56 protein-coding genes (2 of these 56 cut by a window edge) are annotated in these 57,233 nt (G+C 51.4%); 37 read left to right on the plus strand and 19 right to left on the minus strand.

The window, feature by feature from the left end; translation table 11 throughout:
- From G3M78_06575 to G3M78_06585, 3 genes are all read right to left on the minus strand, one after another.
- Positions 1-785: the beginning of a phosphoglycerate dehydrogenase gene (locus tag G3M78_06575; protein QPJ65069.1), read on the minus strand. The gene continues 796 nt to the left of window position 1, outside the view; 785 of the gene's 1,581 nt are visible here — the first part of the coding sequence; it begins with the start codon at positions 783-785; its stop codon lies off the left edge, out of view.
- An 81-nt stretch (positions 786-866) separates the two neighbouring features.
- A complete protein-coding gene (locus G3M78_06580) occupies positions 867-2,012 on the minus strand; it encodes an alanine--glyoxylate aminotransferase family protein (protein ID QPJ65070.1) in 1,146 nt (381 codons plus the stop codon).
- 288 nt (positions 2,013-2,300) lie between these two features.
- Entirely contained in the window at positions 2,301-3,389 is a 1,089-nt protein-coding gene (locus tag G3M78_06585; GenBank protein QPJ65071.1) for a hypothetical protein, read from the minus strand.
- Between the two features lie 244 nt (positions 3,390-3,633).
- Here G3M78_06585 and G3M78_06590 point away from each other — a divergent pair, with 244 nt between their 5' ends.
- Both G3M78_06590 and G3M78_06595 read left to right on the plus strand, forming a co-directional pair.
- The gene (locus tag G3M78_06590; GenBank protein ID QPJ65072.1) at positions 3,634-4,275 is read left to right on the plus strand and encodes a hypothetical protein; all 642 of its coding nucleotides are present in this window, start codon (positions 3,634-3,636) and stop codon (positions 4,273-4,275) included.
- Between the two features lie 65 nt (positions 4,276-4,340).
- Positions 4,341-5,462: a deoxyguanosinetriphosphate triphosphohydrolase gene (locus G3M78_06595; protein ID QPJ66790.1), complete on the plus strand. Its 1,122-nt coding sequence runs from the start codon at positions 4,341-4,343 to the stop codon at positions 5,460-5,462.
- A 13-nt stretch (positions 5,463-5,475) separates the two neighbouring features.
- Here the strand turns inward: G3M78_06595 and G3M78_06600 are convergent, their stop codons facing one another.
- Together G3M78_06600 and G3M78_06605 are read right to left on the minus strand one after the other, a co-directional pair.
- On the minus strand, positions 5,476-6,204 hold the full coding sequence (locus G3M78_06600; protein ID QPJ65073.1) for a hypothetical protein: 729 nt from the start codon (positions 6,202-6,204) through the stop codon (positions 5,476-5,478).
- Between the two features lie 65 nt (positions 6,205-6,269).
- A complete protein-coding gene (locus G3M78_06605; protein ID QPJ65074.1) occupies positions 6,270-7,124 on the minus strand; it encodes an HDOD domain-containing protein in 855 nt (284 codons plus the stop codon).
- A 302-nt stretch (positions 7,125-7,426) separates the two neighbouring features.
- Between G3M78_06605 and G3M78_06610 the strand changes: the two genes are divergently transcribed.
- Entirely contained in the window at positions 7,427-10,888 is a 3,462-nt protein-coding gene (locus G3M78_06610) for a filamentous hemagglutinin N-terminal domain-containing protein (protein ID QPJ65075.1), read from the plus strand.
- A gap of 96 nt (positions 10,889-10,984) precedes the next feature.
- Here G3M78_06610 and G3M78_06615 read toward each other — a convergent pair whose 3' ends face one another.
- The 3 genes from G3M78_06615 to G3M78_06625 all read right to left on the minus strand — a co-directional run bounded on the left by G3M78_06615 (position 10,985) and on the right by G3M78_06625 (position 11,941).
- Positions 10,985-11,245, minus strand: a complete 261-nt coding sequence (locus G3M78_06615; protein QPJ65076.1) for a hypothetical protein — start codon at positions 11,243-11,245, stop codon at positions 10,985-10,987.
- A gap of 25 nt (positions 11,246-11,270) precedes the next feature.
- Entirely contained in the window at positions 11,271-11,534 is a 264-nt protein-coding gene (locus G3M78_06620) for a hypothetical protein (protein QPJ65077.1), read from the minus strand.
- 104 nt (positions 11,535-11,638) lie between these two features.
- Positions 11,639-11,941 carry a hypothetical protein gene (locus tag G3M78_06625; protein ID QPJ65078.1) on the minus strand — a complete coding sequence of 101 codons (303 nt, stop codon included), beginning with the start codon at positions 11,939-11,941 and terminating at the stop codon, positions 11,639-11,641.
- 244 nt (positions 11,942-12,185) lie between these two features.
- On the opposite strand from G3M78_06625, the gene G3M78_06630 reads away from it, so the two are divergent.
- From G3M78_06630 to G3M78_06650, 5 genes are all read left to right on the plus strand, one after another.
- Entirely contained in the window at positions 12,186-12,734 is a 549-nt protein-coding gene (locus G3M78_06630) for a TIGR00730 family Rossman fold protein (GenBank protein ID QPJ65079.1), read from the plus strand.
- A gap of 135 nt (positions 12,735-12,869) precedes the next feature.
- On the plus strand, positions 12,870-14,312 hold the full coding sequence (locus tag G3M78_06635) for a mercuric reductase (GenBank protein QPJ65080.1): 1,443 nt from the start codon (positions 12,870-12,872) through the stop codon (positions 14,310-14,312).
- Between the two features lie 169 nt (positions 14,313-14,481).
- Positions 14,482-15,117 carry a peroxiredoxin gene (locus G3M78_06640; GenBank protein QPJ65081.1) on the plus strand — a complete coding sequence of 212 codons (636 nt, stop codon included), beginning with the start codon at positions 14,482-14,484 and terminating at the stop codon, positions 15,115-15,117.
- A 116-nt stretch (positions 15,118-15,233) separates the two neighbouring features.
- Positions 15,234-16,064 (plus strand): hypothetical protein, encoded by an 831-nt coding sequence (locus G3M78_06645; GenBank protein ID QPJ65082.1) that lies wholly within the window; start codon positions 15,234-15,236, stop codon positions 16,062-16,064.
- A 12-nt stretch (positions 16,065-16,076) separates the two neighbouring features.
- Positions 16,077-16,844, plus strand: a complete 768-nt coding sequence (locus G3M78_06650; protein QPJ66791.1) for an SDR family oxidoreductase — start codon at positions 16,077-16,079, stop codon at positions 16,842-16,844.
- 102 nt (positions 16,845-16,946) lie between these two features.
- On the opposite strand, the gene G3M78_06655 is transcribed toward G3M78_06650, so the two are convergent.
- On the minus strand, positions 16,947-17,693 hold the full coding sequence (locus G3M78_06655; GenBank protein ID QPJ65083.1) for a hypothetical protein: 747 nt from the start codon (positions 17,691-17,693) through the stop codon (positions 16,947-16,949).
- Between the two features lie 180 nt (positions 17,694-17,873).
- On the opposite strand from G3M78_06655, the gene G3M78_06660 reads away from it, so the two are divergent.
- Positions 17,874-18,530 (plus strand): hypothetical protein, encoded by a 657-nt coding sequence (locus G3M78_06660; protein ID QPJ65084.1) that lies wholly within the window; start codon positions 17,874-17,876, stop codon positions 18,528-18,530.
- Between the two features lie 28 nt (positions 18,531-18,558).
- Here the strand turns inward: G3M78_06660 and rfbC are convergent, their stop codons facing one another.
- Positions 18,559-19,086 (minus strand): dTDP-4-dehydrorhamnose 3,5-epimerase, encoded by a 528-nt coding sequence (gene rfbC, locus G3M78_06665; protein ID QPJ65085.1) that lies wholly within the window; start codon positions 19,084-19,086, stop codon positions 18,559-18,561.
- 190 nt (positions 19,087-19,276) lie between these two features.
- Between rfbC and hisA the strand changes: the two genes are divergently transcribed.
- On the plus strand, positions 19,277-20,011 hold the full coding sequence (gene hisA, locus G3M78_06670) for a 1-(5-phosphoribosyl)-5-[(5-phosphoribosylamino)methylideneamino]imidazole-4-carboxamide isomerase (GenBank protein QPJ65086.1): 735 nt from the start codon (positions 19,277-19,279) through the stop codon (positions 20,009-20,011).
- A gap of 36 nt (positions 20,012-20,047) precedes the next feature.
- Positions 20,048-20,887 carry an imidazole glycerol phosphate synthase subunit HisF gene (hisF, locus tag G3M78_06675; GenBank protein QPJ65087.1) on the plus strand — a complete coding sequence of 280 codons (840 nt, stop codon included), beginning with the start codon at positions 20,048-20,050 and terminating at the stop codon, positions 20,885-20,887.
- 27 nt (positions 20,888-20,914) lie between these two features.
- Here the strand turns inward: hisF and G3M78_06680 are convergent, their stop codons facing one another.
- Positions 20,915-21,850, minus strand: a complete 936-nt coding sequence (locus G3M78_06680; protein ID QPJ65088.1) for an LD-carboxypeptidase — start codon at positions 21,848-21,850, stop codon at positions 20,915-20,917.
- 24 nt (positions 21,851-21,874) lie between these two features.
- Between G3M78_06680 and G3M78_06685 the strand changes: the two genes are divergently transcribed.
- The 8 genes from G3M78_06685 (at position 21,875) to G3M78_06720 (ending at position 28,735) form a co-directional block, all read left to right on the plus strand.
- On the plus strand, positions 21,875-22,630 hold the full coding sequence (locus G3M78_06685) for an NTP transferase domain-containing protein (protein QPJ65089.1): 756 nt from the start codon (positions 21,875-21,877) through the stop codon (positions 22,628-22,630).
- Between the two features lie 252 nt (positions 22,631-22,882).
- Positions 22,883-23,740 carry a flagellin FliC gene (locus tag G3M78_06690; GenBank protein QPJ65090.1) on the plus strand — a complete coding sequence of 286 codons (858 nt, stop codon included), beginning with the start codon at positions 22,883-22,885 and terminating at the stop codon, positions 23,738-23,740.
- 44 nt (positions 23,741-23,784) lie between these two features.
- Complete coding sequence (locus G3M78_06695) at positions 23,785-24,633, plus strand: flagellin FliC (GenBank protein QPJ65091.1); 849 nt, start codon at positions 23,785-23,787, stop codon at positions 24,631-24,633.
- Between the two features lie 337 nt (positions 24,634-24,970).
- The gene (locus tag G3M78_06700) at positions 24,971-25,828 is read left to right on the plus strand and encodes a flagellin FliC (GenBank protein ID QPJ65092.1); all 858 of its coding nucleotides are present in this window, start codon (positions 24,971-24,973) and stop codon (positions 25,826-25,828) included.
- A gap of 93 nt (positions 25,829-25,921) precedes the next feature.
- The gene (locus G3M78_06705; protein ID QPJ65093.1) at positions 25,922-26,260 is read left to right on the plus strand and encodes a flagellar protein FlaG; all 339 of its coding nucleotides are present in this window, start codon (positions 25,922-25,924) and stop codon (positions 26,258-26,260) included.
- Between the two features lie 382 nt (positions 26,261-26,642).
- On the plus strand, positions 26,643-27,500 hold the full coding sequence (locus G3M78_06710) for a flagellin FliC (GenBank protein QPJ65094.1): 858 nt from the start codon (positions 26,643-26,645) through the stop codon (positions 27,498-27,500).
- 121 nt (positions 27,501-27,621) lie between these two features.
- The gene (locus G3M78_06715; GenBank protein QPJ65095.1) at positions 27,622-28,473 is read left to right on the plus strand and encodes a flagellin FliC; all 852 of its coding nucleotides are present in this window, start codon (positions 27,622-27,624) and stop codon (positions 28,471-28,473) included.
- A gap of 61 nt (positions 28,474-28,534) precedes the next feature.
- Entirely contained in the window at positions 28,535-28,735 is a 201-nt protein-coding gene (locus G3M78_06720; protein QPJ65096.1) for a hypothetical protein, read from the plus strand.
- A 171-nt stretch (positions 28,736-28,906) separates the two neighbouring features.
- Here G3M78_06720 and G3M78_06725 read toward each other — a convergent pair whose 3' ends face one another.
- Positions 28,907-30,520 carry a response regulator gene (locus G3M78_06725; protein ID QPJ65097.1) on the minus strand — a complete coding sequence of 538 codons (1,614 nt, stop codon included), beginning with the start codon at positions 30,518-30,520 and terminating at the stop codon, positions 28,907-28,909.
- Positions 30,521-30,758: 238 nt separating this feature from the next.
- On the opposite strand from G3M78_06725, the gene G3M78_06730 reads away from it, so the two are divergent.
- The 8 genes from G3M78_06730 (at position 30,759) to G3M78_06765 (ending at position 39,623) form a co-directional block, all read left to right on the plus strand.
- Complete coding sequence (locus G3M78_06730; GenBank protein ID QPJ65098.1) at positions 30,759-31,796, plus strand: Gfo/Idh/MocA family oxidoreductase; 1,038 nt, start codon at positions 30,759-30,761, stop codon at positions 31,794-31,796.
- The gene (locus G3M78_06735) at positions 31,793-32,422 is read left to right on the plus strand and encodes a hypothetical protein (protein ID QPJ65099.1); all 630 of its coding nucleotides are present in this window, start codon (positions 31,793-31,795) and stop codon (positions 32,420-32,422) included. The genes G3M78_06730 and G3M78_06735 overlap by 4 nt, the downstream gene beginning before the upstream one ends.
- 165 nt (positions 32,423-32,587) lie before the next feature.
- Positions 32,588-33,526, plus strand: a complete 939-nt coding sequence (locus G3M78_06740; GenBank protein ID QPJ65100.1) for an ATP-binding cassette domain-containing protein — start codon at positions 32,588-32,590, stop codon at positions 33,524-33,526.
- Entirely contained in the window at positions 33,523-34,290 is a 768-nt protein-coding gene (locus G3M78_06745) for an ABC transporter permease subunit (protein QPJ65101.1), read from the plus strand. The genes G3M78_06740 and G3M78_06745 overlap by 4 nt, the downstream gene beginning before the upstream one ends.
- Before the next feature lie 4 nt (positions 34,291-34,294).
- A complete protein-coding gene (locus G3M78_06750) occupies positions 34,295-35,854 on the plus strand; it encodes a GldG family protein (GenBank protein ID QPJ65102.1) in 1,560 nt (519 codons plus the stop codon).
- Between the two features lie 6 nt (positions 35,855-35,860).
- Positions 35,861-37,606 (plus strand): DUF4340 domain-containing protein, encoded by a 1,746-nt coding sequence (locus G3M78_06755; GenBank protein QPJ65103.1) that lies wholly within the window; start codon positions 35,861-35,863, stop codon positions 37,604-37,606.
- A gap of 735 nt (positions 37,607-38,341) precedes the next feature.
- On the plus strand, positions 38,342-38,770 hold the full coding sequence (gene dut / locus G3M78_06760) for a dUTP diphosphatase (protein ID QPJ65104.1): 429 nt from the start codon (positions 38,342-38,344) through the stop codon (positions 38,768-38,770).
- A 160-nt stretch (positions 38,771-38,930) separates the two neighbouring features.
- Entirely contained in the window at positions 38,931-39,623 is a 693-nt protein-coding gene (locus G3M78_06765; GenBank protein QPJ65105.1) for a NifU family protein, read from the plus strand.
- Between the two features lie 51 nt (positions 39,624-39,674).
- Here the strand turns inward: G3M78_06765 and G3M78_06770 are convergent, their stop codons facing one another.
- Positions 39,675-40,523, minus strand: coding sequence for a tetratricopeptide repeat protein (locus tag G3M78_06770; GenBank protein QPJ65106.1), 849 nt, complete (start codon positions 40,521-40,523; stop codon positions 39,675-39,677).
- 86 nt (positions 40,524-40,609) lie between these two features.
- A complete protein-coding gene (locus G3M78_06775) occupies positions 40,610-41,164 on the minus strand; it encodes a hypothetical protein (GenBank protein ID QPJ65107.1) in 555 nt (184 codons plus the stop codon).
- 499 nt (positions 41,165-41,663) lie between these two features.
- On the opposite strand from G3M78_06775, the gene G3M78_06780 reads away from it, so the two are divergent.
- From G3M78_06780 to G3M78_06825, 10 genes are all read left to right on the plus strand, one after another.
- Complete coding sequence (locus G3M78_06780; protein ID QPJ65108.1) at positions 41,664-42,485, plus strand: tetratricopeptide repeat protein; 822 nt, start codon at positions 41,664-41,666, stop codon at positions 42,483-42,485.
- A gap of 8 nt (positions 42,486-42,493) precedes the next feature.
- Positions 42,494-43,420: a helix-turn-helix domain-containing protein gene (locus G3M78_06785; GenBank protein ID QPJ65109.1), complete on the plus strand. Its 927-nt coding sequence runs from the start codon at positions 42,494-42,496 to the stop codon at positions 43,418-43,420.
- A gap of 3 nt (positions 43,421-43,423) precedes the next feature.
- Entirely contained in the window at positions 43,424-44,497 is a 1,074-nt protein-coding gene (locus G3M78_06790) for a type IV pilus twitching motility protein PilT (protein QPJ65110.1), read from the plus strand.
- A 9-nt stretch (positions 44,498-44,506) separates the two neighbouring features.
- Positions 44,507-45,670: a PilT/PilU family type 4a pilus ATPase gene (locus G3M78_06795; GenBank protein ID QPJ65111.1), complete on the plus strand. Its 1,164-nt coding sequence runs from the start codon at positions 44,507-44,509 to the stop codon at positions 45,668-45,670.
- 59 nt (positions 45,671-45,729) lie between these two features.
- A complete protein-coding gene (locus G3M78_06800) occupies positions 45,730-46,380 on the plus strand; it encodes a hypothetical protein (protein ID QPJ65112.1) in 651 nt (216 codons plus the stop codon).
- Positions 46,381-46,465: 85 nt separating this feature from the next.
- The gene (locus tag G3M78_06805; protein QPJ65113.1) at positions 46,466-46,888 is read left to right on the plus strand and encodes a cyclic nucleotide-binding domain-containing protein; all 423 of its coding nucleotides are present in this window, start codon (positions 46,466-46,468) and stop codon (positions 46,886-46,888) included.
- A 14-nt stretch (positions 46,889-46,902) separates the two neighbouring features.
- Positions 46,903-48,099, plus strand: a complete 1,197-nt coding sequence (locus G3M78_06810; GenBank protein QPJ65114.1) for a type II secretion system F family protein — start codon at positions 46,903-46,905, stop codon at positions 48,097-48,099.
- Positions 48,100-48,134: 35 nt separating this feature from the next.
- Entirely contained in the window at positions 48,135-49,886 is a 1,752-nt protein-coding gene (locus G3M78_06815; GenBank protein ID QPJ65115.1) for a PAS domain S-box protein, read from the plus strand.
- A 70-nt stretch (positions 49,887-49,956) separates the two neighbouring features.
- The gene (locus G3M78_06820; protein QPJ66792.1) at positions 49,957-50,190 is read left to right on the plus strand and encodes a CDGSH iron-sulfur domain-containing protein; all 234 of its coding nucleotides are present in this window, start codon (positions 49,957-49,959) and stop codon (positions 50,188-50,190) included.
- Positions 50,191-50,198: 8 nt separating this feature from the next.
- Positions 50,199-51,029 (plus strand): formylglycine-generating enzyme family protein, encoded by an 831-nt coding sequence (locus tag G3M78_06825; protein QPJ65116.1) that lies wholly within the window; start codon positions 50,199-50,201, stop codon positions 51,027-51,029.
- Between the two features lie 21 nt (positions 51,030-51,050).
- Here G3M78_06825 and G3M78_06830 read toward each other — a convergent pair whose 3' ends face one another.
- The 5 genes from G3M78_06830 to G3M78_06850 all read right to left on the minus strand — a co-directional run.
- Positions 51,051-51,959, minus strand: coding sequence for a DUF115 domain-containing protein (locus G3M78_06830; protein ID QPJ65117.1), 909 nt, complete (start codon positions 51,957-51,959; stop codon positions 51,051-51,053).
- Positions 51,960-52,094: 135 nt separating this feature from the next.
- Positions 52,095-53,363 (minus strand): flagellar hook protein FlgE, encoded by a 1,269-nt coding sequence (locus G3M78_06835; GenBank protein ID QPJ65118.1) that lies wholly within the window; start codon positions 53,361-53,363, stop codon positions 52,095-52,097.
- A 22-nt stretch (positions 53,364-53,385) separates the two neighbouring features.
- Positions 53,386-54,051: a flagellar hook assembly protein FlgD gene (locus tag G3M78_06840; protein QPJ65119.1), complete on the minus strand. Its 666-nt coding sequence runs from the start codon at positions 54,049-54,051 to the stop codon at positions 53,386-53,388.
- Positions 54,052-54,086: 35 nt separating this feature from the next.
- Positions 54,087-55,640 (minus strand): hypothetical protein, encoded by a 1,554-nt coding sequence (locus tag G3M78_06845; protein QPJ65120.1) that lies wholly within the window; start codon positions 55,638-55,640, stop codon positions 54,087-54,089.
- Between the two features lie 180 nt (positions 55,641-55,820).
- Positions 55,821-57,233 carry the 3' portion of an AAA family ATPase gene (locus tag G3M78_06850; protein ID QPJ65121.1) on the minus strand. It continues 1,308 nt past the right edge of the window, so the window shows 1,413 of its 2,721 coding nt (coding positions 1,309-2,721); its start codon lies off the right edge, out of view — the gene reads right to left on this strand; its stop codon occupies positions 55,821-55,823.

Below are 57,233 nucleotides of genomic sequence, written 5' to 3' on the forward strand. Positions count from 1 at the left end.
AGCGGTTCTTTGTGGTACACGTCGAGAGCGGCTTGCGCTACGGTTTTGTTTTTGACGGCGTCCACCAGAGCCTGATCGTCGATCAAGGACCCGCGGGCGCAGTTGATGATGCGAATTCCCGGCTTGGCGATCTTGAATTCTTCGGGGCCCAGCAGGGCTTTGCCGCCTGCGGTGGAAGGCGCGTGCAGGGAAAGATAATCGGATCGAGCGAGCAGGTCGTGCAACTCGACGATTTCAACGCCCACTTTCGCGGCGTGGTCGGCGGAGATGAAGGGATCGTAAACGATGACTTTCATGTGGAACGCTTTCGCGCGATCCGCCACAACGGTGCCGATGCGGCCGAGGCCGACGATGCCCAGCGTTTTGTCGTGCAGTTCCACGCCCATGAATTTCTTGGGCGCCCATTCCTTGTTTTGAACCGATTGGTTCGCCTGAGGAATGTTGCGCGACATGGACATCATGAGCGCCAGCGCATGCTCTGCGGTGGTGATGACGTTGCCTTCCGGCGCGTTCATGACGATGATGCCCTTTTTCCCTGCGGCTTCCACGTCGATGTTATCCACGCCAATACCGGCGCGACCGATGACTTTGAGGTTGGTCGCCGCTTCGATGACGTCGGCGGTTACCTTGGTTGCGCTTCGCACGATCAAACCCTGATACTCAGGAATGACGGCGATGAGTTCTTCTTTAGACATTCCGGTTTTAACGTCTACCGTCAAGTCCTTCTCCTGCTTTAACAGATCAACGCCGACTGCGGCTAAATTGTCGGATACAAGAATTTTCATTCAATCGCTCCACATTGCTTTCGGGATCAAAGGGCTGGGTCCCGAGTGATTTTTAAGTAGTAAACCAAAACTGCGCCCGGCTCAGTAGGCTTCCATGAGGATTTCCTGGGCGGCGGCAATTCCTTTTCCAAATTCCACGTTGTGACCGAACTTGCGCAAAGCCATTTCGAGAGCGGCGATCGCGGTGACGGTGTCAAAGGTATCGACATAGCCGAGATGCGCGATGCGAACGACTTTGCCCTTCCATTGATCCTGTCCCCCCGCCATGGTCACTCCAAAATCGTCGCGCAGGCTCTTCACCAGTTTGGCGCCGTCCACTCCTTCAGGAACGAAGACGCCGGTCAGGCTGTCTGCCGGAGCGTCCGGGGCGATCATTTTCAAACCCATCGCAGTGACAGCCGCGCGCGTGGCGCGCGCCAGACGATTGTGGCGTTTGAAAACGTTGTCGATTCCTTCTTCTTTAAGATCCTTCAAAACTTGTCGCAGTCCGATGACCAGAGACACGGCGGGCGTGTAGGCGGAAGTTTTGTCGGCGAGATTCTTTCTCTCTTTCTTGAAGTCGAAGTAGAAATGCGGGCAAGTCGATTTGTCGGCAAATTTCCATGCTTTTTCGCTCAAGGCCACCAGCCCGAGGCCGGGGGGCAATTGCAGAGATTTTTGCGAGCCCGTCACCAGGGCGTCGATGCCCCATTTGTCCATCGGCAGGTCGAAAACGCCGACGCCGGTGATGCCGTCCACGATCAGCAAAATATCGTCCCGGTCGCGAGTCAGTTTCGACAGCTCTTCGATGGGATGCGCGACGCCGGTCGAGGTTTCCGAAGCCTGCACTAAAATTCCCTTGATGTCGGGTTCTTTTGCAAGGATGTCCTTGATCGCGGCGGGGTCTGCGGCCTGGCCCCATTCCACATCGTGCCAGACGACCGTCATGCCGTAGGCTTGGGAAATTTTACCCCAACGTTCGCCGAATTTACCGCCGTTGATTGCGAGGACCTTGTCGCCCGGAGAAAAGAGATTGGTGATGCAACCTTCCATGCCGCCGGTTCCGGTGGATGCCAGAATCAAAACGTCCTGTTTGGTTTGAAACAGCGCCTTGGCGTCTTCTGCGGCTTCTGCGAAGATCGCGCTGAATTGCGGGGTGCGGTGGTGCATCATGGGTTGAGCCATTTCCAGCGCGACATGTTCTGCAACTGGTGTGGGGCCTGGAGCGAGAAGGTATTTTTTCTTCATTGTTGTATCCGTAATAATTTTGGGGTTGATTAATTGCTCTGGTTAAGAGGCATATGATAAAACGGCATCCGTATCCAAACTCAAATGAACACTTGATTTTGCCTGAAGTCGGTCAAGGAGAGGCGCGATAGGGGTTGCCGATCGCAACCAGGATATGCGTATTGGTCATAGAACCTTCCTTTATAATGGAAAAAAGAATGAAAATCCAATTTTTTTGTGGTCAAAATCAGGAAATTTTGCGTTGGGGGGCGTTAGGGGAATAGCGGGAAGCAAAGGCTTGCGAAGAGCTTATTTTTCTTCAGAGTCGGAAGGGGAAGGCGGTCCGTTGTCGGGTTCCATTTCCAGGCCCAGATCTTCGATTTCTACCGTGTCGTTCTGATCCACCAGAGTTTGCAAGGGAGCGTCCTGATCTTCCTCCAACTCCAGATGAATTTCCAATTCTTCGGATTCGTCGCTTTGCGCAGACGATTCGGGTTCCTGAGCGTTTTGAGGGCTTGGAGCGTCGTCTTCGTCAAAACTCAATTCCAGCGTTTCTTCAGATTCGATGGCGATTTCAACATCATCCAGATCGATATCAAGCGCCTCAGGTTCTTCTTGTTGCGGGGAGAGAGTCAGGGTTTCCTCAATGGGTTCGGAGATTGTTAGCGACGGCTCCTGCTGTTCGTCGCTTTCCGCTTCTATATCGTCGAGGTTGATGAAGTCGGGTTCTTCCTGATGACTGAGGATGATTTCTTCTTCCTCTTCTTCGATGAGCAATAAAGGTTCGTCGTCTTGGTCCAGTCCGACGACAGAAACATCCGGTTCGTCCTGAGCATTGCCGCCAAGATCGAGCATGGGTTCCGAGACCGTATCGGTTTCCTCTGAGGCATCGCCTCCAACAAGCGATACGATATCCAGATCTTCTTCATCCGAGCTGTCGCTGGAAGGGGCGAGGGTTGTCTCGTTGGACATTTCGTCAAAACCGAGACCCTCCACCTCAAAATCTTCCAGTGAAATTTGTTGCTTGTCCGGGATCAGGCTTTCCAGAGATACGGCTGATTCCACCGCAGTTTGACTTTCAGGAGCATCGCTGGATTCGGCTTCAGATAAGTCCAGCGCAAAATTTCCCTCATCATCGATAAAATCACTCGCCGGGGGAGCGGGAGTCGTCGATTCTTCCGGGGGCGCGGACAGGCCTTGGGCGGTTGCCGTAGACGGATGCGATTCGGCGAAAACGCTTTCCCTAGCCTGCGCAATGGGTTCCGCCAACTCAAACAAGGTGAAACCTTCAACCGCGTCGGGTAAAAAAGCAGACGCGGAGTCTGAAAGTTTCCGCTGGCAAAGCGGGCATTTTTTGGCGATCTTGAAACTGATATAATCGCAATCGATACATTTCATAATAGAATAAAATAATATGAAATCGCAGATAAAGCAAGCAGTTATGACGGTAACTTTTAATATTCCAATGAGTTGACGATTTTGTTTTGGACGAGCTTTCGGCCTTTCCCGTTGTTTTGGCGTCGTATCGGGGATATTGTTTGACCCTTCAACGCCGATTGTTTAAAATGCCTCACACCTTCAATAAAACCTATGCTTGGCGACAGGCGCAGAGATTGTTTCAACTTCTCATTGGAATCGGATCATGGCCAAAAATTTTTCGGTCGGGTTTTTAATTTTTAAAATAAAATTGTATCGGATGTTTTTTTACTGGATGGAATCGATATTGGGAAATCGGGACAAACGAGACCCCTGGGTGGAGGTTTATTTCAATCAGGCTTTGCAAAATATACAGGCAGACAGAAGGCCGGTCGCCTTGTTGAACCTGAACATGACGCTTCACCTGAATCCCCTCCATTTCTGGGCTTTGATCATGCGCGCCCGCCTTCACACCAGCGAGAACAAAAAGCGTTTGGGGCTTCAGGATTATCTGCAAGCCTGTAAAACATTTCCATCACGCTTTTTTGCCAATGATTTACAGGCTGAATTGCTGGATTGCTATCAGGGCAATGACTTTGAGTCCCGACCGGTCGCGCTTTCCGATCAAATCCTGTGCGCCCGGAATTTAATCGATTCGACAGACATTGAAAGTCAGGATTTCCAGACGGCGGCTGGGGACTTGTTTGCAGAAAAGGTCGATCCTTTAGTTACAGACGAGTCCGACTGGGAGGGAAGCCTCGAACTGTCTGATGATGAAAAAGAAAAGTTCCGTCACATGGGACGGATCACTCAGGAAGAAATTGACGCGACCGACTGGAACCAGGTCGCGCAAAAATTACTGTTCTGACTTCGTTTTAACCGAGCACAGCCCGGGGATTTCCGCATTTGATAAAGCGTCGTGAATTGGAAGACATGGAGAACGCCGCGCTGGCGCCCTATGCGGTAAAGAGCGCGGCGAGTCGAGGCAGGCAGTTCCGCGAAAAAGAGCATCCTTACCGAACTCGTTTCCAACGCGACCGCGACCGTATCGTTCACTCCTCCGCCTTTCGGCGCCTGGAATACAAGACCCAGGTATTTGTCTATCACGAAGGCGACTATTACCGCACGCGCCTGACTCACTCGTTGGAAGTTTCGCAAATTGCCCGCTCCATCAGCAAGGCCCTGCGCCTCAATGAAGACCTGGCGGAAGCGGTGGCGCTGGCGCACGATCTGGGACATCCGCCCTTTGGTCACAACGGTCAGGACGTGTTGAACCGCCTGATGAAACCCTATGGCGGCTTCGAACACAATCGGCAGAGTTTGCGCATTGTGAAATGTCTGGAAAAACGCTACCCGGATTTTGACGGCCTGAACCTGACCTGGGAAGTGCTGGAAGGAATCTCCAAACGCTTACGCGATCCCGAAAACCCCTTAATCAAAATGCCGGGCTACCAGCGCCCGCCGCTGGAAGCGCAGGTGGTCGACTACTCCGATTCGATCGCTTACAACGCGCACGATCTGGACGACGGCGTGACCTCCAATTTGCTCGACATCAATTCTCTGGGGAGGCTGGCGCTGTGGCGGGACGCAGAGAAAATCATCAAAAAGCAATACGCGAATCTCGACGACAAGTTGAAAAAATATCAGGCGGTTCGCAATATCATCAATACTCTGGCGACCGATCTCATTAAAACGACCAGCTCCCGCTTGAAGAGAATGGGGATTCAGTCTGCGGATGAGGCGAGGAGTTGCAAAAAACAACTGGCGAGTTTCAGTTCGGAAGTTGAGGAAAAGAACAAGGAACTCAAAAAATTTCTGTACAACAACATGTATCGGCACCGCAGGGTCCAGCGAATGGAGTTCAAGGCGGATTTGCATCTCACCAAAATTTTCGAAGCCTATATGAAATCGCCAAAGCTATTGCCGGAACCGGCCTTGAAGGCGGAGCGGCACGGGCCGCTGGAAAGACGGATTTGCGATTATATTTCGGGGATGACGGATCGCTACGCAATTGAAGAATACAAGAAGCTTTATATGCCGGACGAAAAGGATTGATGGATTGCGCTGTTTATTTGCGAGAACTCAGGTAGCTGTTGATGTTCCTTAAAATGCGGGTCTCCTCGACGCCGATTCCTCCCTGCTGATCATAAAACCAGGTTTTCGCTTCTTCCAGAGCGGAGAGCGCCTCATCAGAACCATTGTTCATCAAAGCCTGCGCCGCATAGTTGCGAGTGAACACATAGGCCTTGCCGTTCAGCAGAGTTTCGCGAAGCGCAGGTATCGCTTCGTAGATATCCACTTGGCTTTCTGCGGCTTTCGCCAGATACTCTGCGGCGTCCCAGCGAATATGGGTGTCCACATCGTTCGCGCCGGGGGTCTCCGGCCAGCGCTGGAGCGCGTCGACGAGGTAGCTCACGCCGTCTTCACCAATTCCCATCAGCTCCCCCATCACCGCCCGCCGCAGATTGGGGTTTTCGTGTTTGACCTTTTTACCAAGAGAATCAAGCGCCGGGTAAGCGGCCGTTCCATAGAGCGCCAGAGCCTTGGCGTAGGTCAGATGCAGAGATTCCTTTTTCGGATTCTCGGGCCAGCGATTCCAGCGTTGTAATAATTCTTCTACCGTGTATTTGTCGGCCAGAGATTCGGCGTCGCCTTCGGGCGGAATCCATTTTTTACTGGCAGGGACGTCAGGTCGGGAGGGAGCGTTGCCTGGAGCATCCTTGCCGAAAAGCCAGAGCATGCCGCCTATCACCAGCGCGGCGGCGAGAAACCCTATGACCAGACTGTAGAATCGCATGGCTCTGGGATGTTCCTCAAGACTTTGTCTCTCGGTTCGTCAGAACTCCAGGGGGAAACGACGGCTCAGTAAAGCACGGAGTCTTTGTTAAAGAAAATCTCATCGTAGAAATCGTTTTTAACTGTTTCCTCGATCTCTTTCAATTTTTCATCGTTCAATTTCAGCACCCGCATCACCATGGGATCGTAGGGGGGAATATTGGGTTCTCCGCTGTCTCCCAGCTTCAGGGTGCGCGTCAATATGTCCGCGACATGAATGATGGAAGTTGTGATGGGGAATTCTTTGGATTTTGTGGGTTCGTGATGAAAGAGAGCGGGTTCCACAAATTTGAGAGGCAGTCCCCAGCGTCTCAGCAAGGCCCCTCCCACTTTTTCATGGCAGGTCCCGAAAACCTCCATTTCGACTTTGGAAAGCGAGAGTTTGCTTTCGCGACAACGCTCCAGGACTTGAGCAGACTTGTCCGGAAATTTTTGGAAGAGAATCAGACTGCCGAGATTGTGCAACATGCCGGCTACATAATAATAATCGTAGTCTTTAATTCCCTTTTGTTTTGCGAGCGCTTTCGCGGTGATCCCGGTGGCCATGCCGTGTCTCCAGAAGGAGACAGGATTGATCAGGCGTTTGGGAATTTTGTCGAACTGAGTGGCGACGCTACTGGCCAGCGACAGATCGCTCAATTGATCCGTTCCAACAATGTTGATGGCATGTTCGATGGTATCGACTTCTTCCTCGACGCTATACAGAGGGCTGTTGACAATTTTAAGGAGCTTGGCCATGAGGGCCGGATCTCTCTTGATGACTTTAGCGAAGTCGCCAAATGAAGCGCGCGGATCGTCCAGCAAGGTGCGTAGTTGGAAATACACCTTCGGTGGAGACGCGACCCAGTCTTTTATCAGCTCGTCGGTATCAACTTTTTGCATAGAGAGTTTTCCGGATAGGAGGCTTGGGACTTCTTATAGAGATCATACTCCTCTTGGATCGGATAATAATATAATTGATATTTTCAGGAAAGGCTTTATTCGGCAATTAGAATAATGTTTTGTATGTAGATTTTTTCTATTTAGATAAGCGGGGGAATTTCAACGCTTTGTCGCCGGCCCGTTGGTTCGCGGCTAATTGCCTGAAAATATTGATTTAAAATGTCATTGAGAGGCGTATACTCATAGCGGGGTTCAAACCCTTATCCGATACTAATGTGAGTGTAAAGATGAGACGATTCTTTATGCCTGAACGAACGATTTGTAAATCATCGCTTGTAAAGAACGGCGCTCTTTTTTGCGCGACGCTGGTCTGCGTTGCCTCACTTTCCTTAGCGCCTCGAACGGCGGTCGCGCTTCCCCAGGACGGCGAGGTGAAGTCAGGCTCCGTCCAGTTCGAGCGCCCCGGCTCCGACCGTTTGAACGTCATCCAAAGCTCGGATAAAGCCATCATCGACTGGCAGTCCTTTAGCATCGGCGCCAGCGAACACACTGACTTTCAAATGCCGTCGTCGAACTCTGTCAATTTGAGTCGAGTGATCGGCGACGACCCTTCCCATATATTTGGCAGGCTCACTTCGAATGGAAGGTTGATGCTGATCAACCGCAACGGCGTTCTGTTTGGCGTTGATTCGCAGGTGGACGTTAACGGCTTGATCGCGACCACGTCGGACATCAGAAACGAAGATTTTCTGTCGAGCAATTACCTTTTCAATATCGCCCCCGAGACCAACCACGCCATCATCAATCGAGGCGTGATCACTATCAAGGAAGGCGGGCTTCTTGCCTTTGTCGCTCCGGGCGTTGAAAATTCAGGAAGCATCAATGCGCAACTGGGGCAGGTCTCTCTCGGATCCGGGTCGACCTTCACGCTGGATTTTTACGGCGACCAGTTGATCTCTCTTGGCGTCGAAGAAATTTTATTGAAGGATGTGCTGGACCCCAACGGCGATCGTCTGAATGCATTGATCGACAATAATGGAACGATCAAAGCCGACGGCGGAGTCATTGTTATGGACGTCGGCTCTGCGAAGGCTTTGGTGGGTTACGCGATCAATCAGAGCGGTCTGGTGGAAGCCGACACCTTTTCTGAAAACAATGGCAAGATCGTACTTTCCGGCGGAAAAAGCGCCGTGAAAGTTTCCGGCCGCTTGAGCGCATCCGGCGACGCATCGGGCGAGCAGGGCGGCGAGATCGCCGTTTCTGGTTCGTCCATCCTGGTGGATCGCGGCGAGATTCTGGCAAACAGTCTGGATCGTAAGGGCGGCAAAATTTCAATCGTTGATGCGGATTGGATCAGCCTCGGCGGCACAATAGACGCCAGCGGCGATACGGGCGGTAGCGTTTCTGTTGAAACGGAAGGACTGTCCATCGGCGCCGATGTTCTGGCGAAAGGGCAAACGGGTTCTGGCGGAAGCATTGACCTGAGGGTTGACTCGCATTCCTGGGAGAACATGGACGCGTTGTTGGATGTGTCTGGCGCGACAGGCGGCGATATCACTCATATCGCTGGAAAGCAGATCACGACCTCGGCGACCTACAAGGCGCAGGGCACACAAGGGGAGGGCGGCGCCATTGATGTGACCTCCTATAAACTCGATTTACTTTCAGGCGACATTGACGCGAGCGGTCAGACCAAAGGCGGGAGCATTCGACTGGGCGGTGAATCGCAGGGCGGGCTCAATCTGGAAGCGGATGAGCTTCCCAATGCGCACACCTTGTTCATGACGGATTCAACACGGGTCAGAGCCGATGCGCTAAACGCCTCGGGTAATGGTGGAAGTATTATTGTGGCGGCGGATCAGAAAGTTACGGTGTTGGGCCAGATGTCGGCGTCGCCTGCCTCTGGATTGTCGGCAGAATTAAACGGCAAGGTAGAGGTTTATTCTGGCGACGTTCTCGAATATGGGGGAGATGTCAATATAGGAGGCCTTGTTCTCAATGCGGAGCAGGCGACGATGCTAGACGCCAATACTTTAAGCGCGGCACAGTTTCAGGGAATTTTGGACAGCGGTTCCACGCACGCCAATGTCGATCAAAAACTGGATACCTACGACAATTTTGGTCAATCGATTTCACTGGACGGCACGCGCCTCGCGGTAGGCGCCGTGCATGACCGAGGCGTTGATGATGATTCCTTCGGATCGGGCGCCGTGTATTTATACACATTTGCCGACGAGAATTTTTCAGGAGGCGCCTTGCAGGGAATCATCGGACGGGGCTACACCGGCGGAAAGAATATAGATATTGGTACGCAATCGATAACTTTTGGCACAGCCGTGTCCCTGGATGCTAAGGGTTTGGCTGTGGGCGCGAGCGCTGATCGCGATGTGACGGGTTCCATCATGCACACGGGGTCTGTCTATTTATTCTCATTTTCGGATTTGAGTTTTTCCGACGGGGCTTTGCAGGCAAGGCTGGGGAAGGGGTACACGGGAGGAAAGAATATTGATGTCGATTTGAATCGTGGCGATCAATTTGGGAGAAGCGTTTCTCTGGACGGTTCTCGCCTTGCGGTTGGAGCTTCGGGCGCGAAGAGGATTGGCGGCCCGAATCCTGATGGAACGGGTCCAGACATTATTGGATCTGTGTACTTGTATACCTTTTCAGATGAAACTTTCAGCGATGGCGCTCTGCAGGCGGTCATTAGCGATGGTCCGGCGGGCGGTAAGAATATTGTTCAGGCGCTGAATGCTTATGATGAGTTTGGTTCTTCCGTTTCTCTGGATGGCAATCGTTTGGCGGTTGGCGCTAAAGGGGCGCAGGGCTTTAGTAGCGCTGCGCAAGTTGGCGCGGTTTATCTATATAGTTTTGCAGACGAAGATTTCAATGGCGGCAGTCTGCAGGCGATGATCGGCGACGTTGCCGCAACGGGAAGCAATGTTGTTCAACAGGATTTGAGAGAATGGGGCCTGTTTGGTTCTTCGGTTTCTCTGGACGGCAATCGACTGGCGGTGGGCGCGCCGGGAATCGATCCGAAATTCTATCAAACGAATGAACAGGCGAACGTTTATCTTTACACGTTTGCGGATGAGAATTTCAGCGGAGGCCAGTTGCAGGGAATCATTGGCAACGGATACAGCGGCGGCAAAAATATCAATCACGACATCGTGAATGATCGCTTCGGTCAATCGGTTTCGTTAGATGGCAATCGGCTTGCGGTGGGCGTGGCGGATGATGACAGTTTTGGTAATTCAGTGTCTGGCGCGGGCTCCGTCTACCTTTACTCCTTTGCCGACGGCGAATTCACAGGAGGCGCCTTGCAGGGAATTGTCGGCCACGGACATCTGGCCAAGGCGAATGCCTTGGGGGCGATAACGATCCCCGAAGTTGAAGTGAATCCCGGGACGACGCCCGGTGTAGATAATTCCAATAACGATTCCACTATTGATGATGCGTCTACAGATAGTGGAACCGAACCGGTAGTGGCGGTTTCAAATTTGATAGGGATTGTCCCGGAAGCGACGAACCGGGTGGCAAATACAATAACCCTCGTTGGTAATAATTTTGGTTTGGGAATCCTGCCTGTCTCTAGCGGCGGCGGAGCCTTGCCTTCGCTCATTCTGGGCAACCCGGACTCCGGCCCAAGAGTTTCAACGGAAAGCCCGGTCGGGTTTGAAGCGCTTGGCGATGCTTTCGGTTTCCCCGATAACTCTTTGATCTCTGATAGCGGTTCTGACGCCAGCGGTTCCGAAGAAGATCAATAGAACTTCTACATCTCTCCTGAAAAGCGCCTGTTTTCAGAATACGTGTGAAAAATTTCTGCCCGTAAGCTGAATAGCGCGATATCCGTTCTGAAATTTCTACAGGAAGAGGTTGGCGATACTGCCTTTGCCGATTTCGGGGGGAATGCTTGCGGTGGTGGCTGCCGCGCTGTTGATTTCCTTGCCGCCGACGGAGATCAATTGCAGGGGACTGCGCAGGCCGCCCAGTTCTTTTGTGGTTTTGGTCTCAAGCGAAAGCGCCTGAAAGGGGTCGTCCGGTAGTTGTGTGGCCTGGGTGATCAGCTTGGAGCGATTGGCTCCCTGTTGACTCCCGAAAGATTGTATCTCGCCTGGTTCCATGACCTTACCCTCTTATATTGCCTAGTTAGAGAAATATGTCTGCGATGCTTCCCTTCCCAATTTCAGGAGGGGGATTGATAAAGGTCGAACGCGCGGAATTGACTTCGACGCCGCCGAGATCAACCGTATTCTCAGGGCTTCGATCCGCGCCAAATTCCTGCGGTGCGTTGTTGTTCTGCGCGATGGCTTGCAGAGCGCTGCGCGGCAGGGTGCTGACACTGTTGATAATAGTGGTTCGATTGGCTCCTTGAGCGCTCCCCGCCAATGGGTTTTCTGTGATGTCTACCATAGAATCCTCCGATTCCTTTATCTCCTGATGGTAAGGTGATCAGGAAAATGGAACCAGAAGCTGATCGAAGTCAGCTTCTGGCCCTTATTCTTAGGGAAAACGGCTTATTCGGACTCTGGCGGCGAAGAAAGATATTGCTGCCATCGGACGCCCTCAACCAGATTACCCGTTTCCCTGTTATTATAATAAACCGATTCGATCTTCCAATCGACGCGATCTGCCGTTTGAACGCATTCTTTCAAGGTGCCTTCGCATCGCGTGTAGCAACCCAGCCAATAGTCGCATTGAACGTACATCCAATAGACGGATTTGGTTTTGGCGTCTGCGACATCGGAGAAAAATCTCGGCGAAACGTCATAATTTTCCTGATTTCCTTTGCTCTGCGCCATCGCTGATGATGCGGTCATTGCGCAAAAAACCGTTAACAACAAGAATGTAAAAAAAACTTTGCTGATTCGATTCATACAAGACTCTCCTGGGGAAAAAAACTTTGTGTACCTATAATATAAGCCATTTTGATAAAAAAACTAACTAAATTGTGAGTTTTTTGGCAGTATGGGCCGGGTCGAAAGCCCGCTCCAAATGGGAGCGGGCTTGGAATTTATTGATTGGAGGCAAGCGTTGCCAGAACAGAAATTGAACAAAGCAGTTATGAAAACAATCTGCGTTTTTTGCGCTTCCAGCGACCAGGCCGCGCCTGCTTTCAAGCAGGCGGCGCGCGATATGGGAGCAGAGATCGGGCGGCGTGAATGGACCATGGTGTATGGCGGCGCTTCGATCGGTCTCATGGGCGAAGCGGCGAGAGCCGTCCATTCTTCAGGAGGCAAAGTGGTGGGAGTCATCCCGCAGTTTTTGATGGAAAAGGAAATCGGTTTTCTGGATGCGGATGAGATGATCGTCACCCCCGATATGCGCAAGCGAAAAACCATCATGGAAGAGCGCTCCGACGCCTTCATCGCCCTGCCGGGCGGGATTGGCACGCTTGAAGAGATCATGGAAATTTTGACCCTCATTCACCTGCAGGTCACGTCCAAGCCGATGGTTCTGGTCAATATCGACGGCTATTACGACGCCTTGATTCGTCTCTTTCAAAATACGGTCGATCACAATCTGACGGCTCCCAAATTCATGAAATCCTTCACCGAAGTTCGCGATGTGGACAGCGCCATCCACCTTTTAACGCAACGGTGGGGTCTTTGAGAGCTTTCTCCAGAATACGATTCGAGCCGCAGGCGATTTGCGTTGTAAGATTTTGCTTCGATACGCGACCTAATTGCAGTCTTGTTGTTGTGAGATAAAATAATCGTATGCGATCTGAATCGAGAGGGGAACGGGATGGCTAAATTTGACTACAACGTGGTTGTCATTGGCGGCGGATCGGCGGGTCTGGTGTCGTCTTATATTTGCGCCGCCGTCAAGGCGAAGGTGGCCTTGATCGAGAAAAACAAGATGGGCGGCGATTGCCTGAACACCGGTTGCGTGCCGAGCAAGGCGCTGATCCGGACTTCAAAAATCCTGTCTTATATTCGAAATCATGAACGCTACGGCATTCGTTCGGCAAGCGCCGAATTTGAATTTTCCGATGTCATGGATCGGGTTCGTCAGGTCATTGGCAGGATAGAACCGCATGACAGTGTTGAACGTTACCAGAAGCTGGGCGTGGATTGTTATCAGAACGCCGCAAAAATTCTTTCTCCCAACGAGGTGCGGGTCGGCGACCGCGTGTTGACGACTAAAAATATCATTGTCGCCACGGGAGCGGGGCCTGCGATTCCCAACATACCCGGTCTGGATCAAGTGGATTTTTTGACCACCGACACGATATGGAATTTGCGCGAATTGCCCAAACGCCTGGTCATCGCGGGCGGCGGTCCGATAGGGAGCGAGTTGACGCAATGCTTTGCGCGCCTGGGCAGCCAGGTCACGCAAGTGGAAATGATGCCTGAGCTTTTGAATCGGGAAGACCCGGATGTGGGCGCCCGTATACATCAGCAATTCGTGAGCGAAGGCGTGGATGTTCGCGTCAACACCCGGTGTAAGGAAATCAAGGTGGAGAACGGTCAAGCCGTCATGCTCGTCGAGAAAGACGGCGTCGAAGATCGCATTCCCTTTGATAAAGTTTTGGTGGCGGTGGGGCGCTCGGCAAATTCCAAAGGATTCGGTCTTGAGGAATTGGGAGTTCGCCTGACGGCGCGCGGCACGATTGAAGTGGACGACTATCTGCGCACCACGACTCATACCAATATTTACGCCTGCGGCGATGTGGCCGGGCCTTTTCAGTTCACTCACACCGCCGCTCATCAGGCCTGGTATTGCGCCGTCAACGCATTGTTCAGTCCCTTGAAAAAATTCAAGGTGGACTACAGCGTCATCCCCTGGTGCACCTTCACCGACCCCGAAGCGGCGCGCGTCGGCTTGAACGAGACCGAAGCGAAAGCGCAGGGCATTCCCTATGAAACAACAGTTTATCCGATAGATGATCTCGATCGAGCCATCGCCGACAGCGAAGATCATGGCTGGGTGAAAGTGTTGACCACGCCGGGAAAAGATCGAATTCTGGGGGTGACCATCGTCGGCTATCACGCGGGCGATTTGATCGCCGAATACGTGGCGGCAATGAAAGGCGGCTACGGCTTGAACCGCATTCTGTCCACCATCCATATATATCCCACCATGGCTGAAGCGAATAAATTCGCGGCAGGGGTCTGGAAGAAGGCTCACGCGCCGGAGAACTTGTTGAAATGGGTGGCCAGATTCCATCAATGGAGAAGGGGTTGAGAGGCCCGTTAGGCGGGTAAAATCAAACGGATTTCTTTTCCCTATCAAACTGGAGATTTATGATATAATCCGTCCATCACTACAGAGAATATGTCGTGGATTTGATTTCGTTCTTCACGACTTAAAGCTAAAGATTTTTTCGGCAACCTTTTTTGAAAGGGAAGAAACTATGGGATTACGATTAGGAGATGAAGCTCCAAATTTTACGGCTGAATCGAGCGAAGGAACGATTGATTTACATACCTATTTGAGCGGCGGATGGGGTGTTTTGTTTTCTCACCCGAAGGACTACACGCCGGTGTGCACGACCGAGTTGGGTCGTGTTGCCAATTTGAAGCCGGAATTTGAAAAACGCGGCGTCAAGGTTCTGGCCTTGAGCGTGGACCCGGTCGATTCGCATCGCGGCTGGATCAACGACATCAATGAAACGCAAAACTGCTCGGTCAACTATCCGATCATTGCCGATCCGGATAGAAAAGTCGCTGAGATGTACGACATGATTCATCCAAACGCTCTGGATAATCTTACGGTTCGCACGGTGTTCATTATTGGCCCGGACAAGAAAATCAAATTGATGCTGACCTATCCGGCGTCTACCGGTCGCAATTTTGATGAAATCCTGCGCGTGATTGATTCCTTGCAGTTGACCGCAAACCACAGCGTGGCGACCCCGGTGGATTGGAAATACGGCGAGGATTGCGTTGTGGTCCCGGCGATTAAAACGGAAGATATTCCGGCTAAATTTCCGAAGGGATTCAAGGAAGTCAAACCTTATCTGCGCATGACCCCGCAACCAGACATTTAAACACAGCCCCGCGTAGGGCGGCGCGTCGCAAGTCGCGTTATTCAGGAAAGAGGACGGGGCGAGCGATCGCCCCGTTTTTTTTATCTCAAATGGAAAATGAAATTACAGACAAACGCATGAACTCTCTGCTTCGTTTGCTGGACGATCGCGACGCCTCGGTGCGCGGGAAAATCCGCGACGAGCTGGTTGCCAGCGGAGAAGACGCGACGCCCTTTCTTGAAATCGCCGCGCTTTCGGAAAATCCCGTGTTGAGGAAGGAGGCGCTGAGCATTTTGGAAGCCTTGTTGCCGATAAAAACGGAAACCCGACTGCGCGAACTGGGGGCCTCCGCCGAAAAAGAAACAGACCTGGAAAGAGGCGTCTGCATTATCATGCAGTTCGGCTATCCCATGGCGAAAGATTCGATCGTGAGCGACGCTCTGGACAGCCTTGCCAGCGAGTTCAGCTCCCAGTTGCCGGAGCAAGCGTCTCAAAAAGAAATGGCGCAACGCCTGCTGAATTTTCTGTTCGTCGAGAAAGGCTTCAAGGGCAATGATGCGGATTATATGAACCCGGACAATAGTTTTATAAACAAGGTGCTCGAGGATAAACTGGGTATCCCCATCAGCCTGTCGGTGTTGTGTGTTCTGGTCGGTCAACGTTTGAAGCTTCCCATCGTGGGCGTGGGCTTGCCGGGTCACTATATTGTCAAATACGCGTCTTTGACAGAGCCGTTGTACTTTGATCCCTTTCACGATGGGAGACAGCTCACGGTCGATGAGTGTCGCGGCATTGTCGAGCGCATGGGCTACAAATTTGAGGAGTACCATTTGGGGCAGGCCACGCACAGAGAAACTCTTATGCGGATGTTGAACAATTTGATCCACACCTACTTCAATCGTCAAATGGAAGACAAGGCGCATCAGGTTGAAAATCTGTTGAAGGCGTTGGTGGGAGCCAAAGACTAACCGTCGGAATGAATTATGGAATCTAAAACGATCGTTGTGACAGGGGCTGGATCAGGCATTGGTCGGGCCATTTCCGCCTTGCTGGCAAAGCAGGGGCATACTTTGATCTTGCTGGGACGACGCGAGATGGCGTTGCTGGACACCCTCTCAGGTTGCGAGAACAGGGAACGGCATAAAAGTTTTTCCTGCGATATTCGAAAGCCGGAGGAAATTCGGACAGCGCTGAAAGAAAGCGGGGTTTCTTCGCTTTATGGCGTGGTGGTCAATGCCGGTGTTGGCGGCGAAAATCATTACGGCGCCGAAGACGCCTGGCAGGAAATCATTGATATCAATCTGACGGGAAGTTACAACACCGTTTCTGAATGCCTGCCCTTGCTGAAAAAAGAGCCGGACGCTTACAAGCGAATCGTTTTCATGTCTTCGATTCTGGCGCGTTTAGGCGTTCCCGGTTATTCGGCCTACTGCGCGTCCAAGGCGGGTCTGTTGGGTTTGATGCGTTCGCTCGCGGCGGAATTAGCCAACGATAAAATTCTCGTGAACGCGATCTGTCCGGGCTGGGTCGATACGGCGATGTCGCAGGAAGGATTGCAGGGATTTGCCGACGCCCTGCAAATCACCTTGCCGGAAGCGCGCGAAAAAGCGATGAGCGTGGTGCCTCTCGGGAAAATGTCCACGCCTGAAGAAATTGCGGCGATGACCGCATTCCTCATGTCAGAGCAACAAAGCTCGATCACCGGTCAAACGCTGGACGTCAACAACGGCGCGTTGATGCCTACCTGAAGAATAATAATTTCGTAAAATAATAAAATGAAGGCGGGAGTCGACCGTTTCTTTGCCCATCAGGGTGGTTGCGGGCAAAGAAAACGATGTCAGTCGTAGACGCTAGACTGCGACGGATTCCGGAGGAACCGAAGTGGTATCGGGAGTGTCGGGAAACTCTTCCTTCACTGTGCTCAAAGGTTCAAGCACCGCTCCGAATTGTTTGCGTATGAACGCCAACAAATCGCCGAGCGAACGAAGGATCGATTCCGTAGCTGCCGATTGGGCCGCCTGGTTGCGGAATTGGGCGTCTGCAACAGCGCTGGCGAGAGACTGAAGGTCGCGGACCTGAGATAAATCAGGGCCGCCGTCAACTTCAGAACCTTCCAGCACATCCAGATCGCTCGCCGTTTCTGGGTAAGAAGCGCTCTGCACCGTAGCGGTTCGAGTCACTGTTTTTTCCAGAACGAGAGTCAATTCATTCACGACGCCAAGAGATTTTGCAAGATCCGTTGCGATGGCTTCCTCATCCAGTTCCGCATTGTTGAAAAACTGTTCAACGATGGGCGCGACTTTACTGGACAATTCCTGAATGGCGGCCAATTCCTCATCGTTCAAGTCACCCTGGATTTCCAGCGCATACTGGGCGGCCGCGGCGGCTTCTACTGAAATTGCAGAGACCGTTGAATCGGAATCGCCGGTTCCCTGTGTTTGGGTTTCGCCAAAGTATTCAGCATTCTGAAACGATAAAGTCACAACGTCGCCTTCTTGCGTTTTCAACTCCAGCTCCGACGAAAAAAATGTTTCGATGGAGTGGCTTACCTGCTTTGAATCCGTGTTTGGGTTGTATGCTGTGATTTCTGCTAACATGTTTTTTTACCCTCTCGGGTCCTCTTTTTTTCTTGATAGTTTATTTATCGGGAAATCAAAAAAAAAACATTAGTAAAAAAAAGGGTTGCTTAAAAATATATAACTATTTATAAATAAACGAATAAGTCGATCTAGCTGAAAAACCGAAGAATTTTTTTTAAAAAAACGATAGCCGCAAATATGCCAAAGGATACAGAAACAGCCAAACCCGCCGATGAACTGGATAGCTTGCGCCAGGCCTTGTTGCGAAAGATTGTGAAATACGCTCGCGATAACATCGACCTGAACAACGATACGCTGGTGGAGGAGTTGGAAAAAGAAACGCGATCTCAATTCGAGAAGATCATCAGCGTTTGCAAAGAAGCGGCGGCGGGAGCGCCTGCTAAAAAGCGCATCAAGAGAAAAGATAGGATGTTGCGCAAGGACCACATCAGCCGTTTTTTTCTGCGATACATCGAGAATCAACTGCGAAAGACCGGAGTCCATCACAGTTTGATTGCGGTCTTCGCCAATTCAGTTCACTACCTGGCGGATGAGACGCAGATCTTGCAATGGACGGAAAAGATCAATCGACTGATGGAGTTTGGCGGTAAAAAAGGCGCCGACTACGACACCATCCTCGATAGCAAACCGGGCAAGATGATCACTGAAGAAATCATGGCGGTGTATAAAAAAGAGATGAGCAAGTCTTCCGGTTTCGAGAAGAAATTGAAAAACAATCTGGATGAAGCCTTGGTGAAAAACTTCAATCCCGATGTGGATGGCGAAATGAATATAGAAGATGAAGTGAACCGATCCTTCAAGGAATTTGTCAAACTCCTGCAAGCCAAACGCTGAGAGCGCACCCCCCCTCCTTCTTTACCTTTTACAAATCTTTCAACAGCGGAAATTCCAGATCCTTTTCAGACAGGACCGGGTTTTCAATCGGCCAGTCAATCCCGATCTCCGGGTCGTTCCACACAATCCCGCCCTCGCCGCCTGGGGAATAGTAATCCGAGCATTTGTATAAAAATTCGGCTTCCTCGCTGAGCACGCAGAATCCATGCGCGAAATCTTTGGGGATGTACATTTGCAGTTGATTCTCAGCAGAAATTCGGGCGCCGAACCATTTGCCAAAGTTGGGCGAATCTTTTCGAATATCCACCGCAACGTCGAACACTTCGCCGCGCACAACGCGCACCAGCTTGGCCTGCGGTTTGTCGATCTGGAAGTGCAGGCCGCGCAAGACGTTTTTGCGTGAGTAAGAATGATTGTCCTGAACGAAATCATCCATGATTCCCAGCGCCTCGTATTTGCGTTTCGAAAAACTTTCGTAGAGGTGGCCTCGGCTGTCTTTGAAGATGCGAGGTTCGATGAGCAAGACTCCGTCCAGAGTGGTGGCGATTTGTTTCATGTTTGGATGCAAGGGTTAGAAATTTATGAATGCCTAAAGTAGCTTGAAAAATATATACCGAATTGTACAGAGGGTCAAAAGATTCGCCGGGAGCGGTTGACGGCGATATTTTGAGGCGAAGAAATGAATTTTGGTCCTGAGGCTTGATTTTGGTATGATCCGCTATCTGGAATCCACTTTCGAGGAGATAATGAAGATCATTCCCGCAGTTGATATTAAAGGAGGCCGATGCGTGCGCCTTGTGCAGGGGAAGGCCGACCGGGAAACCGTGTACTCGGACGATCCCGTCGCGATGGCGGAACGTTGGGATGAAGAAGGCGCGAGCCTGATCCATGTGGTCGATCTGGACGGCGCGTTCGACGGAGAACCGGCGAACGCGGAATCCATTAAAAATATTGTGTATCACAGCTCGGCAGATATTCAGGTGGGCGGCGGCATTCGAACTCTCGCCGCCATCGAATCCTATCTCAAGGCCGGAGTGTATCAGGTGATTTTGGGAACCATCGCGCAAAAAGACCCGGCCTTTGTGGAACAGGCCTGTAAAGAATTTCCGGGACGCATCACTGTGGGCATCGACGCCAAAAATGGCATGGTTGCTGTGAAGGGATGGGTGGAGGTGTCGGAACGTTCGGCGGCGGACCTGGCGACCGAACTCAAGGCCAAGGGCGTGGACCGTTTCATATTCACCGACATCAGCCGCGACGGCATGCTCGAAGGCCCTAATCTGGAAAGCATCCGCGCCTTCGCGGGCGCCGTAAAAGCTCCGGTGATCGCCTCCGGCGGCGTAGGCTCGCTCAAGGATATCGAAGATTTGCTCAAGCTGGAAGGCGAGGGCGTGATCGGCGTGATCGTTGGCAAGGCGCTGTACGACAATACTCTCACCTATCAGGACGCCAATCGCCTGGCCAATCAGGAGCAGGGATGAGGTCGCCGTGTACGAACTTCGGGAGAAATAAAAATCATGCTGGCTAAACGCATCATCCCCTGTCTCGATGTCAAGGACGGGCGCGTCGTCAAGGGCGTCAACTTTGTGAATCTGGTGGACGCCGGGGACCCCGTCGCCATCGCCGAGGCTTACGAGCGCGAGGGCGCCGACGAGTTGGTGTTTCTGGACATCACCGCGTCGCACGAGAAACGCGGCATTATTCTGGATGTGGTGAAAAAAACGGCGGAGAAAGTTTTCATGCCGCTGACCGTTGGCGGCGGCGTGCGCACTCTCGACGACATTCGCAATTTGTTGAACTCCGGAGCGGACAAGGTCGCGATCAACACCGCCGCCGTGCACGATCCGGATTTTGTTCAACAAGCGGCGTTGCGCTTTGGCAGTCAATGCATCGTCGTCGCCGTCGATGCGCGACAGGTCAAGGAGAACGAAGCTCCCCCGGAAGAGCCTATCGACTGGAAAGAGCGCTATCCGGATTTATTGTTGACGGGAAGCGAGCCGGAACCGGCCTGGCAGGTGTTCACGCACGGCGGAAGAAAACCTACCGGCATCGACGCCGTCAAATGGACCAAACAAATGCAGACCTTCGGAGCGGGCGAAATCCTGCTGACCAGCATGGATCGCGACGGCACCAAGTCGGGATACGATCTGCCTCTCAATCGCGCCGTTTCCGAATTGCTGGAGATTCCCGTCATCGCCTCAGGTGGCGCCGGAACGTTGGAACATTTGTATGAAGGTTTTCAGGAAGGAAAAGCCGACGCGATGCTGGCGGCTTCGATTTTTCACTTCAAGGAATTCACCATCGCCGAAACCAAGAACTACCTTTTCTCTAAAGGCATTCTGGTTCGCCCCGCCTGAACGCTGTTCAAATCGCTAATGAAGAAATCAGGAAACGCCGCAGGACTCGATGTCGAGAGTCCGCTTTGTCGCGTCCAGCGTTGCTCGTACGCCAAAGGGAACGGTCCACATTTCATCGCCGTGTCCGATCGGCGCGTTGTATAGAACGGGGATGGAATATTCTGCGAAGGCTTCTCTGAAAATATCTTCAAGCGGTCCGTCGCCTTTATAAGAGGGTTTGCAACGGATCATCTCGCCGAGAACGACGCCTTTAATTTTTTTGAATTTTCCCGCCTGCTTGAGTTGGCAGAGCATGGCGTCCAGTTTGTAGTAAGGCTCGCCGACGTCTTCAATGAACAGAATTTTATTTTGCGTCTGGATTTCGTAGGGCGTTCTTAGAGAACGTATGAGCAGGGACAAACAGCCTCCGGCGAGTTCCCCTTCCGCTTGTCCGGGAACCAGGGTTTGAGTTTGTCGCGATGCCAGCTTCAATGCCTTGCGATCGCCCATGAGCATTTGCGCGAATTGTTTTTTGGATTTTTTCATGGCGTCTCTGCCAAAACTGCCCGCCGCCATGGGACCGTGAAAACTGACCAGCGAGCATTTCTGATTCAGAAAAATATGCAGGGCGGTGATGTCGCTGGAACCGACAAACACTTTCGGGTTTTCCCGGATCACTCGCGAGGTGAGCAGGGGCAGGATTCGATTGGAACCGTAACCGCCGCGCGCACAGACGATGCCCTTGATCTCCGGGTTGGAGAACATGGTCATGAGGTCGAAAGCGCGTTCATGATCTTCTCCAGCCATGGTGCGTTTGCGTTTGCTCAGATGTTCGCCCAGCGCCAGTTTGAAACCCATCCGCTTCAAGACCGCCAGTCCCTTGGTCAATTCCTCTTCTTTAGTGACGCCCGCGGGCGCGATGACGCCGATGCAATCGCCTTTTTTCAATTTTTTGGGTTGGATTAATGGTAAGGTTTTAGCCATTGAAAGTCAGCGTTGAGTGAATTCGTGAATAAAGAAAACAATAAAATCGGCGCCGTTATCCAGGCAAGAATGGGGTCGACAAGGCGACCGGGGAAATCGTTGTATCCCTTTGCCGGGCGACCCATGATAGAACATATCGTTCGAAGGATTCAACTGATTCCCGGTCTGGACCTCGTCGCGCTGGCGATTCCCGATTTGCAATCGGAGCAAGCTCTGGTGGATGCGGTGAGCGCTACCGGCGTGCGCATCATTCAGGGGCCGGAAGACGACGTGCTGGAACGCTATGTGATGGCGGGCGATGCGCTGAGTCTTACCCATATTGCGCGCATTTGCGGCGATTGTCCCTGGGTGGATCTTGAATTGGCGGAGCGCTTGATTGAAAGTCATCTGGCGACGGGCGCCGACTTCAGCGCGTCAGCCGATCCGGTTCCTTTGGGAAGCGGATTGGAAATCATCAAGCTGGACGCTCTGAAAGCCGCCGCCCGCGAAAGTTTCGAACCCTACCATAAAGAACATGTCGCCCCCTTCATCATAGAGCGGCCTGAGCGCTTTCATTTGAACTGGATGCCGGCGCCGCAATACCTCGCTCATAAAGAATGCCGTTTGACCGTCGACACCGAAGAAGATTTGCAGTTTCAGGATCGATTGTGCGCCGAATTGACCACAAGCCCCCTGTATGCGCAGAGCGTTGAATCGATCCTTTCCCTTCTCGAATCTCGCCCCGACCTGTTGCAGATCAATGCAACGATCCCACAAAAAGACTGGCGAAAAGAAAAGTAAGAATTTTTTTTATTTCGCTCAAGTTTAAAGATTTTCCTCCGTTACTGTCAATTAAGGGGGGTTGCACCCCCGCAAGATTGAACTTTTAAAAACGATTTGCAACAGGATAGAAAATGGCCTGAACAGCTATAAGCCAGGCGCAAGAACTGGCAAGCGGAGTTGTCGGAAGCCGCTAAAAGCAAAACCGACAGGGGCGCAGTAACGAATTAAAAGTAAATAATAGTTTCTAACTCTTTGGTGGAGGATTAGGAGATGCCTGTACGTATTTTTAACAACATACCCTCGCTTAACGCCCAGCGTCTGCTGGGTATCAACAACGATCGTTTATCCCAGTCGGTAGAACGCATCTCATCCGGTATCCGCATCAACCGCGGCGCCGACGATGCGGCGGGCCTTGCAATTTCGGAAGGACTGCGATCCGACATCCGCGCGCTGAGGCAAGCGGTGCGAAACGCGAACGACGGAATCTCGCTCATCAACGTAACGGAAGGCGCGCTCAACGAGCAGGGCAGTATCCTGATTCGTCTTCGCGAGCTGGCCTCCCAGGCGTCGACCGGTACCGTAGGATCGACGGAGCGCGCGACCATTCAACTTGAGTTCAACCAGCTCCGCAATGAATTGGATCGTATTGCGGTAACGACAGAGTTCAACGGACAGGGTCTGGTCGACGGCTCGCTTGCGTCCACGGTCAGCTCTGCAAACCACATTCTGATTCAGGTGGGTCTGGACAACAGCGCGAACAGCCGCATCAATCTGAATCAACAGATCGATCTGGCCGCGGTCTCGCAAACCAGTCTCAGCATCGATACGCTTGCAGTATCAACTGCCGCCGCGGCTCTGACGGCATTGAATTCGATCAACACCGCGATCACCACAGTCACGCAGAACCGAGGTAAGGTGGGCGCCGTGCAGAACCGTTTGTCTCGATCCATTGCCAGTCTGGGCGTTACCATTGAAAACCTCACGGCGGCGGAATCTTCAATTCGAGACGCAGACATCGCTGAAGAGGTGGCCTTGTTGACTCGAAACCAGATTCTGGTGCAAGCGTCGACAGCGATGGTGGGACAGGCCAATCTGATCCCGCAATCGGTATTGCAACTGCTCGCATAATAATGCCAGGCGCCTGACAGCGTCGTTCAAGAAACGAGGGGAATATGCCAGTTCGAGTCTTTACAAATATTTCATCGATCAATGCCCAGAGAAATCTGGGCTTGAATGAATCGCGCACCGCGAAGTCAATTCGAGCCATTTCACAAGGCTCTCGGATAGAAAGCGCGGCGGACGATATTGGCGGCGTGGTTCTTTCAGATCGACTGCGTTCGGACATTGGCGCCTTGAGGCAAGCGGGAAGAAACACCGAAGACGGTATCTCCATGATAAGAACCGCAGAAGCCGCTCTTGCGGTTCAGGGAACTATCTTGATACGTCTGCGTGAACTGGCGGCGCAAGCCGCCAATGGCGCGATCGGTTCTGCGGAACGTCGCACTCTTGAAATCGAGTTTTCCCAGCAACGCAATGAAATTGACCGCATTGCCGGGGCGGCTCAATTTAACGGGATATCCCTGTTGAACGGTAATTTGTCGGCGTCTTCCGGTTTGAATATTTCGATCCAGGTGGGAATTGGCGCAACGGACGATAACCGGATCAACCTGAACACGGAACTTGATTTAGAAAATAACGATAGCGCTAATCTTGGCATTTCGACCGTTTCTGTTGCGAACGCCGAATCTGCGTTGACGGCGCTGGCGGCGGTGGAATCAGCGCTTCAATCCATCTCGCAAACGCGCGGACAGGTTGGGGCGCTCCAAAACCGTCTGGGTCGCACCTTATCCAACCTGCATGTGTCTGTGGAAAATATTTCGGCGGCGGAGTCGACCATACGCGACGCCGACATCGCGGAAGAGATTGCCTTGTTGACGCGCAATCAAATGCTGACCCAGGCGGCAACGGCCATGGTCAGTCAAAGCAATTTGTCGACTCAAAATATTTTATCTATCTTTTAATTCCCCCTTCTTAATCTTCCTGTAATAAGCGATAAGCGCTTTGTTTGAAAGCGCGTTCAGCAATATTCCTTCCTCATTGACTTCAATAGCGTCTCCCCCTGCGAAAACTTTTTTCAAGTTTGTCGCTAAAGAAAATTGATCCGCTTCCGATACGCCTCATTAAGCACGATTGTCTTTTAATTTTATTTAAAAAACAGCACAGGAGGGCCAATCGCAGTAATCAGTCTAACAGCGAAGAAATGGATTCTTCGCTGAAGGGTTAAAAGCTTGGAGGCTTTGGTTCTGGCTTGGAGGCCGGAACAATAACCCGAACCCATCAAATCATGGAGGATTTAAAATGCCAGTTCGTATCTTCAATAATATTGCTTCGCTCAACGCCCAGAGATTTTTGGGCATCAACAACGACCGTTTGGCGGCATCTGTAGAACGTATCTCATCCGGTATCCGCATCAACCGCGGCGCCGACGATGCGGCAGGCCTTGCGATTTCGGAAGGATTACGATCCGACATCCGCGCTCTTCGACAGGCTGTCCGAAACGCCAACGACGGTATTTCCCTCATCAATACAACGGAAGGCGCGCTCAACGAGCAGGCGGGTATTCTCATCCGTCTTCGTGAATTGGCGTCGCAAGCCGCAACCGGTACGGTTGGTTCCACGGAACGACAGACGATTCAATTGGAGTTCAACGCGCTCCGAAACGAAATCGATCGTATCGCGAATACCACTGAGTTTAACGGTCAGAAGCTGGTGGATGGGGCTCTTGCATCAACAGTTACGGCCAACAGTCAGATTTTTATTCAGATCGGTCTGGACAGCAACTCGAACAGTCGAATCAATCTCAATCAACAGATTGATTTGCAGTCGATCACTCAAACGGGCCTGAGCATTGATTCGTTGGTGGTGAGTACTGCGGCAGGGGCGCTGACCGCTCTGGACACCATCAACACGGCATTGACCACGGTCACGCAGGGCCGCGGTAAAGTGGGTGCGGTGCAAAACCGATTGGTGCGTTCCATCGCCAACCTGGGCGTAACGGTAGAGAACTTGTCCTCTGCAGAATCTTCGATTCGAGACGCTGACATCGCGGAAGAAATCGCCTTGTTGACGCGAAACCAGATTCTGGTGCAGGCATCTACTGCAATGGTGGGTCAAGCGAACTTGATTCCACAATCCGTACTGCAGTTGCTCGGCTAATCGTCTGATTCTGGTTCCGGGTCTTGAGAATCAGGCCCGGAACCGGATCGACATTAGTTGAATGATGCAGGCATCTTTTTAAAGGGGCTTATCATGTCTATCGACATACATTTGGATCCGGCAAAAGTAAGGCCCAAAGCCAGGTTGAACGTCGCGCCTTCGAAGGAGATCAGTAAAAACGAGGCGGTCGACGTCGTGAAAAAGAATCGCTTGGAGACCGAAGAAGCGCCGCCCAAAGCGGTGGACTCCGCTTCGAAGGTGTCGAGCCATTCCTTGGATTACCTGGTGTCGGAAGAAACTCGTCAGGTGGTGGTTAAAGTGGTGGATGAGGACTCGGGAGAAACGATCAAGCAAATTCCCGATGAAGACCATTTGCAATTAGCCAAGCGAATTGCAGATTTTAGAGAACGCCATTTTGATATCGAGGCCTGACAGAATTTTCATTTGGGTCTTTCAGTAAATCAAACGGTTTAAGAAAAAGCGCCTCGCGAGGGGCGCTTTTTTTATTTGTCCCAACCTTTTCAACGCTCTCCGCATAATTCAAGCCCATTCCTTCTCATCTGCCTGAAGAATTCTTTATGTTTTTTTGTTAATTTGCAAAAAAAGAGTAAAGGAATTTTTTTGATTTCCCGATACGACATTCAACCGAAGGATTTTGAGGATAAGAATCCCGGTCGCATGGCGCAGGCCATGAATGCAGTTCCAACGGAGGTCGTTTTCTAAGATTACAGACAGTTAGTTGTATGAACGCGTTCAGCAAGGATGCTGAACAGGGCTCACAGTCAATTCCATTTATCAAGGAGGATAAGGAAAAATGCCCATTAGAATTTTTAACAACATACCCTCGTTGAATGCTCAGAGAATTTTGGGCATCAACAACGACCGTTTGTCTCAATCGGTCGAAAGAATTTCCTCAGGTATCCGGATCAATCGGGGCGCCGACGACGCGGCAGGTTTGGCTATTTCAGAAGCGTTGCGGTCCGACATTCGAGCGTTGCGTCAGGCGGTACGAAACGCCAACGACGGTATTTCCCTCATCAACGTGACAGAGGGCGCCTTGAATGAACAATCCGGAATTCTCATCCGGCTCAGGGAGCTTGCATCCCAGGCGGCCACAGGAACGGTCGGTTCCACGGAGCGTCAAACGATTCAGTTGGAGTTCAACGCGCTCCGAAGCGAAATCGACCGTATCGCCAACACCACTGAATTCAACGGTCAGAAACTGGTTGACGGTTCGCTTGCATCCGGCGTGGGTTCGAGCAGTCAGATTCTCATTCAGGTGGGCATCGACGCGACGGTCAACAGCCGAATCAATTTGAATACGGAGGTGAACCTGACGTCCATCACGCAAACGGGTCTGGGCATCGACGCCTTGTCGGTCACGACGGCGGCGGCGGCTTTGACGGCGTTGGATACCATGAACACGGCGATCTCTCTGGTAACGCAGGGTCGCGGTAAAGTGGGCGCGGTGCAAAACCGCTTGGTGAGAACGATCGGCAACTTGTCGATCACCGTGGAAAATCTCTCAGCCGCAGAATCGGCGATCCGCGATGCGGACATCGCTGAAGAAGTGGCTTTGTTAACTCGAAACCAAATCCTGGTGCAAGCGGCGACCGCCATGGTGGGTCAGGCTAATCTGATTCCCCAGTCGGTACTCCAGCTTCTCCAGTAATCCCACATGAAAAGATTCGTGATTGATTTCATGCAAATTGATTGCAACCGAACATTGGCAGGGAAGCTAATGGTTGATCGATTGAAAATTCGGTTAATTACTTTTCAGGGAGGAAAAGAGAATGGCTCTTAGAATATTTACAAATTTATCTTCATTGAATGCTCAAAAATCATTAGAGAGCAGTCGTCTCAAGCTGGGTGGGTCGATATCCCGTATTGCTTCGGGACAGCGCATCACCAACAGTTCGGATGATGGGGCAGGTTTGTCCATCTCAGAGAGATTGAACTCTGATGTTAGAACTTTAAAACAAGGCGCCCGGAATGTGAACGATGGTCTGGCGTTGGTCAACGCGGCAGAAGGCGCGCTTGGCGAACAGTCTTCCATTCTCATTCGATTGCGGGAGCTGGCGTCTCAGGCGGCCACGGGAACGATCGGTCAAACGGAACGCGAAACATTGAATCTGGAGTTTCGGGCCTTGCGATCCGAGCTGGATCGAATCGCCAATACGACGGAATTCAATGGCCGTAAGCTGGTTGATGGTTCGCTGGCGGCGGGTAATCCGAGCGAATTGATTTTGCAGGTCGGCCTGGATTCCAACGATGCAAGCCGATTCAATTTGAATCAGGAAATTGATCTCACTGCGGTGACTGCGGCGTCTCTGGGAATCGACGATGACTCGATATCTTCCGGCGCGGCGGCGTTGACGGCGCTTGGCGCGTTGAGCAATGCGATCGACAGCTTGATTGAAGTACGCGGACGCGTGGGCGCGGTGACGAATCGCTTGTCGCACTCTCTCAATAATCTGAATTCTTCCATTGAGAATTTGACGTCGGCAGTTTCCACGATTCGCGATGCGGATCTGGCGGATGAGGTGGCTCAATTGACAAGGAATCAGATTCTCGTGCAAGCGGGATCGGCGATGATTGGACAGGCCAATTTGATTCCGCAGTCGGTGCTGACCTTACTGCAATAACTTTTAAATAAAGGCGCGAGAATAGAAGTCTCCCGCCAATACCATATATAAGGAGAAGACCATGTTAACGATTTTCCCAAAAGCTTTTTCACTGGGTTTTGCGGCCAAAGGCGCTCATGTCGAGTCGGACTTCAGCTCTCTGGATCCTCATTGGGCGGGAGGATGGACGGAGCAAGGCATGTCTTTCGTTGATGAAACGGATACGAGCGTTGTTCTACAGACACAGGATGGCCCGCTGGCAGATGGAAGAACCGCTTCCTGACTGCACCCAAAAAAAGCGAGGAACTGAGAAACTGACCGATATGCTGGAAAGTCAACGCGACTGGAGGTCGCAAACTTTCCTCTACTGGCGCGGAGGCGATACAAGCCGGTAGGATCTTCATTAACGGGGACTCGTTCGAGTCCCCGATTTTCGCGTTTCGGCAGATTGAAATTATTCGATGGGCAGGGTGATGCTGAAGGTAGAACCTTTATCCTTTTCACTGGTCACCTGAATATCGCCGCCCATCAGTTCGAGAAAGCGCTTGACGATCGCAAGGCCGATCCCCACTCCTGGAATCGCAACGTTGTTTTCTGGCAGTCTGTAGAAAGGGTGGAAGATCGTTTCAATCTTATCCTGGGGAATTCCGGGGCCGCAATCTGTGACGGTGATAGTTGCCCTCCCGTCATCGGTCGCTTCATAATCAAAAATCAGATCGCCGCCATCCTTGTTGTATTTCACTCCATTGGTCGCCAGGTTGATGAGAATTTGAATCAAACGGTTTCTGTCGCATTTCACCCAGCAGGCGCCTTCCATCTTCTCCAGTCTGTTTTCAATACGTAGCTTCTTTTTTTCAGCGGAAGGAAGGATCATTGGAATGATGCTTTCATTGATAGTTTCCTTCACATCTATTTTTTGAATGACCATTGGAATCTGTCCAGATTCCATTTTGCCAAAATCCAGAACATCGTCGATCAGTTTTAATAAATGATCCGCCGCATCATGAATGTGTTGGACGGTCACTTGTTGCGATTCCGATAGCGTCTCCGACTCCATTTCCAAAACCTGGGTGAAGCCGAGGACCGCGTTCATGGGGGTTCTCAATTCATGACTCATTTTCGCCAGGAATTCAGACTTGGTCTGGCTGGCTCTGTTTGCGGTTTCAATCGCCTGCTCCAGGTGCTGGGTGCGTTCTGACACAAGCCCTTCGAGTTCGGCTTTCGACTTTTCCAACTGTCTGTTCCATTCGTCCATTTGTTTGTGAAGTTTACGAATGACGAGATGGGAGTGAACTCTGGACAGCACTTCCTTATCATGAAATGGTTTTGCAATGTAATCAACGCAACCCAGCGAAAAACCGCGCGCGATATATTCGGGTGAATTGAGCGCTGAAATAAAAATAACCGGAATGTTTTGAGTCTCGGGTCGTTGTTTCAGCCATTCGCAAAATTCGAAACCGTTGAGACCCGGCATCATGATATCGAGCAGTATCAGATCCGGTAGCGTGCGTTCCACCAGCTTTTGGGCGATGGTTGCGCTGGGCGCGGCGAGGATGTCGACTTTCTCCTGTCTCAGTATTTCCTTGACGATATCGATGTTGGTCGCGATATCGTCAACGATCAGCACTTTCGCTTTGGAAAGATCGGTTTTAATTTCGGAATAGAGAAGGCGAACGCGAGAGATATTGTCTCTCAGGCTGAGGTGAGTTCGGACCCGATTGCGTACTTCCACAGAACTGAAGGGCTTCGAAATGTACTCATCACAGCCCATTGAAAAACCCTTTTTTATATTTTCAGGGTCATTCAGGCTGGTGGTGAATATAATAGGGATGTCGTTGGAATCGGGGCTGGTTTTCAGAGTTTTACAGACCTCGTATCCATCCATTTGCGGTAATATGACATCCAGAAGAATCAGGTTGGGTTTTGTTTTTTTTACGAGTTCGAGCGCTTTCTCGCCATCTGTCGCGGCAATGACGGTGTAGTCGTCTTCCTTGAGCGTTCTTACAAGAAGGTCTATATTTGCAGGTTCATCGTCGACGACGAGAATTTTTTTTTGGTCATTTTTCATAGTGGTATCACTTAAATTTCCTGAGTGATTATCAAAGACCACGCTTCTGTATTACTTTTTTTATGCGTCAATTATATCTGATTTCCTAATAAATTGTAAGAGAAACATAGAGCGGTATTAAATGTTAAACTATTGATGCAACTTTTTAGGTTAGAAATATCATGCTTTTGTAAGTCATTTGCCTTATTTGGCGCTTTGTCAAGCGCGCGAAAATAAATATCGGAAATACAGGGGTTTTATGGGATTGCTCAAAATTGGTTTGATGGGCTGTGGAAGGATTGGAAGTTTGCTCGAAGAGGACCCGCTTCGCGGCAAACCCTGTACGCATGCAGGCGCTTTTGCTTCGTTGCGACAGGTCAAAATTCAGGCGGGAACGGATATCGACGCGGACCGCTTGCGTCGTTTCGGCCAGCGCTGGGGCGTCGACAATCTGTACCGGAGTTATGAAGAAATGTTAGCGCAGGAGCGACTGGACATCGTGTGCATCGCCTCCTGGACGCGTTTGCACGCGCCGATGGTGATGGCGGCGGCTCGCGCGGGAGTGGCCGGGATTTTCTGCGAGAAACCGATCGCACTGGACCCGAAAGAGGGCGCGCGAATGGTGGCGCTTTGCGCACGGAAGAAAATCCCTTTGGTTATCAACCACGAAAGACGCTGGGATCCGCATTACCTGCAGGCGCGAAAATTGATTCAAAAAGGAAAAATCGGAGAAGTGAAAACCATTACGGGCAATGCCTTGAGTTGGCGACCTCCCAAAGCGCCCATAAAAGATCATGGCGGCGGTCCGTTGTTTCACGACGGCACGCATTTGATCGATCTGCTTCTTTACCTCGGCGGTCCGGTGGACTGGGCGTCGGGGGTCGAACGGCGTTCGCATGGAAAGCGTTTTATTGAAGAGACGGCGGCGGGAATGCTGGGCTTCAAAAGCGGAGCGATCGGCTTTGTCGAAGGCGGCGGCGAGAGAAAGTATTTTAATTTTGAACTGGACATCCAGGGAACGGAAGGTCGTTTGCTGATCGGCAACGCGGGTCGGCAATTGTTTGTGACGAAGCGCAGTCGGCGCTTCACGGGCTTTCACGAACTGGAAGCGGTTCCTTTTCCCGAGCCGGCGCGTTATCAAAGCCCTTTCGTGGGCGCGGCAAAGGATATGATACAATGCGTCCGTAACGGCAAACCCAGCCTGTCCAGCGGGAAAGACGCTTTGCAAGCTCTCAAAATCATCTTCACTATCTATCGTTCCGCCCAATTGAAGGGTCGACGTTTGAATATTGAATGAAACCCTCACGCCTGATTGTCGTCGTCTTTTTTTCAATTATAGTAATTTTTATTTCGCTCACGGGCAAAGTGTTCGTCAATGCCGATGCGGAGTTGAGCGCGGCGGAATCGTTCCTTGCCAAGGGCGACACGGAATCGGCGTTATCGCATTTTGATCGCGCCCTGCGCTGGCGCTTGCCGGGTTCTGGTTTTCAAGAGCGATCGGCTCAGGGCATCTGGGATATTGCGACCTTGTATGAAGCGGAGCAGAAGATGGATCGGGCGCTGGCGGCTTATCGCATCTTACGCGCCGGATTTTATTCCACGCGCAGTCTGGGAACACATGGCGAAGACTGGATCGAACGCTGTAATCTGAAAATCGCTTCTCTCATGTTTCCCTCGACAAACGAAACGTCTGCTCTCGATAAAGAAGAAATTTTAAAGCGCCTGCGGCAGGAGAAGCCGCCTTCCAGCATCGGCTCATTTGCGGTTGAACTGGGCTTCTGGGGCTGGGTGAGTAGCGTCTTTGTTTTTCTATTCAGGTCCGTCAGTCGTGAAGGAAAGATAGTCGCGCGCGGCCTGGCTAGTTACGCGGCCTTGTTCCTTGCATTTTATGGAACCTGGTTGTGGGGATTGTTCAACGTGTGAGATTTTTCGCGAAATGAATTAAAAAAAATTAATTGAAACAAAACTTTTTTTTATTGTAACCTTGCCACAAATAGAACATCGTTTTATTTCATCTCCAATGTTTATTTCTTCGTTGCCGTCTGTTGTCATCACAAACCCTTCGTTTTCTGCGATACATTTTTCGACATGATTGAGATTGAAAATCTCACTAAATATTATGGGCCGCGACGCGCGATCAACAATCTGAGTTTTCGGGTTGAACGCGACGAGGTGGTGGGTTTTCTCGGGCCGAACGGCGCGGGCAAGTCCACGACCATGAATATACTGACCGGAATTTTCCCGGCAAGTTCTGGAAGCGCGCGAATTTGCGGACACGACATTGTGGAAGAATCGATGGCGGTGCGCAAGCTCATCGGTTACCTTCCGGAAAATCCGCCGCTCTATCAGGACATGACGGTGACTCGTTATCTGGAGTTCGCCGCGCGCTTGCGTCAGGTTCCCGGTAAAAACATTCGCGCCTCGGTGGAGCGCGCGTTGAGCAAATGTTCTTTGAATTCCGTATCAGGCCGCATCATCGGCCGCTTGTCGAAGGGCTTTCAACAGCGCGTGGGGCTGGCACAGGCCCTGATCCACGATCCTGATATCCTGATCCTTGACGAGCCGACCATCGGGCTGGATCCGATTCAGATCATCGAGATTCGCAAACTGATTCAGGAACTCGCGGCGTCGCACACCATCATTCTCAGCTCGCACATACTCCCGGAGATCACGCAGATTTGCAAACGAGTGATCATTCTGAACGAAGGAGAAATCGCCGCCGTCGATTCGCTGGAAGGTCTGACCTCGTCCCTGCGAAAAAGCGAACGTTTGTTTCTCAAGGTGCGCAAGCATTTCACGGAAGAGATGATCGAATCCCTGAAACGCCTGCCTGGCGCTCTGGCGCTGTTGCAGGACGGCTCTAATGAATTGCGTCTGGATTGCGAATTGAATTCCGATCTGCAAGACGCCATCGCGCGTTTTTGCCTCGATCATTCGCTGGGCATCGTTGAGTTGCGAGCCGAGTCCATGTCGCTTGAGGATATTTTTCTCAAGCTCACTCTGGAAGAAAAGGAGGCGGCGCAATGAAAGCGGCCTGGAGCATTGCAAGGCGCGATGCGGCTTCGTTCTTCACCTCGCCCATTTTTTATGTGGCGACCGCGGTGTTTCTGTTCTTGTACGGTTTTATATTCTTCAATATTCTCAGTTTCTTCAGTTTTCAGAGCGTTCAGGTCATGCAAATGCGCGGGCCGGGCGCGACTCTCAATCTCAACGAGATGGTCGTGGAACCGTCGTTCCACAACATGGCAGTCATTCTTCTGTTGATGATACCCGTCATCACCATGCGCAGTTTCGCGGAAGAGAGGAAGAACAAGACCCTGGCCCTGTTGCTGTCTTCTCCCGTGAGCTTGACGGAAATCGTGCTTGGAAAATTCCTCGCCTGCATGGGAATCGTCGCCATGATGATTCTTCTCTCTTCATTCTCGACTGGATTTTTATTTATTGTTGGCAAGCCGGAGATCGGGCCGATCCTGACGGGCTATTGCGGCGTGCTTCTGATGTCGGCCTGTTATGTGGCGATGGGTCTCTTCGCTTCGTCCCTCACCGACAACCAGATCATCGCCGCGATCATCAGTTTTGGTCTGGCGCTGTTCATGTGGATCATCGGTTGGGCGGCTCAGGCGGTTGGGAGCGGGGCGGGCGAGGTGTTGAACTATTTGTCCATCGTCAATCATATGGATTCGATGGTGAAGGGAATTCTGGACACCAGTGATCTGGTGTATTTTGCGTCGTTCATTTTTTTCGGTTTGTTCATGACCTACCGATTGCTGGAGTCGAACCGATGGAGATAATGCGATGTCGCTGATTTCAATCATCGCCGCATGGAGCGCGCTCTTCATGGGATTGAGCGCTTCCTTCCTGAACTGGATCGCGCCGGATAAAGTCGTGTGGATTTATTCGCTGTTGGGCGGATGCGCTGTGGCGGCCTTGTATTTCCTCATCGCCGAGAGGCGCATTGTTTTGGGCGCGCTCAAATCGCGCTCGGCGACGCATGGCATGAACTCCTTCGCTCTGGTCGCGATCGTTGTGGGAATCCTGGTGTTTGTCAATCTGATCTCGTTGCGTCATAAGAGCCGCATTGATTTGACCGAGGGCGGGTTTTTCACGCTCTCAGAGCAGACGGAAAAGGTGGCGTCGAGTTTGCCGCGCGACGTCAAAATGACGGCATTTTTTCAAACGGAATCGCCTGAGAAAAATCAGTTCAAAAGTCTCGGCGACGGCTATCTGGAACTGAGCGAGAAACTCAGTCTGGACTATGTGGACCCGGACAAAAACCCCGGCGCCACCAAACGCTATGGCGTGACCTCTTATGGCACGATTGTGCTGGAGAGCGGCGGAAAAGAAGCGCGGGTGCAGAATCCTACGGAAGAGAATCTGACCAACGCTCTGATCAAGGTGACCAGCGATCAGCAGAAAACGCTTTATTTTCTTTCCGGTCACGACGAGAAAAGGCTGGACGATCCGGGGCCTGAAGGATACTCCACGATCAAGGCCAGTTTGGAAAAGGATGGATACCAGGTCAAAGAGTTTTCCTTCATGACTGCGCCCTCGGCGCCGGACGATGCAAATTTAATCGTTATTCCGGGGCCAAAACGACCCTTTCAGGAAGCGGAGATCAAGGCCCTCGACGCCTACCTCGAAGGCGGCGGCGCGGTTTTTGTTTTGCTGGACCCGCAACTGCCGACGGGGCTGGAGGATTTTCTTCTGCGTTGGGGCGTGAAAGTGCAAAACGATCTCGTCGTCGATCCCATTTCCAATTTGTTCGGCGGCGATTCGGCGGCTCCGGTAGTCAACACTTACGTGCCGCACGACATCACGAAAAATTTCAGCTTGCCGACAATTTTCCCCTTACTGCGCTCCGTGACGGCGGTGGAACAAGAAGGCTTGCGCTCTGAGGAAATTTTACTGACCGGCGCGAACAGTTGGGCGGAGACGGACGTGCGCGCGGGCAAGGCGCGTTACGACGCGGATGCGGATATCAAAGGCCCGGTGCCGGTGATGGTCGCCGTGACGAAAGACCTCGCGCCAGCGACGGAGGATGCGACGGACGCATCATCTGCAAGTGCGGAGTCTGAGAATATTCCTCAGGCGCGTCTTGCGGTTGTGGGCGATTCTGATTTCGCCGGGAACAATTATTTTAACTTTTCCGGCAATGGAGATTTTTTTCTCAACGCGGCTTCCTATCTGGCGGAAGAACAACGTCTGATATCGATTCGACCGCGTGAACGTAAAAACAATCCGCTTCAATTGACCCGCTCCGAAGGCAATGTCCTGTTTGTTTTTGGAGTGATTCTTTTCCCCGGTTGCGTCGTTGCCGCAGGGATTGCGTCCTGGTGGAAACGACGCCGCTTGTGAGGTCGGATGAAATTTAAATCGACTCTCATACTGGCCTGTGGTCTGGCGGCTCTTGCGGGATATTATTTTTTCATGGAATTGCCTGCGGAGACGAAACGTTTCGAGGCGATGGAGCAGGCTTCGAAAGTCCTTCCCTTCGACCCCGCCAAAATTCAAGGCATTCGCCTCAAACATAAAGATCAGACGCTTGAGGTGTCCCGCCAGAAAGATGACTGGACGATGGACGCGCCTGTAAAGACTCTGGCGGATTCCGATGCGATACGCGGTTTTCTGTCGCGTTTGGACGCGATAAAATATTCCCGCATTGTCGAAGAGGCGGCAGACGATCTTTCCGCATTCGGTCTCGATGCGCCTTCGCTCACCATTGAATTGGAGCGGAGCGATGCAGACGCTCTGGTTTTACGAGTTGGCGACGACGCGCCGATGAATAACGGCCTGTATCTGTCAACCGGGACGCCGCAGGTTTATCTCGCGCGTGTGGGAAGAGAGGAGCTGGCCAAAACAGCGTTTGATTTGCGCGACAAGACGCCGCTGAGATTTGAAGTGGATTCCATCACCGCCGTGACCCTCGAACGCGAAGGCGAGGTCGTCAATCTCGTCAAACAGGGCGAAGACTGGTTGCTGAAACAGGAAGCGACCCTGAAGGCGGATCCCGGAGAAGTTCAAAATTATTTGAACCATGTCCGCTTCCTGAAGATCAAGTCCTTTGTCGAGGAAGCTCCGAGCGATTTACAAGCTTACGGATTGAAGACTCCCTATTTGCGTTTGGCCTTGCGGGCCGGAAAAGACGGAACGCCCTTGTATTTTGACCTCGGCAAAGAAGACGGCGCGAGCGGACGCCACGCAAGAACCAGCGATGCGGATCGCGTGTTTAGGATCTCGCAGGCCGACGCAGGGCGGATGACGCGCCACGCCGCCAGCTTTCTGGATAAAACATTGTTTCGCGGCAAAATCGAAACCACTTCGCGCATTGAGATTCAGAGCGGAGACGACGCCATTCTTTTATCCAGAGACGCAGAGAACAAATCGCCCTGGCGCATTGAATCCCCGATTCAATCCGGCGCTGATCCCACCACGCTCAACAGCTTGCTCGCCGATTTGCGAGAAGCGCGGGTTCATGAATTTTTGCAAACGCTGGAAAACGATCCCGCCTTGTACGGGTTGAACGCTCCAGAGAAACGTTTGAAAGTCCAAATAGAAAATAAAGAATGGTCGCTGGCGTTGGGGAGGGCCGATGGGCAGGGCGCTTTCTATGCTCAACGCGAAGGCGAAGACGCCGTCTTCACGCTTTCGAAGGACTGGGTGGAAAAATTATTTCGATCGCTATACAGCCTGCGCGATAAGAAAATCGTACATTTTGAAACCGATAAGGTGAGTCGCATTCAGATCGAATATCCCGACAGCGCGTTTGAAATGGAGAGAAGCGGAGATGAATGGAACTTGAAACAACCCGAAGTCCTTTCGAATATCAAAGCCTTCCTTGGCAACGAAGTGTTGTGGACGCTCAAAACCATGGAGTTTGAATCAGTATCGGAGACAAAGGCAGAGGATGCCCTGTTTGAAAAGCCAGCGGCGCGTATCGCCCTCTGGGGCGCCAATGGAGAAATGGTGGAGACGCTTCTATTGGCAAAGTCGGACTTGCCCGAGCGAATGCTTGCGAAAGTCGAGTCCGAACCAGGCCTGCGTTTTGAGCTGAAGAAAATGTATTTTGACGAATTACCCCGCGATGGAAAGAAATTCCGAAATCAGTAAAATTGTTCTATTAATCGGAATATTAATGCTTTAGGGAGGAGTCCTGTTCCTGGCTCGGAAAAACACTGAGAACTACTTCATATAGATTCTTTGTCAAGCGCAGAATACAGCATGTTGTGGGGCGCCATTCCCGTACATTTAATTGGGTTTGTAAAATATTGAAAATATGCGTTTTATTTAAAAAGCACAGACGCTGTACTTTTAATTGTTGACAGCTACTATATGTAGTGGTATTTTCACATCCATTATACAAGATAAAGGAATTAGTGTATTCTTACCACTGAGCATAAAAATACGGAATAAGGAGAACAATTCCTCTTCTTCAAAAAATTCGAAAAGTCAAACTCTCCAATGGCGGGTTACTATAAAGAGGGTTTTCGTGGGTGGTTAGATGGTGTGTCCTAAAGCTTACGGTTTGGAATCGAACGGCCTGTGGGATGCATTAGGTTTTACCCCTTCCAAATCCCCCACATGCACTGAGCGCCGGCCGAATCCTCGTAGTTCCTAAATATCGGCTGTAGAGTTCCTTCCAAGCGGCGTCCCACGAAAGCTCTTACGCTGCAGAACCTGGTTCTTGCAGGGTAGTAACCCGCTTCCTCTTTCCGAAGCAGATCCGCGCCCCCATTATTGTTTCTTTTCCATCAAAATAAACCCCGAGACGGCTTGCGCCTCGACAGGGCTTCATTTAGTATAGAACATTCAGTTTTGTTTTCTCTTGTCCTTTTGGAGTGAGCTATGGATGCTACGACGAAACTGGTGTGCCCGGTGGAAGGCGAACGCCTTCCCGCTTATTCGCACCCTGGAGACGCTGGAGCCGATTTGCGCGCTGACAACGCTGGCGTGGTGCCCGCGAGAGGGCAAACGCTGGTTTCGACTGGGATTCGTCTCGCCTTACCCGATGGATGCGTGGGGCTGGTCTGGCCGCGAAGCGGGCTGGCCGTCAATCGATCGATCGATTGTGGGGCGGGCGTGATCGATTCGGGCTACCGCGGTGAGATCAGAGTCTTGCTTTTCAATCATTCCGATGCGGATTTCGAATATGAAGCGGGAGACCGCATCGCCCAGTTGCTGGTCGTGAAGTTCGAATCCCTGCTGTTCCGGCAGGTTGACAGTCTGGACGCTACGGGACGGGGAGAAGGCGGTTTTGGATCAACCGACGGTTGATGGGCAGGGTCGATTCACTCCTACATTGAAATTTCGTGAAAACGCGCGTTACTTGTATCGAATAGATGAATCAAAGCGCGCCGTTTTCTATCTAATAGTAAGGGCCATAGGCTCGTTCAGGAATTAAAACAATCTATAGCGATTGCTTCAGGAGAAAGTTATGGGTATCTTTGGCGATTTAATCAAGAAAATTACCGGAGCAGGCAACGGTTCCGCCGGGAATGAAGCGGCTCCGACTGAAACGGTTACGGGTACTGCGAAGCCAGTTTATAAAGTATTGCGCGTGCAACCGACTCCCAATCCGGAGGCGTTTCAGTTCACCCTGGATCAGCGCGCAATTGAAGAAGGCAAGACGAAGACCTTTGACTCTGCGGATGACGCGAAAGGCAATGCCTTCGGCGAGAAAATTTTTCAGATTTTTGGCGTTCAGAATGTTTTTGTGAAGGACGATTTTGTCACCGTCACCAAATCCCCGACTGTGGGATGGTCGACGATCATGGAAAAAATCAACAACGTTCTGGAAGAAAGTTTTGAGTTCCAGACGGTCGCCGATGAGCCGCGCGTTCAAGAAGAAGATTCGATTCTGGATTCATTCGACAAGGAAAACTTCATCAACCTGCCGACGGAAGAAAAGAGCAGAATCATCGAAGCCTTGTTGGACAAGGGCGTTCGCCCGGCCCTGGCTAACGATGGCGGCGGTCTGGAAGTGTTGGCCATCGACGGATCGGTTGTGAAGATTCATTACCAGGGAGCCTGTGGCAGTTGTCCCAGCTCCACGATGGGGACCTTGCAATATATTGAAAGTTTTCTGCGCGACGCCGCGCATCCGGATTTGAGCGTAGAGGCTGGATGATTTTCCGGAAGTGAGCGTTTATCTGGAGAGCCGCTCGCGCGGAGCGGTTATTCAGGACGACTCCAGTGACTTTAAGAACTCTTTGTATTTGGCGTTTTCAGGATTCGCCTCCAGAGCTTTGGCGATCACTGTTTTGGCGGAAGCGATGTCGTTGTTCGCTTTGAGTACAGTGGCGATTTGATAATACGATTCGATGTTGCCCGGATTGATTGCCAGCGATTGGTTGAATGCTTCAATCGCTTCCAGCGCTTTGTTTTGATCTTTGTACACCAGCCCCAGATTGTAAAAAGCCATCATTCCATTGGCGTTCAGGGACAGGGAAGTTTTTAACAAGTCCTCAGCTTTCGCAAACTCCCCTTTTTGCCGATAAGCGTCCGCCAGGTTGTCGATGAGCAGGGTGTTCTGCGGCGATTGATCGATGGCTTTCTGATAGTGAGCGATGGCCTCGTCGAGCTTACCTTGTACCTTGAGTAAATTTCCCAAATTGTTCAGCGCTTTGGAATCGTCGTCGTTGTCGTGAAGGGCGACGGCTTTTTCCCATTGAGCTTGTGCAAGCTCGGCTTCCTTCTGAGTATAATGAACCATCCCCAGGTTGATATAGGCTTGAACTTCATTCGGGTCCAGTTCGATCGATTTTTTAAAAAAATCTCCGGCGGCTTTTAACTCGCCCATTGCAAAATGAATCAAACCTTTTTTGCGGTGATATTTGGCGTTGGTAGGATCAAAGCGGATCGCCAGTTCGAGTTCCTCTAATGAATTTTTAAATAACGAATGTTGGGCAAACTCGATTCCAAGGCGGTAATGTTCCTGCGCCTGTTTGGGATCGCTTTGAACTTTGGCCTGGCCGCAGGCTTGCAAGCCTGTGAGAATAGCCAATGCAAATAGCAATGCAAGTTTCATAAAAGATTTTTTGAGGTATGGATAAAAAAAGAGGCCGGCTGTGTAGCCGGCCTCTCTCTGAAACTTAAACCATTCGCAAGGTCAACTTACGGTTGAGACGTTTGCAGACCTCGTGTTGAATCGTGCAGGTCGCCGATAAACTCCATGGCAAAACCATTGTTACCACCAGTTTCCTGGAGAACGATGGCGCCCCAGAATGACAACTGAGTGGGCGAACGATTGCCGTTGCCGTTGTTGGCTGAGGTAATTGTGCCAGGCGCAGTCGCGATCGGCGTAAAAGTGATCGAGCCTGCTCCAGCGGCGGCATTAATGATCTGGTTCGCAGAAACGGCGGAAATGCTATGACCGGTCTGGAACACGAAAATACGAGTGGTGTTACCAGCGGAAACAGTGAAGCTCGTTGTGCCGTAGGTCGTGCCCGTCAGAGACTTTGCAGTGGCGAGAACGCCAATGTTGGAAGCCATGTTGGACAAAGACGGATGGGACACCGCGATAAAAGTGTAGTTGGTGGTTCCCGATGTCTGGAAATAAGGCGTGACGATATTGTGGTCTTCCGCCGCGTAAGCCTGAGAAGCGCTTAAGCCGAAAAGAGCAATCATCGCCAGGAGGAGACTTCCTCGGGATGCAAGCTTGGTTAACATTGAATTTTCTCCTAATCTATATATCAAGTGAATTGATTTCGAAATTTATGGAACGTACTTAAAACTTAAATACGCGGTTCAGCAAAGTTTGATTTTCCGATCCCACCCCCTTCCGATAAATTAGTTATAAAAACGATATCTATAATAAATATTTTTTATTTTAAAGTCAATTACTCATATAATGAAAATATGTGTAAAAATAAGATTAAGATTATGAAATTCAATGAGTTGCATTTGTCGGCGCGGCGCCCGTTCGAAAAGTGCAGAGGAAAAAACCCTAAAATTTCAATGGTTTTAATTCTGACATCGATTGTTGACGCTTAAAGACGATAATAGCTCTCACGTTACTTGACGGATTAAAAGCGCGTAAACTTTAATTCTTTTTTATGTTCTGTATAACGATTTGAAATAAAAGGTATTTTTCATTTATTGAGAATTTTACTGCAGTTTGCTATATTTTCTAGTCAACGGATTCCAAAGAGCAGGAGAGCCTTCGCCAATGTTTGGTATGTTGAAAGAAAACACAGTGAATCAATTGAAATTATTAGCGCTGGCTGGTTGTCTGGGGCTGTGGGGTTGCGCTTCTATGGATACTCCGAACACTTCGTCCGCCCAGATTCCTAAGGAAGAAGCCAGCTTTGAAGATAAGAGCAAGGCGCGGGACAAGTTCAAGGACGGTTTGCAATTCCTTTCACTCAATATGCTCAAGGAAGCCATAGGTAGCATCCAGGATGCGGCCCGGCTAGATCCTCACAATAGCGCGTACCCACTCTATATAGGAGCGATCCATTATTCGGAGGGAAATCTGGACGCCGCAGAGAGCGTATTTCTGGAAGTGTTGGAGATGGATTCGGACAATAAAGACGCTTACAGAAAACTAGGGCGCCTCTATTTGGAGCAAGGTCGCTGGTCGCAGGCGGCGCATTATCTTGAAGAAGACCTGAAGAGACCTGGAACGCCAATGCCGCACACGGTCTATAATTGGCTGGCCTTGTCCTATTACAATCTCAAACGCTTTGACGAGGCGGAGAGACAATGGCTCCTGGCTCTGGACATCGCCGAAAACGCCGATATACGCTACAATCTGGGACTGGCGTTCAAGTTCAACGAAAAATTTGATAAGGCGCTGGAGTCGTTTGAATTGGCGGCGCGTATGAAGCCTGAGTTCGCGCCTGCTCATTTTGAATCGGCCTTGCTGTATTTGAAGAAACAGAATTTTACTCAGGCGCGCAGGCATTTCGAGTCCGTGGTGCGATTGGAGGCCACTGGCGAACGCTCCGATATGTCTCGTGAATATTTAAACTTGATCTCCTCTCAATGACGGAAACGATGAACGAAGATTTTGGTTCTTATTTAAAAAAAGAGAGGGAGTTGCGCGGAGTGCCCTTAGAGGAGATTGCCGGCGCGACGAAAGTGCATATTCAATTTCTTCGTGCGATTGAAGACAATAAATTGGATCAGTTGCCGGGAGAGGTTTTCATCAAGGGCTATATTCGCTCTTACGCCAAAGCGATCGGTTCTGATGTGGACGAAGTGTTGAACGTCTATGATGAAGCGATTGGAAAACTCCGCAAGAAAAAAATTAACGATCTGGAAATCGAGCAGGCGAATATCAACGCAAAATCCGGCAATTCGGTTTTCAAAGGACTCCTGATGCTGGTCGGAGTGGCGGCGTTCGTCGGAGGAGTTTATTTCCTGATTTCAAATTTACCCAAAAGCGCCAAACCTGAAAAGGCGACAATCAAGACGACGCCTGCCGCGCCGTCAATTGTCGAACCCGCGACTGAAGTTTCAGAGCCTGCTCCAGCTCCTGTAATGGATACGGCGATTGCGACTTCGGATGAGAACGCTGGCAATCCCGTTTCGAACGATGCTCTTGAAACTCCTTCAACGCCTGCGGCGATAGAGCCTGCGCCGCAAACGCCTGCCGCGCTTGCTCCTGAAGACGCACCCGAATCTTCCGAAATTTCAGAAGCGTTGAAAGAAAATCAAAAAAATGAAGTTAAACGGTATAAACTGACCATCGTCGCTGAGGAGAATTCGTGGTTTAAATTATTGATCGACGGCGAGCGCGACGAGGATTTTATACTCCCGGCGGGGACGCGTAAAGAGTATCAAGGCGACAAGAATTTTATAATCACGATCGGCAATAAGAACGGCGTTCAATTGACCTTGAATGGAGAGCCTTTGCAAATGCCTCCCAGCGAGGACAATGTCATTCGTGATTTCAATATCAACCCGAATAACGAAGGGTGACCCGTGGCAAAAATTGATGCGTTTTTTAAATTAATGAACGATCAAGGGGCCTCCGATCTTCACCTGGTTGCTGGTTCCCAACCTGTTCTCCGCGTACACGGTGATATGGAGCGGGTTAAATTCAAAGTTCTGGAGAACGATGAACTGAAGGCCATGCTTTATGAAATCGCTCCCGAAAACAAGATCAAGGTTTTTGAAGAAACGGGAGATGTGGATTTCGCTTATGAGATTCCCAATCTGGCGCGTTACCGCGCCAATTTTTTTCAGCAGAAATGGGGCGTGGGCGCCGTCTTCCGCGAAATTCCCAGCACGATTCTGACTTCGGAGCAGTTGGGTCTCCCTTCCGTCATCACCAAGCTCTCCATGTTGCATAAGGGAATGGTTCTGGTGACGGGGCCGACGGGTAGCGGTAAATCCACAACGCTTGCGGCGATGATGGATTATGTGAACCGCAATAAGAAAAGTCATATCATCACCGTTGAGGACCCGGTCGAGTTTGTTCATAAGAACCAGGGTTGCGTGGTCAACCATCGCGAGGTGGGCGTCCACACCAAGAGTTTCAAAGCCGCGCTCAAGGGAGCCTTGCGCGAAGATCCCGACATCATTCTGGTCGGCGAAATGCGCGATCTGGAAACCATCGAATTGGCGCTGGAAGCCGCTTCCACAGGACATCTTGTTTTTGGAACCCTGCACACGCAGAGCGCGGCCAAGACTGTGGATCGTGTGATCGACGTTTTTCCCGCCCATCAACAAGCGCAGATTCGCACCACCCTGTCCGAGTCCCTGAAAGGGGTTGTTGCGCAGAATTTGTTCAAGCGCATCGACAAGAAGGGGCGCATGGCGGTGCTGGAAGTTCTGGTGGTGACTCCCGCCGTATCCAACCTGATTCGCGAAGGCAAAACCTTCCAGATTCCGTCGGCCATTCAAACAGGTAAAAAGTTTGGCATGCAGTCTCTCGACGACGCGATTCTCATCGCATTGGAAGAGGGTAAAATTTCCGCCGAAGACGCTTACGACAAATCCATTGTTAAAGAACGGTTCGTTCAATTTTTGAAGAAACCGCCGGAATTTATTTAAAGAGGGATTATGAAAAAAGCTGAAATCGATCATGTACTGACCACCATGCTGGAGGCCTTCGGCAATATTTCCGACCTCAACGTCACCGTCGGCAAACCCTTTCAGGTGGAGTCGTCCGGTCAGTTAACGGGAGTGCCCATTGATCCGGAGATGCCCAAGATCACCCCGTTTCAGGCTGAGATTTTCGCATTGAACCTGATCAATTCCGACCGCAGGCTCACGGAAATACTGATTCGTGAAGGCTCCTGCGACTGTTCTTATTTCCTTGTCGGTAAGGCGCGATTCCGCGTCAATATTTTTTCCCAGCGCGGCAATTATTCCATCGTTCTGCGAAAGCTCGAGACTCGCATTCCCTCCATCGAAGAATTGAAGTTGCCACCGCAGTTCGCCAAGGCGGCGGAAGAAAAAAACGGCCTCATCCTTGTGACCGGCGCGACGGGAAGCGGTAAGTCGACGACGCTGGCGGCGCTCCTCAATAAAATGAACGAGGAGAAGTCGGTGCATATCATCACCCTTGAGGACCCGGTGGAATTTGTGCATCCTCATAAGAAAGCGACATTCAACCAGCGCGAACTGGGAAGCGACTACGACGCCTTCTCCAGCGGTCTGCGCGCGGCTCTGCGCCAGGCTCCCAAAGTGATTCTGGTGGGCGAAATGCGCGACCGCGAAACGGTGGAGATCGGTCTGAGCGCGGCGGAAACGGGGCATCTGGTGATGAGCACCCTGCACACCGTAGACGCGGGACAAACCATCAACCGCATCGTCGGTATGTTTGCGCAGGAAGAAGAACAGCAGATTCGACTGCGACTCGCGGACACCGTTCGCTACATCATCTGCCAACGGCTCTTGCCGAAGGTGGGCGGAGGGCGCGTGGCTCTGCTGGAAATCATGACCTCCAACATGCGCGTTAAAGACGCGATTGTGAATGGCGAGGACGAGGGCAAGTCTTATTACGACATCATCACCAACGGCGACGCCTACGGCATGTGGACTTTCGACCAGCATATTTTGAAATTGTTGGGCGAAGGCAAAATCACCGAAGAGACGGCCCTGGCCTATGCGTCGAGAAAAGCCATCGTGGGTCGCGGCATCGACCAGATCAAGGCGTCGCGCGGCGAGAAGACGACAGATATTGAAGGCTTGGGAATGGACGACGAATACGGCGACAAGTAAACCGCGGAACGCGATGTTGGCGGCGTCCGCAGTGTCCAATCAATTTTAAAGGCGACGATATGCAGATCACATGTAACGAATGTCAAAAAAATATAAACATTCCTGATGAAAAATTGCCCAAGGGGCAGGCGTTCAATATCACCTGTCCGGGATGCAAGGCGAAAGTCCGCGTGGATCAGCATTTGAAGGCGAAGGCAGAACCGGCGGAAGAGCCGGTCAGCGCGGCAAAAATGGCGGTGCTCGACGATTTCGCAGATGAAGAGGAACTGGTCATCTACGATGAGGGCGATGAGCTGGCTCTGATAATGGACGATAAGAACAAAGACGTCTGGACCCAGACCCTGCAGGAGAAAGATTACAAGCTCCAGTATGCCAAGTCGCCGGAACAGGGCGTGTACAAGATGAAGTTTACAAAATTTCATCTGGTTGCCCTGCATGAGAAATTTGGCGGCGTCTCTCTCGATGAGAGCGCTATCTATCAAAGCATCATTGAGCTACCCATGGAGTTGAGGAGGAATATTTTCGTGGCGCTGGTGGGGAAAGATTTCAAAACCCTGAGCGATATGCAGGCTTATCAGTACAGCGTCAATGTAGTGGTCAATGAAAAAGATCTGGGGAAGCTGGGCGACATTCTTAAAAAGTCCATTGGCGAATTTGAAATGATGTACAAAGTTTACAAGGAAACGCTCAAGTCGCTTGGTAAAGTTTGAAGCCGAGCTCTGAATCTGACTAACACTGGCGAAACGGATCCATTACACCGAAACCAGTTTCTTTCAAGGATAGCGAGATCAACTCATGAATATGAAAGACACTCCCATACACCAGCGTTTTGCAAAGGGAGACGTTATTGTTTCCGAGGGTATTAAAAGCAACAACGCCTACGTTGTCATATCGGGCAAGGTTCACGTGACCAAGCGCGTGGATAAAAAAACCATCGTCATCGGCACTCTGGGCGAAGGGGAGGTTTTTGGCGAGATGGGTTTGATTTCTGAAAAGGTTCGTAGCGCGAACGTTGTGGCGATGGGGGACGTTGTCGTCGGCGTGATCGATAAGGACAAATTCGACGAGCATTTGAAAAACCTTCCAGAAGATTTTTCCGCCGTTATCACGGCGCTTGTGGAGCGCTTGCGCATGACCACCGACATGCTGGCGCGTATAGGGATCGAATTGAACAACACCCAGCAAAAGTTGAATTCTTTCACGCTTCACGATAACTGAGACCGCGAGCGCCGATGGCCACCTACCTCTACAAAACCAAGGTTCGGGGAAAAGTTCAGTCGGGTTCGATTGAAGCTGAAACCGAAAAGGAGGCTTCGGCAAAACTCAAACAGCAGAAAATTCGCCCCACCTCTCTCAAGAAGAAATCTGAAAGCGATTTTTTTGGTCCTGCCAAACAGGCGATCACAGGACGCGATATTGTTCTGTTCACCCGGCAGTTCAGCACCATGGTGGACGCCGGACTTCCGATAGTTCAATGTCTGGACATTCTGGGCAACGGCGCCGAAAACAAAACCCTGGGCGACATCATCATCCAGATCAAAGGCGGTATTGAAGCCGGTAACAATTTGTCCGATTCAATGCGCAAGCATCCCAAAGTTTTCGACGACCTGTTCACCAACCTGATTGAAGCCGGCGAGGTGGGCGGTATCCTCGACGTTATCCTGCGCCGTCTTTCCGAGTACATTGAAAAATCTGAATCGCTGAAGAAGAAAGTGAAAAGCGCTCTGGTGTACCCTTCCATGATCGTGACGGTTGCGGTCGGCGTTGTTTCCTTTCTCATGATCTTTGTTATCCCGGCGTTTGCGGAAATGTTTGGCCAGGGCGGGCAGGAGTTGCCCGGGCCGACGCAGATCGTTATGGATGTCAGCGATCTGTTTCGGACGAAATGGTATTACATGCTGGCCACGGTAGGCATCATCGTGTTCAGCATCAAGCAGATATACGCCACCAAAAACGGTCGCATCGCCATTGATCGGCTGTTGCTGAAATTGCCGGTGGTGGGTAATCTGGTGCAGAAAGTTTCCGTCGCAAAATTCACGCGAACTCTGGGAACCCTGATCGCCAGCGGCGTGCCTTTGATTGAAGGACTGGACATTTGCGCGCGGACTTCCGGTAATAAAGTGGTCGAGATCGCCGTGTTCAATACGATCGAAGCGATCAAGGAAGGCGAAAGCATCGCCACGCCGCTTTCCAGAGAGGCGGTTTTCCCTCTCATGGTGATCCAGATGATCGACGTTGGCGAAAATGCAGGTTCGCTGGACAAGATGCTCTCTAAAATCGCCGATTTTTATGATGAGGAAGTGGATACCGCCGTTGAAGCGCTGACCTCTCTTCTGGAACCGATGCTCATGGTGTTTCTGGGCGTGATCGTTGGTTTCATTGTTGTCGCCATGTATCTGCCGATTTTCAAAATGGGTGAAGGCATCTAGCTCCTGCGACTCTCCGGCTAAAGAAGGATCGCGCCATGCAGGAAATAAAAGCAGATTTCGATCGTGAACTCTTCCTGAGAATCAGAACCATCATGATTCTCAGGGTGGTTATGTTGACGGGTTTTGTCGGTCTGGCGCTCACCCTGCAACAACGAGGCGGTTTCATCGGGCCGGTTGTCCCGCTCAGCGTGGTTCTGGGCGCCGCGTATTTCCTGACCCTCGTCTACGTTCTTTTCTACAAATACTGTCGGCGCCTCTACTGGGTCGCTTCGGTGCAGTCAGTGGGCGATTTGCTGATCGTCAGCGGATTGCTCTACGCTACCGGCGGCATCGACAGTCCGCTCTCCTTTCTTTATTTATTTGTCATCATAGCGACCAGCGCCTTGCTACCGCGCGCCGCATCCTTCCTGGTCGCTTCCGGCGCCAGCATCATTTACGGATTGCTGGTGGATTTGCAGTATTTTGACCTGATCGAACCGGTGTCCCTGTTCGCCGAGGCGCACGTCAGTTTTGAAAGCGGATTTGGTTTTTACATCATAGCCCTCAATATCGCCTCCTTTTACGCCGTCGCCTATCTCGCGAGTATTTTGTCGCATCGCCTGCGCCTGATTAAAGAAGAGCTGGCTCTGAAAGACATCGATCTGCAGGAGCTTCAGGAGTTCAATCAGAAAATCATTCAAAACATGGGCAATGGTTTGCTGGCCACCGATCAGGAAGGGCGCGTCACCTCTATCAATCGGGCGGGAGAGGAGACGCTGGGTTGCCGCAGTGTCGATGTTATGGCAATGCACTGTTATGAAGTGTTGCCCTTACCCGGGCTGGAAGATTTGATCCGAAGTTCTAGATCAGTATCTTTCCCCCTGGAGTTGCTCGGAAAATTCATGCGCCGCGACGGTCAGGAAATTTTTGTGCGCGCCAAAGTCAGTCGTCTGGAAGAACACGAAGACCCGGAATCCGGCAAGGGTTTTATCGTGGTGTTCGAAGATCAGACGGCCATGTCGGAAATGCAGGAAAAGATTTCACAGGCAGAACAGATGGCGGCGGTGGGGCGCATGTCGGCGGGTCTTGCGCATGAAATACGAAATCCTCTGGCGTCGCTCAGCGGATCGATCCAGGTTTTGAATGAAGGTTTGAAGCTCGATGCGGTCTATCAGAAATTGATGGGAATTGTCATTACGGAGACGGAACGCTTGAATTCCATTGTCTCGGATTTTTTGAATTATTCCCAGCCGCCTAAAAATAGAAAATCCAGAATCAATATCAACACGCTGGTTCAGGATGTTATCATCCTGATGAAAAACAGCGTTGATTACAGACCAGCGATTCAAATCACATGGGATCGGTTGGAGTCGGGCTCTTTTGTGATGGCCGACGGATTGCAGATTCGGCAGATACTCTGGAACTTGTGCATCAATGCGCTTCACGCCATGAAGGACGAAGGCGAGTTGAGAATTTCCCTGCAATGGACAAAGAATTTTAAAGTGTATAAGCAATCGACGATAAAAGAGGGATTGTTGTTGTCCATCAAAGATACTGGATGCGGAATCCCAAAAGAACAACTCAAGTCGATCTACGATCCATTTTATACCACCAAGGATGATGGCGTCGGCCTGGGATTAGCCACGGTATATCAGATCGTTCAGCAGGCTGGAGGGACGATCGAGGTTGAAAGCGAGCCGGGCGAGGGGACGCTTTTCAGGGTTTTCCTGCCAATGTCCCGCGCGGCGAATAAAGCCGGGGGCGATAAAAACGTCCAAAGCCTTGCCTCGACGAGCGAAACGCATTAGATTAGAACTGTATTGAGATGGAATTGATATTGCGGTTCCTGGCGTCCGCAAAATTCAGGAGAACCGGCTCATGGCGGAAAATTTAGGCCCGGAAGAAATCACGGGGGAAGATGAAATTCTTATCTGCACCTGTATGCAGTCTCAGCACTGGCCCTATTGCGACGCCTCGCATCATACGTTGGGCGGCGGAGAACCTGAATTGGTTCAACTCGACAAAAACAAAAGCTATCTGATCTGCCGATGTTTCAAAACCAAAAACCGACCCTTCTGCGACGGTTCCCACCTTCCGAAGAAAAAAGTCTGATCTCTTAAATGAATCGCCGCCTTCCCCGAATTTTTCAAGTACTCAGCCTTGTTTTTCTATTCGCGGCGTGCGCTACGACCCGTGTCGATAAAGACGATTCCATGGTATTGATACCCGAAGGCGAGTTTGCGATGGGTTTCGTTATCGACAACGAACGCGCCTGGGGCGACGAAGACGAACAACCCGTGCATTCCGTTTATGTGAGTTCCTTTTATATAGACCGCTACGAAACGACGGCGGCAGAGTTCGCCAGTTTCCTGAACGACAATCTGGGCGAGGCAGAACGCTTTATTGAAATGGGAAAGTCCGTGACCGTCGAAAAAAAAGGAGATGTCTTTCAAGCGCGTTCCGGTTTGGAGCGACACCCGGTCAATCGCGTGTCCTGGTATGGCGCGGACGCCTATTGCCGCTGGAAAGGCAAGCGCTTGCCGACGGAAGCGGAGTGGGAAAAGGCCGCGCGCGGAACCGATCAACGCATCTTCCCCTGGGGCAATGAGTTTCCCACAGACGAGCGGGTGACTTTCAGACGAAAATTTTCAAAACGGGGATTTGCCGTCATGGAGCCTGTGGACGGCATGGAGAAAGGTCGTTCGCCTTACGGGATTCATCAGATGGCGGGCAATGTGTGGGAGTGGGTCGCCGATTGGTACGATGCCGAATATTACGATATCTCTCCGACAAAAGACCCAAAAGGCCCGGCAACAGGAAGCTCTCGCGTTCTGCGCGGCGGCAACTGGTACTACAAGCCTTATTATATGAGAACGACCTACCGATTCAACGAAGAGCCGGACAAGTTCAAAGTCTGGCAGGGCGTGCGTTGCGCCCGCGATACGGACTGACCTTCCTTCAAACGCACCTTTTTATTTGAGCGCTTTTTTTAGCGTCCAGGCCACGTTGATTGTTTTGCGACAGTATTGATTCAGCGCCTCGCGCAGAGGCATCACCGTGCAGTGTTCCATCAGAATTCCCGATTCACTACAGTTCAGAATGCGCGTCGGCTGTTTGCGATTCCAGTTAGAAAACGCCCAGTAGAACCATTCTTTTGATACCGACATGCATTTGAGCGTCGGACGGGTCCGCCCAAAAAGGTCGGTTTCGTTCACGATATTATCTTTTTGTCGGTGAAGCGTTTCGGTGAAATCGTTGTCCTCCATCTCGCTGTTACGCGAATGCGTTTTGGGAGTGGTCCAGGACAAATCCTGCCCGACAAAAATGATGGGGTTTGATCCGCTTTGAAACGCCAGATCGTAAGCGACGGACAAGACCGTGCCGCCCGGAGTGAGAACGCCGATATTCGGAATCAGTCGTTGAATCTCCGTCAACACGGGGATATCCGGCGCGTGCTTGTTGTAAAAAACGACCGATCCTTCCCAGCAATCCAGAGCGCGCGGGTGAACGATGGAAGGCGCGACGAGAAGCATATTGCGCGAGGGCGTTCCCTTGAAAAACTTTGAAATCTCTTCCTGCGGATCGAGGCAAACGACGACCGAAGGTTTCACGCCGCGCCGTAACAGAGGTTTCAGAGCCGCATCGCTGGATATGATGAGGGCTTTGTCTGCGGAGCGTTGCAACAAAGCGATATTTTTATCAAGCGAAGGGCCTGCGCCAACGACGATGCTGGGCGTCCCTTTGAAGCGGTCGCGCAATGCGGCGACGCCCTGGTTCCTTAAAATTGCGTTTTTATTGGAATTGAAATTACGCTTCCAGAGTTCGCTGAAACGTAAGGAGGTGGCTTGCTTGACTTCGTGAATGTGACGATCGCGAATCATGGATCGTAATGTAGCAGAAGCGTTGAGGCCAAGCCAACTGCAAAATGACGGCAGGATGGAAGCGGGGAAAAGAGAAAAAAGCGGTCCGGGCCTGAGAACAGTCCGGACCGCCTTTAGCTTGGGAGAACAGCGTCCTTATCGGACGAGGTTGACGGTTTCAGTCAGCAGATCATCAGTGGTGGAGATGATCCTTGCGCTCGCCTGGAACGCTTGCTGGGTCTGAATCATCGTTACAAATTCAGCCGCAAGATCGACGTTGGAAAGTTCAAGCGTGTTGCCGATCACCGAGCCGATGCCGCCCGTTTGAGCGAGACCGAGCGTGGGTTGCCCCGATTCCGCCGATTCAGAAAACAGATTGCTTCCGCGTCGGGTCAGTCCCGAGGGCGCAAGAAAGTCTGCAAGCGTGACGGCGAACAGGTTTTCCGTTTGACCGTTGTTGAACAGACCGCTGATGACGCCGGCGTTATCCACCGACAAACCGGTCAGGGTGCCTGTTGTGAACCCGTTTTGCACCAGGGAATTGTTATTCGACGCCGCGGCGTAACCGGTCAGCTTGCCATTGGAGGCGGTTCCCGTTGCAATGTCCCAGGTCACGTTCAAGTCCTGCGCCGTGGGATTGGTTGAAGCGAAACTGATCACAATGGGAATATCAGCGAGAGAAGCCAAAGCCGTCCCGTTGACAGAGACTGAAGACAGGGCGCCGGAAGTGTCAAAGGTGACAGACCCCGAAGTCGCCGAAGCTCCGTTGAGAGTCGACACCGTGCCCTGATTGGATGAAATTGAAAAGCCCCAGGTATTCGCAGGCGATGCGGACTTGACCCAGCTGTAGGAGAGAATGACCGTGTCGCCCACCGAGTTGAACAGCGTGATCGGCGTGGTGAAGGTCGTTCCCGCCGAAGCGGAGGTGTCCAGATTGGCGCCCAGGGTGAACTGGGTCGACGCTTGCGGAGCCGATTGCACGCCTGCAAGGTCAATGTCTTCGACCGTCGCCGAGGTGACGCCGTTGGTGATGCGTTGCCCCTGCAATATTTCGCCGGTGATCGCTTGCACCAGTCCGTCGTCGTTCAGTCGGAACTGACCCGCGCGCGTGTAAAAGTTCCCCGTTCCATCGCTGGTGACAAAGAAGCCGCTCCCGTCGATGGCGAGATCGAGCGCATTGGACGAAGTTTCAAAGGAACCTTGTCCGAACGCCTGAATGACGCCCTGCAATTGCGAACCTCGACCCAGCTGACTGGTGACTGAGCCATTGGTAAGAATGGTGCTGAAGATATCGCTGAAAACGGCTTTACTGCTTTTAAAACCGACGGTGTTGACGTTGGATATATTGTCGCCGATGATGTTCATCGCCTTTGAATTACCCAGCAGTCCCGTAACCCCTGTAAATAATGAACTGACTAATGACATGCGGTGTCTCCTCTTTATCTAATTAGTTTTCGCTGACTTTTGTGATTTCATCGACCAGGAGCTTTTCGCCGTTAACCACGGCGAAGGACTGCTTGCCCTCAAAAATAACGTCGGTGACTTTTCCGGAAGTGAACAATTCGGCGGAAACAAAATTGCCTCCCAGGTCTTCAGCGGAAATGTTAAAGGTGTAGGTCCCGTTGGGAAGCGGTTGTCCTTCGCTGTCTGTTCCATCCCAGCCGACGCTTTGGAGACCCGCGTTTTGATTATTCAGAGTGATAGAGTCTACTTTCAGGCCCGTGTGATCGAAGATATCGATCTTGACCGTATCGGCGCTGGAGCCGAGGCTGTAGCTCAGGTTTTCAGGCGCGCCCGCGGTATGATCAAACGAATTGCCCGGCGCGTTGACGCTCTTGCCAATCAGATTGAACAGGGATGAGTTGTACAAGGCGACGTTGAAATCCTGAATTTCTTCGAGGTTCTTGTTGACGTTGGACATCTGCTCCAGCGAACTGAACTGGGCGAGTTGAGCCGTGAACTCCTGACCTTCCAGCGGATTCAGTGGATCCTGAGCGGAAAGCTGAGCGATCAGCAATTGTAGAAAATCTGTTTTTCCCATTTCCTTGCTCTCTGCGCCGGTGAGTTGCGACGCCGAGTTGTTTGCCGGAATTGGATTCAGTCCTGCGATCATTGTTATGTCCTCCCAAAAGGATCAAAGGTTGTTCTTCAAGCCACCACGCTTAAAGAACGAGTGTTTGCATCAAAAACGTTGTTGATACCCGGATTCGGTTGATAGAACGTTTCCGACTTTACGGGTTGTTGCTCCATGAAATCGCTGAACGCCTGCTCAGGAACTTCCTGCTTGGCGGGAGTTTCCTGATGGAATGAATTTCCCGGATCGCCGCCGACAAGCACGTTGATCTCGTCGATATTCAATCCCTGGGCGCTCATGGATTCTTTCAGCTGTGCGAGATTATTTTCGATCGCCTGCTTCACCGCGTGATTCTCAGCGACGATGGTCGTTCTCACCGAATCGCCCACTGTGGAAATGCTCATGCGGACGGAACCCATCGACGGCGGATCGAGGCGAATTTTCACCTCGTTCTGATTTCCCGTCGTCCGTATGGAAAATTTTTCGATGATCTGATTGACGATTTTGGTTTCTCCAGCGCCGCGACCGGCGAAGGATTCAGGCAATACGGGTTTGGCCGCTTCCTGTGTTTTGGAGCTAGAATCGGCAGAAGTCGGCGCGCCTGGAGCTTGAACTTCCAATGTGGCCTTCATGCCATCGGGTCCTTTCATTGCCGCCAGAGTGTCCGTGGTTTGACGAGGCGCTACCGGTGCGCCGCCCTGAATTTTGACATCAATCTGAGCTTCGCCTTCCTGTCGCTTTTGACCGGCGGCTTTATCGCCCGTGTCCGGGGTCACAATACGCGGCCCTTTGGTTTCTTTTGGCGCGTCAGCATTTTTCAAAGCAGATTCTCCGCTCTTGGGGTCTTCTACTTTGTGCGATTTCAATCCCAGTTGCGTGAAGAAATCCGGCTTGTCTTCGGTCTCTGCATTCTCCAGCAGGTTGTCTTTATTTTGTGAGGCTAGTTTAGCTTTTTCAGCGTTTGCTTGTGATGCGGCGATATGAGCGTCTTGTCGGGCCTGCATTTTATTGATCAGGTCTTTCGCCTGTTCCTTGCTGACCCCGGACTGCGCCAGCAGGTCGATGGCCTGATTGCGCTGTCTTTGCATTTCTTCGGTCATCTCTGTCGGGTCGGTCAGGTTCGTTTCGCTATCCGAAACAGCGCTCTGCATTTGTTGCGGGTTGTTGTTCAGAAAGGATTGCAGGAACGCGGTCGCTTCTCCGGCATCGCCGGATTGAAGAATGCGAAGCAAGGCGTCGATTTGTTCCTTGGAGGCGCCCATGGCTTCGAGGTCTTCGATCAGCGCCTGGGTTTCTTCCTTGGACAGTTTCGCCTGCTTGTCTACCTGTTGAGAACCGTCGGTCGCAGCGCTTTGTTTGTTTTGTTGAGCGGCCTCGTTTCCTTTGACCGAATCGCGCGCCTGCTTGTTGTCCTGATTCAGACGTTTCGTTTCAGCCGCGTCGGATCGAAGGTTTTTGTCTTCTTTCGTTGAGGAAGCGTTCGATTCTTTTGATGGATTGGATTTGATAGCGTCGTCGAGAAAATCTTTGAAGTTGTCATCGCTTTCATAAGCTTTGTCTTTAGGAGCGGTTGGCTCGACCGGAGCTTTTGGAGTGAAAACGGCCAGAATGCTGGTTGGATTAGACAAGATAATTTCCCAATGTTAGTTTGTAAAAAAATGACTTGCCCTGTTTAAAGCAAAGGGTGTGCCAAACAAAAACTAAAGTGGGAGCCCCTTTAAACCAAAGGGTTTATGGGATTCGCGCTGGCGGGAGAGGGTGAAATTTATAGGGAAAGTTTTTCCTGCAGAGGGGAAATTATATCCCTTTCATTCCGCTTCAGGTTGGAGCGAAATGAAGTGGGCGTCGACTTGCTTGAAGGCTTCCAGCGACCAGCGGTGGCAGGTCATGATGATGACCTGGCGGGTCTCGGCAAAGCGTTTGAACTCCTGAATGACCTGCTGGGCGCGGTCGTCGTCGAAGTTGACGAACACGTCGTCCATGATGACGGGAAGCGGCTCGGAGCGGCTTTCGTATTCTTCGATCAGACCGAGACGCATGGAAAGATACAATTGCTCGCGCGTGCCGCGGCTCATTTCCATGAATCGTTTTCTGCGTCCGTCGGGGTCTTCGATCAACAGGTCGTCTTCGTCTATGGGTTTGATGATGTGAGAATAGCGTCCCTGGGTGATTTTGGAGAAAAGGTTTGCGGATGATTTGATGACGCCCGGTTGCCGCGTTTCCTCATAAGTTCTTTTAGCTTTTTGCAGAATGTGTCGCGACAAGGTCAGAGTCGCCCAGCGTCGGGAGGCTTCATTGAGTTGCTGTTTTTTCTGCTCGCAAAGATTCTGCGCTTCGGCGAGGTCGTCGTTGGATGCGATTTGATCGCTTTCTTTTTTATTCTCGCCGATCATTTCCATGATCTGGTCCTTGCGCCCTTGCAACTCTCTCAAGCGTTCGTCGACGTTTTGTTTTTCGGATTCCGTGTCCGCCGGGGTGGAAGACATCGCCGAGGCGATGAAGGCGTCAAAGGATTTGCCGAGACCCGCTTGCGCTTCGATCAATCGTTTGTTCTGTTCGATGGTCTGTTTGAGTTCAAGCCCATGATTGACAGCTTCCTGGCGTAGTTGAAAATCCTCTTCATTGCCGGCCCCGGTGTTGGCGATGAACTGAGTCATTTTCTGGTTCACTTCGTCGGCCTTCAGCGTCAAGCCTTCGATGCGTTTTTCCTGATCGAAGGCTCGCGTTTCCAGCAGGGTCTTCTTTGCGTGAGTTTTTTTCGTGTCTTCAAAGAGAGCGGAGATCAGTTCGATGGTCGCAGACACGTCGCTGTTGCTGGAAAGGTTCGGCGCGATCTGCGCGATTCTTTGCGACAGCTGTCTGGCTTCGTCCAGCGTCGCCTTCATGCTTTGAATGCGCTGATCGTGCCGGGTTCGGTCGGCGATCATACGACGAATCTCATCGACGTTTTCGCCGATTTTCTCGGTGTTCAGCGGCGGCAGTCTGGGGTCGAGTCCCTTGTCGGTCAGCCATTTCGCCCAGGCGTCGCGTTTTTCATCCAGAAGTTGCTGATCGCTTTGGAGCTGGTTTTGCAGATTTTTCTCCAGTAAATCCTCTTTCTGGAAGTCGCCGTGCTGGTTGCGCGTTTTGATGTGAAGGATCACTCCCATCGCCAGCATCACCAGCGAAAAGGCGATCAGGAGGTAGTTCAGCAACCAGGCGCCGAGCAGGGCGCAGATCAG

The sequence above is a fragment of the Candidatus Nitrohelix vancouverensis genome (genome assembly GCA_015698305.1).
Lineage (GTDB): Bacteria > Nitrospinota > Nitrospinia > Nitrospinales > VA-1 > Nitrohelix > Nitrohelix vancouverensis.

What these genes read in the sequence shown, in the direction of transcription:
- G3M78_06580 (QPJ65070.1), bottom strand. Translation starts at nt 2,012, where the DNA reads ATGAAGAAAAAATACCTTCTCGCTCCAGGCCCCACACCAGTTGCAGAA.
- G3M78_06585 (QPJ65071.1), bottom strand. Translation starts at nt 3,389, where the DNA reads ATGAAATGTATCGATTGCGATTATATCAGTTTCAAGATCGCCAAAAAA.
- G3M78_06590 (QPJ65072.1), top strand. Translation starts at nt 3,634, where the DNA reads ATGGCCAAAAATTTTTCGGTCGGGTTTTTAATTTTTAAAATAAAATTG.
- G3M78_06595 (QPJ66790.1), top strand. Translation starts at nt 4,341, where the DNA reads ATGGAGAACGCCGCGCTGGCGCCCTATGCGGTAAAGAGCGCGGCGAGT.
- G3M78_06600 (QPJ65073.1), bottom strand. Translation starts at nt 6,204, where the DNA reads ATGCGATTCTACAGTCTGGTCATAGGGTTTCTCGCCGCCGCGCTGGTG.
- G3M78_06605 (QPJ65074.1), bottom strand. Translation starts at nt 7,124, where the DNA reads ATGCAAAAAGTTGATACCGACGAGCTGATAAAAGACTGGGTCGCGTCT.
- G3M78_06610 (QPJ65075.1), top strand. Translation starts at nt 7,427, where the DNA reads ATGCCTGAACGAACGATTTGTAAATCATCGCTTGTAAAGAACGGCGCT.
- G3M78_06615 (QPJ65076.1), bottom strand. Translation starts at nt 11,245, where the DNA reads ATGGAACCAGGCGAGATACAATCTTTCGGGAGTCAACAGGGAGCCAAT.
- G3M78_06620 (QPJ65077.1), bottom strand. Translation starts at nt 11,534, where the DNA reads ATGGTAGACATCACAGAAAACCCATTGGCGGGGAGCGCTCAAGGAGCC.
- G3M78_06625 (QPJ65078.1), bottom strand. Translation starts at nt 11,941, where the DNA reads ATGACCGCATCATCAGCGATGGCGCAGAGCAAAGGAAATCAGGAAAAT.
- G3M78_06630 (QPJ65079.1), top strand. Translation starts at nt 12,186, where the DNA reads ATGAAAACAATCTGCGTTTTTTGCGCTTCCAGCGACCAGGCCGCGCCT.
- G3M78_06635 (QPJ65080.1), top strand. Translation starts at nt 12,870, where the DNA reads ATGGCTAAATTTGACTACAACGTGGTTGTCATTGGCGGCGGATCGGCG.
- G3M78_06640 (QPJ65081.1), top strand. Translation starts at nt 14,482, where the DNA reads ATGGGATTACGATTAGGAGATGAAGCTCCAAATTTTACGGCTGAATCG.
- G3M78_06645 (QPJ65082.1), top strand. Translation starts at nt 15,234, where the DNA reads ATGAACTCTCTGCTTCGTTTGCTGGACGATCGCGACGCCTCGGTGCGC.
- G3M78_06655 (QPJ65083.1), bottom strand. Translation starts at nt 17,693, where the DNA reads ATGTTAGCAGAAATCACAGCATACAACCCAAACACGGATTCAAAGCAG.
- G3M78_06660 (QPJ65084.1), top strand. Translation starts at nt 17,874, where the DNA reads ATGCCAAAGGATACAGAAACAGCCAAACCCGCCGATGAACTGGATAGC.
- rfbC (QPJ65085.1), bottom strand. Translation starts at nt 19,086, where the DNA reads ATGAAACAAATCGCCACCACTCTGGACGGAGTCTTGCTCATCGAACCT.
- hisA (QPJ65086.1), top strand. Translation starts at nt 19,277, where the DNA reads ATGAAGATCATTCCCGCAGTTGATATTAAAGGAGGCCGATGCGTGCGC.
- hisF (QPJ65087.1), top strand. Translation starts at nt 20,048, where the DNA reads ATGCTGGCTAAACGCATCATCCCCTGTCTCGATGTCAAGGACGGGCGC.
- G3M78_06680 (QPJ65088.1), bottom strand. Translation starts at nt 21,850, where the DNA reads ATGGCTAAAACCTTACCATTAATCCAACCCAAAAAATTGAAAAAAGGC.
- G3M78_06690 (QPJ65090.1), top strand. Translation starts at nt 22,883, where the DNA reads ATGCCTGTACGTATTTTTAACAACATACCCTCGCTTAACGCCCAGCGT.
- G3M78_06695 (QPJ65091.1), top strand. Translation starts at nt 23,785, where the DNA reads ATGCCAGTTCGAGTCTTTACAAATATTTCATCGATCAATGCCCAGAGA.
- G3M78_06700 (QPJ65092.1), top strand. Translation starts at nt 24,971, where the DNA reads ATGCCAGTTCGTATCTTCAATAATATTGCTTCGCTCAACGCCCAGAGA.
- G3M78_06705 (QPJ65093.1), top strand. Translation starts at nt 25,922, where the DNA reads ATGTCTATCGACATACATTTGGATCCGGCAAAAGTAAGGCCCAAAGCC.
- G3M78_06710 (QPJ65094.1), top strand. Translation starts at nt 26,643, where the DNA reads ATGCCCATTAGAATTTTTAACAACATACCCTCGTTGAATGCTCAGAGA.
- G3M78_06715 (QPJ65095.1), top strand. Translation starts at nt 27,622, where the DNA reads ATGGCTCTTAGAATATTTACAAATTTATCTTCATTGAATGCTCAAAAA.
- G3M78_06720 (QPJ65096.1), top strand. Translation starts at nt 28,535, where the DNA reads ATGTTAACGATTTTCCCAAAAGCTTTTTCACTGGGTTTTGCGGCCAAA.
- G3M78_06725 (QPJ65097.1), bottom strand. Translation starts at nt 30,520, where the DNA reads ATGAAAAATGACCAAAAAAAAATTCTCGTCGTCGACGATGAACCTGCA.
- G3M78_06730 (QPJ65098.1), top strand. Translation starts at nt 30,759, where the DNA reads ATGGGATTGCTCAAAATTGGTTTGATGGGCTGTGGAAGGATTGGAAGT.
- G3M78_06735 (QPJ65099.1), top strand. Translation starts at nt 31,793, where the DNA reads ATGAAACCCTCACGCCTGATTGTCGTCGTCTTTTTTTCAATTATAGTA.
- G3M78_06740 (QPJ65100.1), top strand. Translation starts at nt 32,588, where the DNA reads ATGATTGAGATTGAAAATCTCACTAAATATTATGGGCCGCGACGCGCG.
- G3M78_06745 (QPJ65101.1), top strand. Translation starts at nt 33,523, where the DNA reads ATGAAAGCGGCCTGGAGCATTGCAAGGCGCGATGCGGCTTCGTTCTTC.
- G3M78_06750 (QPJ65102.1), top strand. Translation starts at nt 34,295, where the DNA reads ATGTCGCTGATTTCAATCATCGCCGCATGGAGCGCGCTCTTCATGGGA.
- G3M78_06755 (QPJ65103.1), top strand. Translation starts at nt 35,861, where the DNA reads ATGAAATTTAAATCGACTCTCATACTGGCCTGTGGTCTGGCGGCTCTT.
- dut (QPJ65104.1), top strand. Translation starts at nt 38,342, where the DNA reads ATGGATGCTACGACGAAACTGGTGTGCCCGGTGGAAGGCGAACGCCTT.
- G3M78_06765 (QPJ65105.1), top strand. Translation starts at nt 38,931, where the DNA reads ATGGGTATCTTTGGCGATTTAATCAAGAAAATTACCGGAGCAGGCAAC.
- G3M78_06770 (QPJ65106.1), bottom strand. Translation starts at nt 40,523, where the DNA reads ATGAAACTTGCATTGCTATTTGCATTGGCTATTCTCACAGGCTTGCAA.
- G3M78_06775 (QPJ65107.1), bottom strand. Translation starts at nt 41,164, where the DNA reads ATGTTAACCAAGCTTGCATCCCGAGGAAGTCTCCTCCTGGCGATGATT.
- G3M78_06780 (QPJ65108.1), top strand. Translation starts at nt 41,664, where the DNA reads ATGTTTGGTATGTTGAAAGAAAACACAGTGAATCAATTGAAATTATTA.
- G3M78_06785 (QPJ65109.1), top strand. Translation starts at nt 42,494, where the DNA reads ATGAACGAAGATTTTGGTTCTTATTTAAAAAAAGAGAGGGAGTTGCGC.
- G3M78_06795 (QPJ65111.1), top strand. Translation starts at nt 44,507, where the DNA reads ATGAAAAAAGCTGAAATCGATCATGTACTGACCACCATGCTGGAGGCC.
- G3M78_06800 (QPJ65112.1), top strand. Translation starts at nt 45,730, where the DNA reads ATGCAGATCACATGTAACGAATGTCAAAAAAATATAAACATTCCTGAT.
- G3M78_06805 (QPJ65113.1), top strand. Translation starts at nt 46,466, where the DNA reads ATGAATATGAAAGACACTCCCATACACCAGCGTTTTGCAAAGGGAGAC.
- G3M78_06810 (QPJ65114.1), top strand. Translation starts at nt 46,903, where the DNA reads ATGGCCACCTACCTCTACAAAACCAAGGTTCGGGGAAAAGTTCAGTCG.
- G3M78_06815 (QPJ65115.1), top strand. Translation starts at nt 48,135, where the DNA reads ATGCAGGAAATAAAAGCAGATTTCGATCGTGAACTCTTCCTGAGAATC.
- G3M78_06820 (QPJ66792.1), top strand. Translation starts at nt 49,957, where the DNA reads ATGGCGGAAAATTTAGGCCCGGAAGAAATCACGGGGGAAGATGAAATT.
- G3M78_06825 (QPJ65116.1), top strand. Translation starts at nt 50,199, where the DNA reads ATGAATCGCCGCCTTCCCCGAATTTTTCAAGTACTCAGCCTTGTTTTT.
- G3M78_06830 (QPJ65117.1), bottom strand. Translation starts at nt 51,959, where the DNA reads ATGATTCGCGATCGTCACATTCACGAAGTCAAGCAAGCCACCTCCTTA.
- G3M78_06835 (QPJ65118.1), bottom strand. Translation starts at nt 53,363, where the DNA reads ATGTCATTAGTCAGTTCATTATTTACAGGGGTTACGGGACTGCTGGGT.
- G3M78_06840 (QPJ65119.1), bottom strand. Translation starts at nt 54,051, where the DNA reads ATGATCGCAGGACTGAATCCAATTCCGGCAAACAACTCGGCGTCGCAA.